Here is a 57,671-nt window from a genome sequence, read left to right on the forward strand (position 1 = left end):
CCCCGAGACGTTGCGGAGAAGATCTACGACATCATCCAGCGCTTCGGCGAATATGGATTCAATAAGTCCCATAGCACGGCCTACGGGTACATCGCCTACCAGACGGCGTACCTCAAGGCACATTACCCCATCCACTATTTCGCAGCCATGCTTACCACCGAGGTGGGCGATACCGACAAACTCGTCAAGTACATCGGGGAATGCCGGGAATCGGGCATAGAGATCCTGCCTCCCGATGTCAACGCGAGCGAGAGCGACTTCATCATCGTCGATTCAAAGATCCGCTACGGGCTTTCCGGCGTCAGAAACGTGGGCGAGGCGGCCATAGAGAGCATCATCCAGGCGCGCGAGGAAGCGGGAGGATTCAAATCCTTCGTGCACTTTTGCAGTGTCATCGATTCCCGCAAGGTCAATAAGAAGGTCATCGAAAGCCTCGCCACGGCAGGCTGCTTCGACAGCCTTGGATTGAAGAGATCGCAGGTCCTGCACCTCGCCCAGGAAATGCTCGACAAACTGACAAAGCGGGACACAAAGAACAATCTCAACCAGGGCAGTATATTCGGGGAGTCAGAGATCGCCGAGACGACAGTCTCTTTCGACGTCCCCATCATGGACGAACTTTCTCACGACGAGATCCTCCTTGGCGAGAAGGAGTCCCTCGGCTTCTATTTCAGCAAACATCCCCTGAAACCCTACGAGAGCCTCATAACCGAGCTTACCCCCTACGACAGCCAGAGCCTGAAGGAGACAGACACGTCTGAGGACGTCAGCATCGCGGGTATCGTGAGCACCTTGAAGGAGATAACGACCAAGCGGGGCGACAGGATGGCATACGTCACTCTCGAGGACACAAAGGGCATCGTGGAGGTCATCTGCTTCCCCGACCTCTATGGCAAGAACCACTTTGTCATCCAGAGCGGAAAGCCCCTCATGGTGACAGGGTCGCTCGAAAGGTCGGAGGACGGCGGCGCGAGGATAAAAGGGAAGTCCGTGACCCTCCTCGAGACATTAACGGGGGAACTCCTGAAGACCGTCAGGATTCGGATACATTGCGAGGTCATCAGGAAAGAAGACCTGAGGGTATTGAAAGATATCCTCTTCAGCGTCAGGGGCAGGTCGGCCGTGCTTCTCGAGTTTCAGCTCAACGGAGAAAGGCAGTCCCTCCCCCTCACAAGCATCAGGATCGATCCCAGGAGAAAAGACGTCATTCTTAAGCACTTCAAGAAAGGCATGGACGTAGAGGTTATTGATGAGATACTACCTTGATTTCGAAAAGAAACTTGAACCGCTGGAAAGAAGGATCTTTGAGATAGAGCGGTTCTACGATGAAAACGACCCGTACTACGCAAAAGAACTGGTCACTCTGCGCAAGAAGATCGCCAAGATCGAGAAGGACACGTACTCCGATCTATCGAACTGGCAGCGCTCCCAGCTTTCGCGTCACCTGAACCGCCCGCACACCCTCGATTACGTCCACGGTCTCTTCACCGACTTCGTGGAACTCCATGGCGACAGGAAATTCAAGGACGACCCTGCGCTCGTGGCCGGCTTTGCCCGCTTCGAAGGTGTGAATGTGGCCGTTGTGGGCCACCAGAAAGGCAAGGACGTCCGGGAAATGGCCCACAGAAATTTCGGCATGGCCCATCCAGACGGCTACAGGAAGGCGATGCGCGTCATGGACATGGCGGCGAGATGGGGCAAGCCCGTCATCACCTTCATCGATACACCGGGGGCATATCCTGGCGTGGGAGCGGAGGAGCGGGGGCAGGCGGAGGCGATAGCGTCGAGCATCTATTTCATGTTCTCCCTTGGCGTCCCCACCATCTCCATCGTCATCGGCGAAGGCGGCAGCGGCGGGGCGCTCGGCATCGGCGTGGGCAACAGGGTTCTCATGCTCGAGAACGCAACCTATTCCGTCATATCCCCCGAAGGCTGCGCGGCCATCCTCTGGAGGGACGGGACCAAGGGACCGCTGGCTGCGGACGCCCTGAAACCCACAGCCCGGGACCTTCTAAAGCTCAAGGTTGCCGACGAGATCATCGGTGAACCCTTCGGCGGCGCTCACAGGGACTGGCAGAAGACCTTCGACAACACACGCGGCGTGCTCGACAGGAATCTCAAGGAGCTCATGGAAGTTGATCCCGAAGCATTGAAACAGATGCGCTACGACAAGTTTCGCAACATGGGTGTATTCCAGGAGAAACGATGAAAACAATAACCATGGACATAACCAACGCGCTTTCTGAGGCGGTCGGTGCCAACGGCATCGATGCTGCGGAGTTCGCGAATACCCTCGCGAAGATAAGTGATTATTATGCAAAGCTTCTCGCGAACCCCTTCGCCTTCATGACACTGCCCTCGACACGGTTCCAGTTCGACGAGATGCAGGTGCTTGCAGACAAGGCCGCCGCAATGGACATCAAAAACCTCGTCCTCCTCGGGATAGGCGGTTCCTCATTGGGGACCCAGACAATATTCGACGCCCTCCTCCACCCTTTTCACAATCAGGAGGAGCGTTTCCGGGACGGAAGGCCGCGGTATTTCATCCTCGACAACATCGACCCCCACAAGATGGCCGCCATCATCGAGACCATCATCCCCGATATCGACCGTACCTTCCTCGTCGTCATCAGCAAATCCGGCGAAACCCCGGAGACGATCTCCCAGTTCATGCTCTTCAACGAACTGATGCGGAAATCGGCTGGTTACCAGCAGCGGATAGTCCTCATTACCGATAAGGAAAAGGGCCTTCTCAACAGGATAGCAGGCAAGGAAGGCTACGCCGTCCTCAACCTTCCCGAAGGCGTGGGCGGCAGGTTCTCCGTCCTTACCCCTGTCGGGCTCTTCCCTTCCGCGCTCATGGGCCTCGATATCAAGAAGCTGTCCGCCGGCGCCGCGGGCATGGCCGCCCACACGGTCCGGTACGACGGCGAAGAGAACATGGCCTTCGTCCTCGCCGCCATCCTCTATCTCATGGACAGGAACGCAAAGAAGATACACGTCATCATGCCCTACAGCGAAAGACTCGCCGGCTTCGCCGACTGGTTCCGGCAACTCGAAGGCGAAAGCCTCGGTAAAAAGGGGCTCGGGCCGACACCCACGAAATCGCTGGGCGTCACCGACCAGCATTCCCAGCTTCAGCTCTACGTGGACGGCCCCAGGGACAAGTGTATCATCCTCTTCTACAGCGCCACGCAGGAAGTCCCCATTCCCGCAAGCTTCGACTATTTGGAGGACGTGCAGTATCTGGCCAACAAGGATATGAAATCCCTCTTCCACGCCGAATTTCAGGGCACGCGCCTGTCCCTGACCGAGGCACAGACCCCGAACATCTCCCTCATCCTCGACGAGGTAAGCGACTACAACCTGGGCGCCCTCTTCTACCTCTTCGAGATGGTCACGGCCATCATGGGCCACCTACTCGGAGTTAACGCCTTCGACCAGCCCGGCGTCGAGCAGGGCAAGATATACACAAAGGCAATGATGGGCAAAAAGGGGCTCGAAAGGGAACGGGAACACACAGAGGCGCTCCTTCTGCGGCGAGCGAAAACGATAGTTTTTTAGGGCGCTTCTATCCTCGATTGTCATACCGGCGAAAGCCGGGATCCAGGAAAGTCCGAGGCGCCAGCGCCGGTCCCGCGGAAACACTCTTTTGGTCGACCTTTCAAGCCTGCCCCAACTTCAATTCAGCACCCGGGATAGAACGACGAGCAGGTGCACATATCCTCTTCATCTCCCGGGTCATTTTCCACGGCGGCTGTTTCCATCGGGCTCGTGCCACCCCGCACGATTGCATCGTTGTCCGCATCATTGCCACGCAAAAAACCGCTATCCAGCCCGCCCGTCTCCGTGCAGCTTTTCAGGGCATTCTCAACCGAAGAAAAGGGAGCCCCCCAAAACTTCATGATAAATTTGTCTATATCCATTTTGTCATTGAAATCGGGCATGAAACCCTTCATCGATTCGAACACTTCCTTCATTTTGATATAGCCAAACTGGGTATATGGTGTTTTGCACTCGACGAGGTCGGTCTGAACACCGGCGGAGCTGAGCAGATCGTTTACGAACATGGAGCATTGACGGTCGGTGCTGTCAGCGGAAGTGGCTGCAAGTATTTGATAGTTCGGTGGATCCTTGATGGCCTTGTCGATACCGGCAGCAATCTCATTATACTGCTCTCCGGTCACCTCAAAGGTCATCTTCGCCTGGTAGTCTTCCGCCTTCAACCGCCAGCTATCATTGACGACCCTTCCGGGTTGCGTCGTGGTTGGCCTTCCCACGGGCTCGAAGCCGTATACTTCAGTTGAACTGTCCCCAAGTTGAATAAAAGAATGATTGTACGTATGCGTCTTCAGGGATTCCGTCGTGGGAACCCTCACATATACTGTAACCTTTGGCATCATACACCTCCCCCGATTCAATTATCATCTTTTGTTCCCAGAGGTCCCTTTAAAACCATCCCAATCCCTTTAGCCGATACGATATAGGCGCGGTTCCTATCAAAAAGCCAAGCACCAGAGAGAACAAGAAAAGTACCGATATCACGGCCCCGGTTCGCTCGGACCGGAATACTTCCGATAGGACAAAGCGGTTCGTGAGATATGAGGCTGTCAGCGGCACCATTGTCAACAGATAAACGATAAGGAATTCCGTCATGTGGAACGCTATCAGGCAGCTCAGACTCGTCAGGGATGAAAGCAGTACGAATTGAAGAAATGTCGCTTTTCTGAAACACAGAAACGTGATCGCCAGTGTTGCAAAAAGCCCTGTCCAGGCACACCGGGGGTCGAGGGAGGTGACCCAGAATAACAGCATGAAAGACGAGACGATTACGGTAACAACAGCCCTCCCGTTATGAATGAGGCCCCTCATTCTCTCCGGGGCTTTTTGAACAGGCGTCAGGAGCCTGTAAAAGAAACTCGTGTTGTCATTTATACGAAACAACCCTATCACAACGAGCAGCAGCAGGGACAGGTCAAGCAGCAACAGGAAGTTCAGGTAACATTTAAACAGACTCATCGGGGACCCTCCGTCGTATCTCTTATCTCATGTATTCCTTCGCTCCCTTGTCCCGGCATACTGATAATCGCTCATGGCTAGAACCAATCCAACCCCCTTCAGACGCCGTGAAATGGGCCAGGTCACAACCCTCAATTCCCGAGCGCACGCAGTGCGTCCGAGGCAACCCCGCTGAATCAACTTTTTGCTTATTCTATTAGGGGGGGTAAAAGGAGAAGTAGAAAAAACTGCAGGTCTGCCATATTAAGGGACGGAACCCGTCTATTTCTGCCAATCGTTTTCTGGACAGTAGTCCGGGGAGCCGAGGATACCACAGCAAAGCCTTACAACAACACCAACCCTGATTTCCTGTCCCCTGACACCGCCTCTTTCACTTCACCCTTTCAAACTTGACCTTGACGATCCTCCGCCCGTCTATGTCGACGACAGTGAAACGATAGCGGGCGTAATAGATGGCCTCACCGCCCTTGGCGAGGCCCTGGAGCTGTGTGGTTATGAAGCCGCCTAAGGTTTCGTAATCGGGGGATTCAGGGAGGTCGAGGTCGAGGCGGTTGTTGAGGTCGCGGATGGAGTAGGATGCATCGATAAGGTAGGAGCCATCACGGTTGCGTTCGATCTTGTCCTCGACGTCCGTTTCGTCCATGATCTCACCGAATATCTCCTCCATGATGTCTTCGAGGGTGACGATGCCCACGGCGGTGCCATATTCGTCGATGACCACTGCCAGGTGGCGGCGCGTGCGCTGCATCTGCTTCAACAGGATACTTATCTCCATCGTGGCCGGGACAAAGAAGGGGCGCTTCATGAGTTTTTCAGGCTCGAAGGACTCCTTGGTCTTCCAGATGTGGCGTGAGACGTCCTTCTGATAGATGAAACCGATCACATTGTCGAGGGTCTCCCGGTACACAGGGTACCGGGAGAATTCGTTGCCGATTATGTAATCGAGCATTTTCTCCCTGTCGTCATCGGCATCCACGGCGTAGACATTGGGGCGGGGGACCATGACCTCCCGCACGGAGCGGTCGCTGAAATGGAAGACCCTGTTGATGAGTTCCTCTTCGGTCTTGTCGAAGACGCCCCTTCGCCTTCCCTCCTCGAGAAGGATCTTTATCTCCCCCTCGCCGACGTGTTCCTCTCCCTTGCTGATACCCAGGGTCTTGACGAAAAAGAGGGTCGTCACGGAAAGAAAGTTCACGAAGATGGAGAAGAGGCGCGATACGAGATTGAAGAAGGGCAGAACCGCGAGAGCGGCCTTCTCCCTGTAGTTGAGGCCGATGTATTTCGGGACAAGCTCCCCGAAGACAATGAAGAGATACGTGAGGATGACCACAACGACGGCAAGGGAGACGGACTCCGAGAAGGGCCTCAGGAACTCAACCCTCTCGATGAAGGGCATGAGGTATTTTGCCGCCATGATCCCGCCGATGGCCGAGGCGAGGGTGCCGAAAAGGGTGATGCCTATCTGTACCGTCGACAGGAAACGCTCCGGGTTCTCCTTCATCTGCAGGAGCATCTCCGTCCTGCGGTCTTTTCGTTTCTTTAAGAGCTCTTTTATCTTGCTCGTACGGGATGAAACGATTGCCGTCTCGGTGGCCGAAAAGAGACCATTGAGGATGAGCAGTACGACGATGATGACTATGTCAACAAGCGGATCGCCCATTAATCCCTGACGCGCTCCTTCACCTGGTGCATGAATGCCTCGAGCCTCGTCAGGATGTTCGTCGAACCCTGCCCATCGTAGGCGATATTGATGACCGGCAGGTCATGGTTCTTCTGGATGAGACGCATGATGGCGCTCGACACGGTGCCCGGCATGCATGTGAAGGGCATGGCGTTAATGATCCCGGCGACTCCCTTATGGGCGAAATCGACGCTCTTGCCGACGGTAAGGACGGCCTCGCCTTCAAAGCTGTCGTGGATATAGGGACTTGCCTTCTCAAGTATGTCCTTTATCTTTGGTTCAGGTCCGTACTTTATGAAGGGCACGAAGATATCCTCCATCAGGTGCTCATCCTTATTCTGGATATACTGGGTTATGATGAAACCGAGAACGCCGAGCAGGGTGTCCCGTTTTTTGCTCTTTCTCTTGCCCGTGTAGTTCACGTAGGAGATCCATTCCGAAACGGGCGCAAGCCATACCACCCCGCCGAGGTCCTCCACTGCCCTGATGAGCTGGGAGTTACTGAACTTGTTCGAACGTATATAGATCTCACCGACAAGCCCTATCGTCGGTCTCTTCTCCTGGCGGCGCTCTATGGCCCTGAACTTCCCAAGGACCTCCTTGAGCACCACGTCAATGTCCTGCCCACCCCTCTCTATGCACCGGGTGACCTGAGCCAGCGCGTCCGCATACGCCCGGTCCGTTTCTCCGGGGGTCTTCTCATAGGGGCGCGTCTCGTGAAGTATCTTGGTCAGAAGGTCTGCCGCGACGACCGCCCTCCAGCCAAGGCGGGTAAATTTTCCTCCCACGATGTCGAGTTCCTTGTAGAACCGGTGGTCCTGGTTGGGCGCATAAATGGGAACATTGGTAAAACCGGCCTCGTCGAGGATCATCCTGTGAAAACGGTTGTACTGGCCAAAGCGGCATGGGCCTTCACCGGAAGGCATGAAAAAGGCACTCTGCGCCCGGTCGAAACCTTCGCTGCGGGCCGTTCGCAACATATCGCCCGTCGTGAGTATGCAGGGATAGCATTCCTTCCCCGATGTGAATTTCCGGCCCACCAGCACCGTCTCTTCGGTGGATTCCTTCATGACCTCCGCGCTGACTCCGCAGGCCCTGAAGGCGGCCGCAAGGGTATGGGAGTGATCGGACATGTAGGGCACAAAGATCTTCCTGCGCCGTCCATCCATTTCAAAGGGTGTGACCTTGTGTTCCACGATCTCTTCATCGAACCTGGCATTATTGATGCTGTCGAGGAATGCCTCGAGTCGCGTGACTACCCCCGCGTCAGCGCTGTGCTCGTCAATCTCAAGGGAAAGATAGGGCTTGTTTCCCATTATCCTCTTGAAAAAGTGAGAAATGAATGAATCGGGGCCGCAACCGAAGCTCGTCACATATATGGCGTAAAGGTTCCTGTTGCCCTTGACGGCCCGCGCAGCCTTGAGTATTCTCTGTCCATAACCCCAGTACATGTGCTCCAGGTCGACGGGGTCCTCGATCATGTCGTTCACGGGGAGCATGTCCATCGGTATCGCGGGGACGCCGAGATTGAGCAATTTTTTGTGGATGTTGAGGTTGGCCCCCGGGTCGGCGCTGTTGTATGGCCGGCCGATAATGACCATGGCTTTCTCGTCCTCCCTCAACGAATAGAGGAAGGCGCCGCCCATCTCGGTCAGACGGCGATAGAAGGAATCCTGCACCAGAAGCGCCGTCTCGAAGGCCTTCTTCACGCTCCGTTTTGACTTCCCGAAGGGCTTGAAGTGCTCTGCAAGATCGGCGAGAACGACCTCGTTCCCTTCCCCGAAACGGATGAGGGGTGTGAGAACCCGGGCCCCTTTTCCCTCGAAATCGATGGATCCTTTGATAGTATAGGGCAGCGACTGCGCATAGGGACAGGCAAAGGAGTTCCTGGCGTGCTTCGAGGGTTTCTTGAGGCTGATGACGCTGGGTATGAAAATGTCCTTGATACCCTTCTGAAGCAGGTTCATCACGTGTCCGTGGGCGAGCTTTATGGGGAAACAGCTCTCCACGATGATGTTCTCCACACCGTCTCTTACGGTCTTCTTGTTCGTCATGTCGGAGACGACGACATCGAAGTCCAGTTCTGAGAGGAAGCTCTTCCAGAACGGCAGGAGTTCGTGCATATGGAGGACCTTCGGTATGCCCATCGTGTGCTTTCCGGCCTTCCTGTCGCAGATCTCGTTGAGTATCTCTTCCCGCATGGAAAAGAGATCGGCCATCTCCTTTCTTTCACCTTTGCGAACCACATCATACTTCTCACACCTGCTTCCATAATAGAGGGCGTTCTCGTTCTCAACAGTCACCTTGCGTATCTCGCAGAGGTTCTCACACCCCTTGCATTCGAAGGTGTCCACGGCATAAGACCTTTTGCTGAGGTCAAAGCCCTTGAACCCGCTTATTTCCCAGGTTTTTTCCTTCATCGCCAGGATGGCGACCCCGATGGCACCCGTTACATCATGATGGGGAGGCACCGTTATCGGCATGCCGAGAACCTTTTCAAAAGCGGCGACCACACCTTTATTGAAGGCCGTGCCGCCCTGGAAGAATATCCGCTTGCCCACTCTCCTGTCTACGACGACCTTGTTGAGGTAGTTCTGGACGATGGAATAGGCAAGCCCGCTGACGATGTCTTCCCTGTCAGCACCTCGCTGCTGCTGATGAATAACGTCGGATTCGATGAAAACGGTGCACCGTTCTCCCATCTTCACGGGTTTTTTCGACCTCAGGGCAAGGGAGCCGAACTCTTCCTTTATCGAAATATCGAGCCTCTCGGCCTGCTCTTCGAGAAAGGAACCCGTACCCGCCGCACAGGCCTTGTTCATCTCGAAATCGACAATCACGCCGTTGTCGATACTTATATACTTGGAGTCCTGTCCGCCTATCTCGAAGACGGTGTCCACGGCGGGGTCGATGTCGATGGCGGCCTGCGCCTGGGCGGTGATCTCGTTGCGGACGATGTCGGCACCCAGGAAGTCGGCGGTGAGGTAGCGGCCGGATCCGGTAGTGCCGGCACCCAGTATCTCCACCATGTCGCCGACCTCTTCCCCTATCTCGGCAAGACCGCGCTTGACGGCCTCGAGGGGCCTGCCCTCGGTCATGAGATATCTCTTGGCGAGAACACTGCGGTCCTCGTCGATGAGGACAAGATTGGTGCTGATGGACCCAACATCGACGCCAAGATACACCTTCGTCCTGCCCGTGACGGGCTTCATGTCGTAGGCCACGCTCATATTCGCGGCGGAAAGGGTAAGCGGCTCGTGGGTTGCCTCGCTCCTTTTTTCGCTCAGGTAGGCATTGAGCCTCTCAAGGCCGGCAAAAGGCACCTTGAGCGAAGGATCCTGAAGGACGGCGTAGACTGCCCCCACAGCCCCGAGGGATGTAAAGTTCTCGGGAACGAAAAACGTCTCCTCCGTTAATCCGAACACGTCTCTGAGGGCACCCCTCATGCCGGCATTGGCGGCCACACCACCGATGAACGCGACAGGCGTCCCCAGATCCTTGCCCTTTGCGATATTGCCCTTGAAATTGCGGGCGAGAGCATAGCACAATCCCGCAACGATCTCGTAATCCGGTGTGGCTATCTGCTGAAGATGGATCATGTCCGATTTTGCGAAGACGGTGCACCGCCCCGCTATCCGGGGAACGTTCTTTGCCTTGAGCGCCACCTCGCTGAATTCCTCTATGCTGAACCTCAACCGCGACGCCTGCTGGTCGAGAAAAGACCCCGTGCCGGCGGCACAGAGCGCGTTCATGGAAAAGTCCTTCACGCGCAGGGGACTGCTCTTTCTCCCGGAAGGCTCGAACACAATGAGTTTTGAATCCTCTCCTCCAATGTCGACAACGCTTCCCGTTGAAGGATAAAGGTGACCCATGGCCCGTGAAATTGCGATGATCTCATTAACAAAGGGAGCACCGATGAGAGAGGCGAAGACCTTCGCGCCCGAGCCCGTCGTGGCGATGAACTCCACCTCGCAGGCCCCCGCTATCTCCTCGATGGCCTCTTTCGCCGCTATGAATGATTTTCCCTTGTGGCGGATATACTGTGACTTGACGATCTTCCCGTTCTCATTGACGATTGCAACGTTCACGCTCACGGAACCTATATCGATACCAACTCTATACATATCGTCTTCCCCCAAATGGTCAACACGCTTTTGATTTTATGGGAATGTTGTGATAAGTATAATACAAAAACCCGGTACCAACAATAAAATGTGCTACCAGACGTGCGTTGGCGGGGTTTTGGCATACACGGGACCATTGTTTTGAAAACACGGGTACATATAATCGTCAGAGGCGTGGTGCAGGGTGTCTTCTTCCGTTACAGCACACAGCGTGAGGCGCAGGGTCTCGGTCTTACGGGATGGGTCAGGAATCTCCCTGACGGCGGTGTCGAGATCGTCTGCGAAGGCGAGGAAGAGGCCGTAGAGAAGCTGGTCCAATGGTCGCGGAAAGGCCCCGGGGGCGCTTTTGTAGAACATACCGACGTCTCCCGGGAAGATCATACCGGTGGGTTCCTTACCTTTGAAATCAGATACTGACCGACATCATTACTATCCCCTCTTTCTGGACGTGAAGGGAAAGGAATGCCTGATCGCAGGCGGCGGGAGTGTCGCCGAGCGAAAAGCGCTCATGCTCCTTAAGTTCAATGCTTCGGTAACCGTCGTCAGCCCCAGGGTCACGAAAAAACTGGCACATCTTGCCGATACGGGGGTAATACGGGTTCACACGCGCAAATACCGCCGGGGAGATCTCGACAAAGCGGCGGTCGTATTTGCCTGCACCAATGACAGGGAGACGAACGCAGCCGTGCGCGAGGATGCCGCGCTGAGGGGCGTCCTTGTCAATGTCGTTGATAAGCCCGAAGAATGCGATTTCATTGTTCCTTCCATCATCAGGAAGGGGGACGTCACCATAGCCATATCCACGTCGGGAGTCCTCCCCATGGCATCGAAAAAGATACGGCAGGCCATTGAAAAGACGGTGACCAAAGACTATGTTGCCTACACCCGTATCATCGGCGCCCTGAGACGGCACCTCATCGATACCATTCCCGACCCCCGCAGGCGCAGGGCCATTATGAAGGATATCGGCGCCATGGACATCAGGGACGTCGTCAAAAGGGGTCTCAAGGGTATGAAGAAGGTCCTCGGCGAAGGCATAGCATGAACATCCACCTCTATCACGTGGCCCTCGGTTTCTATCTTGCTTCGACCTTCGTCTATGCCGTGAGCCTCGCTTCGAACAAACCTCGCTTCGAGAAGCCGGGGTATTATCTTCTCGTCGTCGCTTTCGTGGTCCACTTCGCTTCTGCTGTGGCGCGTTATTTCGAGGCCGGCTACACCCCTATCACGAACGTCTACGAGTCCCTTTCCTTTCTGGCCCTGTGCGTCGCCGGTTTTTTCATCTATATCAGGAGGGTCTATCATGTCCACATGATAGGGAGCATCATCACCCCCCTCGTTTCCCTCATCGTTATCATGTCGCTGAACTTTCCCAGCGAGATACGGCCCCTCATTCCGGCTTTGCAGAGCGCATGGCTTCCCGTCCATACCGTTCTTTCCTTCCTGGGGAATGGCATCTTTGTCTTCGGCTTTTTCATCTCCCTTCTCTATCTCATCATCGAAAAGGAGATCAAGAAAAAGAGAGCCTTCCTCTTTTCGGAAAAATTCCCCTCCCTTGCTACCCTCGACCGCATCAACTACCGGTGCATGTCCCTCGGCTTCCCCTTTCTCACGGCGGGGATAATAACAGGTTCCATCTGGGCAGGTTTCGCATGGGGTTCTTACTGGAGGTGGGACCCGAAGGAAACATGGTCGCTCATCACATGGATCGTCTACGCGATCCTCTTTCATAACAGGCTCGCCCTTGGATGGCGGGGAAGGAAGACGGCTTATATGATGATACTCGGCGTCTTTCTCGTTCTTTTCACCTTCCTCGGGGTCAATTTCCTCCTCAAGGGCATGCATACGTATATGTGATCATGAAAAAACAGGCTATCGGCATACTCGGACTCAACCACAATACGGCCCCCCTGGAGATACGGGAAAGGCTCTACATCAAGGAAGAGTCGATACCCGACCTGTTGAAGAGGATCCGGGAAAAGGGCGTGGCGGAATCGGTCATCATTTCCACCTGCAACAGGACCGAGATCTACTTTTCCGGCGAGGATAAGGACCAGATGATGCACAAGGTCCGCCGTGTGCTTTCCGAGGTCTTCACCGCGCCCGATGAATGGTTCAACCGTTACATGTACAGCTTTTCCGACGAAGAGGCCTTCCGTCACCTCTTCCTCGTCGCCTCGGGCCTCGATTCCATGGTTATGGGCGAACCGGAGATACTCGGCCAGGTAAAGGACGCATACCGCCTTGCCGCTTCCGTAAAGTCGACGGGCTTCTTTCTCAACAAGACATTTCACAAGACCTTCAACGTCGCCAAACGGATAAGGACGGAAACACGGATAGGGTACAATCCCCTGTCCATAAGCTCCATGGCGGTGGAGCTTGCCAGGCACATATTCGGCAGCCTCGAGGAAAAGAAGATACTCGTCATCGGAGCGGGCGAGATGTGCGAGATAGCCCTGAAATATTTCCAGAAAGGAGGGCTTTCCGATATCCTCATTACCAACAGGACCTACCAGAAGGCCCGAAAGCTGGCCGACGAGATCATCGGCGAGGCACGACCCTTCGAGAAACTCTTTGACCTCCTTGCCGAGGTCGACATGGTCCTCGCCTCGACGGGGTCGGAAAAACCCCTCATCGACCCGGCCAGCGTGCAGGCGGTGATGAAGAAACGCAGGAACAGGCCCATATTCTTCATCGATATCGCCGTCCCCCGGGACATCGACCCCGCCGTGAACGACATGGACAACGTCTATCTCTACGACATAGACGACCTCAAGGAGCTTTCCCAGAAGCACCTTTCCAGCAGGGTCAAGGAGTCCGAAAAAGCACAGGTCATCATAGATGACGAGGCGGCGCGGTTCTCCAACTGGCTCAGGAAGGTCGACGTGAATCCCCTCATCGGTCACATAATGAACCGGGCCGAAGAGATCAGGATAAAGGAAATGAAAAGGACCCTTGGCAAGATGGGAGCGAGCGACGACGAGACGGTGAATAACATCGACGGCATGACGAGGGCGATCATGAACAAGCTCGTCCACCCCTACCTGGCGCTGCTCAAGGAGAACGGGGACCCCGCCGTTTTTGACACCCTGAAAAAGCTGTTTCAATTCGAGGAAAACGATGAAAATGACATGGACAGTGGGGACGAGGGGCTCTAAGCTGGCCCTCAGGCAGACACAGATGGTGATAGATGCCATGAGGGACGCGAACCCCGGCCATCAATTCGCGATAAGGACCATCAAAACAACGGGCGATACCGTATGGGACAAACCCCTTGCACAGATCGGGGGGAAAGGCCTCTTCGTCAAAGAGATCGAGGAAGAGCTTGTCTGCGGCGGCATCGACATCGCCGTCCACAGCATGAAAGACCTTCCCGCCGAGCTTGCCGAGGGCCTGGTCATCGGTGCCGTCATGGTCCGCGAGGATCCAAGGGACGCCTTTGTCTCGACACGGTATAAGAGCATAAGCGACCTTCAAAGCGGCTGCCGCGTGGGGACGGGAAGCCTCCGCAGAAGGGCCCAGCTTCAGAGATACCGTGGGGGGATAGACGTGATCCCCCTGAGGGGAAATGTGGACACCCGTATCAGGAAGATGGCCACAGAAAACCTCGACGGCATCATCCTGGCCGTTGCCGGCATGAGACGGCTGGGCCTTGAGACAGCGATCACCCAGATCATCCCGGCGGACATCATGGTCCCCACCGCGGGCCAGGGTGCGATAGGGATCGAGATCCGGGGAGGCGGCGAAGCGGCAGGACTCGTCAAGACGGTCAACCACGAAAGAACATCCCGGGAAGTTGCCATCGAAAGGGCCATCCAGGCGTCAGTGGAGGGGGGATGCAACGTTCCCCTTGGAATCCATGCGCGTATCGAAGAGGACCGCATCGACCTCTCCCTTTCACTGGGAAACGAAGGCGGCGCCATTCTCGTTCATCAAAAGCTCTCGGGGAAAGTCGGCTCGGAGGAGATGCTGGTAACCACCGCCTCAAGTATCCTGCTGAAACACATGGCCACAGGTTATGGATCATAGGCCACTGCTGTCCAAAATAATCCATTAGAAGAGGGGTCTGTCTGTCCGCTCCCGTATAGTTTATTTTCGACAGGTATGGGTGATGAACAAAATATAAATGCCTCCGACAGATGTGCGGAGGCATTTATAAAACATTAGCCGGGATCTGATTAGATTGCGTCCTTAAGAGCTTTTCCTGCTGTGAATTTCGGGACTTTCCGTGAAGGGATCTTGATCTCTTTGCCGGTTCTGGGGTTTCTTCCCTTGCGGGCCTTTCTCTTGGAAACGGAAAAAGTGCCAAAACCAACAAGCGTTACACGTTCATCTTTCTTCAGAGCTGCTTTCACTCCATCAAGAAAAGCTTCCAAGGCCTTGCCGGCAGCGGCTTTGGATATCTTTGACCCTGCTGCCATCTTAGTAATCAATTCTGCCTTTGTCATACATACCCCTCCTTTAGACTATTATTTGACGCTGGTTCCCGAAGCGACCACCGTATAGATAGTTTATACTCCTGTATCTACAAAATATGCAAGATTTTTTTTGGGGATTTGTGAAAAACCCTTCACATTCTGCTTTTCGGCGTAAGTCCCCTATTTACGCCCTTCCATAGTCATCTTCCATCCGTTCGATGTCGTCTTCTCCAAAATAGTCTCCGATCTGTACCTCGATGAAGACAAAATCCTCAAAGCCGATATTATTCACACGGTGCAGAAAAGTGCGGGGGATATCAACGGAACCCTTCCTGCCGAGGGGAATTTCCTTGCGGTCTACGGTCACAATGGCGCTCCCGGCGATGACGAACCAGTGTTCGTCCCTGTGCCTGTGCCTTTGCAGGCTCAGACGGCAACCCGGGTACACGACTATCCTCTTTGCCTTGCAATCAGGCAGATCGGCCAAGATCTCAAAATAGCCCCAGGGCCGGTCGTCTCTCTCAATTGTTCTCTCTGTCATATACCTGGAGTCCTCCATTCCACTCATCTGCCCGTCATTCCTGCTTTAGGCCGGGATCAGGAGACCCGACAGGATATCAAACCCTTGGCTTCATACAGCACGACGTATGCCAAACCAACCCCGGTTTCTTTCTCTCCCCAAGCTTTTCTGGATTCCGGCCTTCGCCGGAATGACGGATACCGGGACGGCAAGAGTCTTCCTATCGTATGGCTACAATATCACACATGAATTGCCGAGACAATGGTTAGGGAGATTTTTTTTGATCATCCGACAGGGATCTCAAGACAACGATCTCTATCCTGCGGTTTCGGGAACGGTTCTCGTCGGTGTCGTTGGGGGCGACGGGATGGTATTCGGCGTAGCCTACCGCCGATATCCTCGGCGGTGAGACATCATGTTTTTCAATGAGGTAGCGCACGACCTCCGTCGCGCGCCTTACCGAAAGCTCCCAGTTGGACTTGAACTCGGGGGTCGCGATGGGAATATCGTCGGTGTGGCCCTCGACGCGCAGGGGATTGTCTATTGACTTTATGACAGTCGCTATCGTGTCCAGCGTCCGTTTGGCACCCGGCTTGAGATCGGCCTTGCCGAGGTCGAAGAAAGCCTCGTCGAGGACCCTGATCACGATGCCCCGCTCGTCGGTGATAACAGATACCTTTTTCTCAAGGGAGTCCGTGCCTGCGAGTTTTTTTATCTCCTCTTCGAGCCTGGCTTTCACGTCCTCTGCGGAACCGGGGGTTTTCAGGGAGACATCGAAGGGAACGTTTCCCGCCGCGTTCCCCTCGGTTACAATACCCGACCCGCCGGTGAAGATCGTCTTCAGATGCCCTGTCACTTCCCTGTATTTCTGCGAATCATGCTTTGAGAACGTGTACATCATGATAAAGAAAGCAAGGAGCAGCGTGATGAGGTCGGCATACGTGATGAGCCAGCGTTCGAGATTCTCGGGCTCCTCCCGTTTCTTCCTCCGTCTCATCGCAACGCCTCCGTGCGCTTGTCGGGAAGCAGAAAGGAAACGAGCTTCATCCGAATCACCCGCGGGTTGTCACCCATGGCGAGCGATATGGCGCCCTCCGTTATGATCTCAAGATAGAGGGCCTCATCCTGGTGCTTGTGTTTGAGCTTGTCCGACAGAGGCAGGTAGATAAGGTTTGCCATGGCGACGCCCCAGAGGGTCGCGATGAATGCGCTTGCGATGGCCGAGGCCATATTCGAGCTGTTTTCCATATTCCCCAGCGCATGGATAAGCCCCAGCACCGTTCCCATAATGCCCAGCGTCGGGGAAAACCCCCCGAGCTTCAGGAAGAAATTCGCCCCCGCCTTGTGACGCTCCTCTATATAGGCCATCTCAATTTCCAGGATCTCCCGTATCTTGTTCGTCTCGAAACCGTCGATGGCCAACTGTATCGCCTTTCTCAGAAAGGGCTCCTCGATGGCGTCGAGGTCCTTCTCAAGACTCAACAGTCCGTTCTTCCGGGCCTTCTGGGAAAGGTCGAAGAGCAGCTCGATGAGCGCAGGGGAGTCCATCTTCTTTTCGAAGAAGGCCACCTTCATGAGGTTGGGGAGATTGGCGAGCTGTTTAACGGAGGTGGTTACCGTTGCCGCGCCGAAGGTGCCGAATATGACAAGTATCATGGCCGGGAGCTGGATCAGCGCGGAGAGATGTCCCCCCTCCATGATGAAGGCGATAAGAACGGAGCCGATTCCGACCACAAGGCCGAGTATGGTTGCAATATCCATAGCTCATTAACTCGCCGTTTCTTTTTTCTGACGCAGGCACTGGCGCTCTTTCAAGAAGACATAATTGATCAGGATGTCCTGATCCTTCTCGTTTATGACCATGAATTTCAGTGCGCATTTGCGCGGGCCTGCATCGTCGCGCTGTTCCACCCTCACCACCTGGCACAGACAGGTGATCTTGGGATAGGGAAAGATGGGGACAATGATCTTGAGTTCCACGAAATCCTCCTCCGTCAGGGACGACTCGCACATGAACCGTACGCCGGCGCCGCTTATGTCCACATCGGTGTTGATGGTGGTGTAATTCTCGCCCGTGGAGGACTTACCCAGGATCTCGATGATCATATCGAGCTTCTTGTTGATCATCTGCATATAGGCATGCATCTGATCGGTCTCATCCCCGGACTCGCAATGGCCTTCCAGAAAGTAAAGCTCATGCAGCTTGTCGATGACCTGTGTCGAGTTGTAGCGGATAGCGTCCTGGAGCCTTAAGAACTCATCACGACTGATGGGGCGGAACTCAAGGGGGATCCTGTCCTTGATCCTGAAGAACTCCCTTCTTTCATCGTCACCGTTCATACCCGTCCCGGACCAAATCGGCAAAGGCCTGCGCTATCGCAGGATCGAACTGGCTGCCGCTGCATCGCGTGATCTCCGAAACGATCTCCCCCATGTCCATCGCCTTGCGGTAGGGCCGGTCGGTGACCATGGCATCGTATGCATCGCAAACGGCGATTATGCGCGAGCAGACAGGGATGTCCTCGCCTGCCAGGCGATCGGGATATCCATTGCCGTCATAGCGCTCATGATGATGCCTGATGATCCTCGCCTCTTTCGCAAGGATCTCGAAGCGGCTCATGATCTCTTCCCCGTAAACAGAATGGCTCTGCATGATGACGTATTCCTCGTCGGAGAGCCGCCCCGGCTTGAGCAGTATGCTGTCGGGAATGCCTATCTTCCCGAGATCATGGACGGGGCAGACGACCCTGATGACATCCCTCTCGTATTCGGTGGCGCCGAGCCGCTCGCCAAGGGCAAGGCTCATGCCCGTGACCCTCTTGCAATGGCCTTCCGTGTAGAGGTCGCGCTTCGTGATGGCGATGATCAGGGATCTCAGGGTGTGGAGGATGTTCTCGAAGAGACTCTCGTAGAGCATCCTGTTCTCGATCTGCGTCGATGCCTTTTCGGCGATGAGGCGAAGAAAGAAGGCATCGCTCTCCAGGGACTTCGACCCCTTGCCGCCGTTGAGCTTCGCCTCCGTCATTATGAACCCGATGGGCTCCCCCTGGATGACGAGGGGAAGGTAGATCCGGTTGTCTTTGACGACGTGCCTGCGGGTGCTGCGCGCCTCCGCCTTGAAATCCTCGGGGATGCTGATGCGTTGCCAGTCCCAGCCGGGCCCCTCGCCGTCCTTCGTGTGCCCCGCATAGAGTATCAATTCATTCGCGTCACCGTCGGGAACGTAATACCCGCATGAGCGGACATCGAGGGTCTCACCCACGATCTGGATCATTTTCTCGTAAACATCCTCGAAGATATTGATGGAATTGAACTTGTTCGATATGTGGTACATGGTGGTCAGTTCTTTTATCTTCTTCTGCAGTTCCCGGTTCAGATGCTCGATCTTCCTCTTGTCACCCAGGTTCTGCATCATGCTCTCGTTCTCGATAAGGAGCCTTCTCTCCCTGAGGACCCTCATCATGACAAGCATGAGCTTGTCAAGTTCGAAAGGCTTGAGAAGAAAGTCCGAGGCGCCCTTCTTCATGGCATCGATGACAAAATTGGGATCATAGTAGCCTGTCGCCATTATGACGGCCGTGGTGGGCTTCGTGACCTTGATGGTATCTATGAGGGTTATGCCGTTGAGATCGGGAAGCTGGACATCGAGAATGACTATCTCGGGATCCTTCCGATCCAGCATCTCGAGGGCTTCCTTTCCGCAGGTCGCCTCGTATATCTCGCAACCGTTGAGACCCAGGAAATCTGCCAGGATATTGATGACCTCGGGGTTGTCATCGACGACGAGTATCCTGGTTCCTTCTAGCATCGCTCATCCCTGTGCCTTCTGGCTCGATTGGACATTCTGTCATTCAATCAGAAGCCTCCCCTTTCTCAGTTTTTCCATATCCCTGATCTCGGCAACGATCTGTTCTGTATCGCTTGCCTGTCTTCCGTTTACGGGTTCGTCCCTGCTCTCCGATTCTTCAGGCATCTTCCCGCGCCGATACCTTTCCATCTCATCGTAAAAGCTCTGAAGGGTTTGAACGAGCTTTGCATTGAGCTTTTTCAGCATCACCTTGTCACGGACGTTCTTGACCACCACCTGGAGTTCCTCCATCCTGAAGGGCTTGACGATATAATCGAATGCGCCGATCCGTACCGCTTCGACGGCGCTGTCCATGGAGGCGTAACCGGTGATGATAATGAACTCGGTTTCCTGGTTGTCTTTTCTGATGGTCTTTATCAGCTCCATGCCGGATATCTCCGGCATGTTGAGGTCTGTAACGATCAGGTCATAAGGATCCTTGAGGTGCCTTTCAAGGGCTTCCCTGCCGTTGGCTGCGCCTTCTGCATAATGGCCCTCTCCTCCCAGGTACTCCTCGAGGATCTCTCTGAGTTCCTTGTTATCGTCAACAACGAGAATGCGGAAGGATTCATCATTTTTCATTATGTCTTTTCAACTTTTCGGTCACTTGTTCGCCGATCCGGTCATAAAGCATTTTCTTCATTCCTTCCCGTGAGATATTCACTTCATCCTCGCGGTGCTCCATGTCCTGTTCCTTACCAGCCCTGTTCATCCGGACCTTCATGTTCTTCATGTAGGTCTTTATGACACTGCTTATCTGGTAATCCGAGATCGTCATCTGCTTCTCCCTGTAACCTTATCGGCCCAAAGAAAAGATGACTTAAGCTATTTTTTTATTTCTCCACAGAAAAAATGAAAGGGACCGGCGGCAGGGGAAATTTCGGGCTGTACGATCTCAGCGCCCGCCGGTTTTGCGAATACTGGCCGATCTCCATCAACAGCTTTAAGCGTTCCTCCTCAAGTCTCTCTACGACCCGCGTCTCGTTATTATAAAATCTCTCGGCAGCATCGGCGTCGAGTTCCTTCGATGACGCGGCAAGGCGTCCGCAAACCTTCTCCCGTTCCAGAAGGCACCTGATAAATGCGGCCCCGTCTTCCTGGCCGAGCGCCGCCAGGGTCATTCCTTCAAAATAGATGATGTCTCTCTCAATACCCGTCTTCATCCTGCCCGTCCTGTCCCGCAAACTCTCTTCGCATGAAGGAATCCTTCAATTCATAGGAGCTTTTCAAAAGCACCCGCAGCTCATTGAGCCTCTTCTCGAACTCGACCTTCCGGTCCGTGTCGTCACCGGATGTGCGTTCTTTGCCGGAAGGAGCGTCAAGGACCGCCTTGTCCGCCCCCGCGTACGCCCCCGCAAAGGCGTAGGCGTTATGGCTGACCCTGTCATGAAGGGAGGCGGCGAAATCGTGGACAAAGCGGACCGTCTCGCCTTTGCTCCCTGAGAGCGAATCGCGAAGCACCGCCGCATCCACCGCAAGAAGGCCCCTTTCGTCAAGGTCAATCCCCAGGGTCTTTGGCGTGTCAGGGCCGTTCATGCCGGCCGCATGCTTGACGGCGCCCGCAAGAGACGCCGCCAGAGCCTGTTTCATCGCCTCTTTCACGGCGACATTGGCGGCTGCGGCGGCCGAGGCCTCATCACCTGCGGCTTCCTCCATGCCGGAGACGGATCCGGCCACAAACTCATTGACAGCCTCGGAAAGAGCGGCCATCTTTCCGGCAGTATTTTCAGCTTCCTTCTGAGCACCCTCGATCCGGCCGGCTCCCGGAGACGTTCCAATGAAGGTAACAACAGGACCGAAAGGTTTGGCCGGCGGTGCGACAGGGCTCGCAGCGACTTGGACCTGCGGTGCGACAGGGCTCGCAGCGACTTGGACCGGCGCGGCATCAGGATCCTGCGCACCCTTGTCCTGCTGTTCATCTCCTGAGTCTTTGCCGCCTGAAATGAGCCGGGACACGATCTGCGCCATCTCCCTGCCCGACACAGATGGATCCACAGGAAGGGATGCCAGGAGAGCTGCAATTCTCGCAACCTCCACGGGGACCGTCGCATCACCGGCTTCCCCTGTGCCTTCACGAAAGATCGCTGCTTCCCCTGATCTGTCGTGGCGGATGATAGAGGGAACGGGAACATCATCGACGGTTTCCACGGAAATGATGAACTTCTCTCTCACCTGCCCCGAATCAAGGTCCATGGTTCCCACACTCAGACCGGCAGCAAAGAAAGACACCTTCCGTGCAACGTCGTTTGCGAGGGCGGTCAGGGCATCTTCCTGCGACACTCCTTCTCCATCGACCAGCGGGGGACCCGTCATATCCTTTACTACAAAGATCTCGCCCAACCCTTCTTCACCTTCTGGACCAGAGGCCGCAGGAGAAAAATAGACGAGAATGTCGTCCTTTGTTATGACAGGCTTGAATGGCGAACCGGCAGACACTTGCTCCGTGCACCCCTTGGCCTCGACACTGAGGCTATCGCCAGTCATGTTCATGATGTCCGAGGTCATCCGTTCGATCGTCTGGAGACACTTGAGAGTTGCCGCGGGGAGGCACACCGAGGGAGGACAGGCGTCTGCGGCGCGCAGAGGATCATCCATTCCACGGGCGGCCGATGGTTTCTGTGTCGCGGGCAGCCCCATAAAAGGATATGCCGTATAGCCTATCTTCATGACATGGTCCCTCTGTGTTCTCCCATGTTCCTTATCGGCTGCACCGGACATTTGCTTAACCCGGCCATCGGTTCTCCCGATCCGGAACGTCAATTATCTGACAACATACCCCAAATACGATGGGAACACCGGTTGGAAACGCACGATCATATCCGGCGCGGGCAGGCGTTTATCAATCACTGTTTACGGGCCTTTTGTGGGCATCCCGCGAGGTGGAGCGGACAAGGCACGGATATTGCAAAACATTCGCATGACCATGTACCGGGATGCAAAAATAGCGGATTCCACACGACCCGCCGTCTTCCTTGACCGCGACGGGATCATCAACATGAAGATGGCGGAGGGAGAATACGTGACACACTGGTCGGGGTTCACCTTCCTTCCCGGTGTCTTCGAAGCGATAAGGCTCTTCAATGCCAATGACCGCCTCGTCATCGTGGTCACCAATCAGCAGTGCATCGGCAAGGGGTTGGTCACAATGGAAGCTATAGAGACCATCCATACGAAAATGACAGGATCTCTCGAAGAGAACGGCTCCCATGTGGATGGCATCTACGTATGCCCCCACCTTGCGTCTGACGGATGTTCCTGCAGGAAACCGGGAACGGGCCTTTTCGAAATGGCCCTCAAGGACTTCCGGAAGCGCGGGATATCCATCGACATGTCAAACAGTTATATGATCGGCGACTCCGCAACCGATATCCTGGCCGGAGAAAGGGCGGGACTCAGGACGATATTGCTTGCCAGCGACTATCACCCTGCGGCCTGTCTCCACGGGGCGGGCCTCCTCGACGCGGCCCGAAGGATCGTCGGAGATACCAGAGCAAGAAGGATGGCGATGTGACAAAAAGAGCGCTTATTACGGGAGTAACGGGCATGGTGGGTTCCCATCTGTGCGATTTTCTCCTCGAACATACCGACTGGGACATCTACGGGATGTGCAGGTGGAGAAGCCCCCTCGACAACGTCGAACACCTTCTCGACAGGGCAAACAGGAACGACCGGGTATATTTCCTGAATGGCGATCTCAACGACTATGTCTCTCTGGCGGGCACCGTGGAGGAAAGCAGACCCGATTTTGTGTTTCACCTTGCCGCCCAGAGCTACCCGAAGACCAGCTTCTCCGCACCTTTCGATACCCTTGAGACGAACATACTGGGGACGGAGCGGCTTCTTGAGGCCATAAGGCGGACGGGCGGCATTGATCCCATCATTCATGTATGTTCCTCATCGGAGGTATTCGGCCGGGTTCCCAGGGAAAAGCTTCCCATAAACGAGGAATGCTCTTTTCACCCCGCCTCGCCCTACGCCATATCGAAGATCGGCACCGACATGGTGGGCCGCTTCCACGCGGAGGCTTACGCCCAGAAGGTCGTCGTCACGAGAATGTTCACTCACACCGGGCCGCGCAGGGGGGACGTCTTTGCCGAATCCACCTTCGCCAAGCAGATCGCCATGATAGAGCGGGGGTTGATCCCGCCCGTCGTGAAGACGGGCAACCTCAATTCGATGCGCACCTGGTCGGATGTGCGGGACGCGGTGCGCGCCTATTACATGCTGGTCACCGTCAACCCCATCCCGGGCCAGTATTACAACATCGGAGGGGCGTTCTCCTGCACGGTAGGTGAGATGCTGGACCATCTCATAGGGATCTCCGCCGCAAAGGACAGGATCCGCGTTGAGACGGAAGAAGGGAGACTAAGACCCCTCGACGCCGATCTCCAGGTGCCGGACATCTCCAAGTTTCACGGTCACACGGGATGGAAGCCGGAGATATCATTTGAAACAACAATGAAGGACCTTCTCGGCTACTGGCGGGAACGGGTCAAAGCAGGAAAGATGTTCTTGAATAGGTGATGATGGATACCTCGATCAATTTTCTCGAAAAGAAGGCCCGATGGGTAAGGAAGCAGATCGTTGAAATGATATTCAACGCAAAGAAGGGCCACATCGGAGGAGCGTTGTCCTGCACGGACATTTTGGTCAGTCTCTTTTACGGGGATATCCTCAGGTACGATGCAAGAGATCCCGGCTGGCCGGACCGCGACCGGTTCATTATGAGCAAGGGCCACTCGGGAGTAGCGCTTTACACGATACTGGCCGATCTGGGGTTCTTTCCATTATCCGAGCTTTCGACATTTTGCGGTAACGCAACCATGCTGGGCGGGCACCCCGACAGGAACATCCCCGGTGTTGAAACAGACAGCGGTTCTCTTGGGCAAGGGCTCGGTATCGGTGCGGGCCTGTCATTATGCGCAAAACTCGACCACAAAGACTATAAGACGGTTGTCCTCGTCGGTGACGGCGAGTGCTACGAGGGTTCCCTTTGGGAAGCGGCCATGTTCGCCGGCCACCACGAGCTCGGCAATCTTGCGGTGGTCATTGACCGCAACGGACAGTGCGTAACCGATTTCACGGAAGACTGCGTCAGGCTGGAGCCTTTTGCCGAGAAATGGGAAGCCTTCGGATGGGAGGTAAAGTCAATAGACGGTCACTCCCACAAGGAAATACTCGAGGTCCTGAAAACCATCAAGGCCCGCGACAACGGCAAACCTCTGGCTGTTATCGCCAGCACGATCAAGGGGCGCGGCGTATCCTTCATGGAAAGGCAGCTTCACTGGCACCATGGCGTACCGACGTCGGATGAACTGGAAACGGCAAGAAAAGAGCTGGACATCGACCTCTGCGCGACACCGGTGAAGGAAGTGACGTCGTGACAGAACCAGGGCTCGACATAAGAGATGCCTTCTTTGACAGGCTTTATGATATCGCTGCCGCCGACAACAACGTTCTGTTTCTCACGGCCGATATGGGGGCCTTAAGTCTCGAACGTTTCAAGAAAGATATCAACGGGCAATACATCAACATGGGTGTGGCGGAACAGAACATGATCAATATAGCCACCGGACTGGCCCTGGGCGGTAAAAAGGTATTCGTCTATGCCATTGCGCCTTTTGCCACCATGCGCTGTTTCGAGCAGATCAAGGTCAATATAAGCGGCATGGGCCTTCCCATAACCATCATCGGGGCGGGACCGGGGATCACGTACAACAGTGACGGCCCCACACATCACGCCGTTCAGGACGTAGCCATTATGCGTGCCCTTCCCGGCATGACCATCTTCAACCCCTCCGATCCCGTGATGGCATCCGGGATGGCCGCCATGTCATACGAAAGCGAGAAACCTGTTTATGTGCGAATCGACAAAGGAAGGCTGCCCCTTCTGTATTCCCCCGAGCAGGATCTTTCCGACGGTTTATCCCTGTTGAAGGACGGACAGGACCTCCTGATCGTGGCGACGGGCCTCATGGTCCATAAAGGCCTCCGGCTGGCGGAAGAGTTGGAAAAATACTCTATAAGGACCGGCGTTCTCGACCTGTACCGCATAAAGCCCGTCAATGTTTCCTTGCTCCTGCGGTACGCCCATCGATACTCCAGAATTGTCACTCTCGAAGAGCACTCGACCGTCGGTGGCATTGGAAGCACCGTACTGGAGGCACTTGCCGATCATGGAGCAGGGATACCGGTAAAACGGTTTGCCCTCTACGACCGATACTGCGAGCGCCACGGGGACAGGGAGTGGATGCACGTGCAGCACGGACTGGACGACAGCAGCATCTTGAACCATATTCGGACGTGGTCATGAAATACACGACACTGGGCACAGCAAGCGAAAGGGTTCCGGTCGTCGGGCTGGGTATGGGCAAAGGCATAGGCAGCCAGGCCAGGACCGCCGCATATGGCCGCGAAGACGAAAAATTGATACGCACCGGGGTTGACATGGGGATGACATTTATCGACACTGCCTGTGACTATGGTTCGGGGCGGGCCGAAGAGGCGCTTGGAAGAGCTGTTGCAGACATCAGGGACAGCGTTTTCATTGCCACCAAATTCCCACCCGAAAAGAGTTCATATGCGGATGTCATATCGTCCGCGGAAACAAGCCTCAAGAGACTGGGAACGGACAGGATCGACCTGCTCCAGACGCATTGGCCGAATCCGCGGGTCCCGCTGGAAGAAACCCTGCAGGCAATGGACAGGCTCATCAGCGACGGCAAGGTCCGGTATATCGGGATGAGCAACTGCACCATCGGAGAAGCAAGGAAGGCCCGGTCGTTCCTTCCTGACAGTCGTTTCGCATCCATCCAGCATGAATACAATCTTCTCGACCGCACGGCAGAATCCAGCTTTGTCCCGTTCTGCCGGGACAACGGGATGACCTTCATCGGATACAGCCCGCTTGCCCACAGGAGACCGGGAAATGATGGCCAACAACTGATCAGGCTCGAGGAGATGGCGAAAAGATATGCCATTTCTTCCACTCAGCTCGTTCTGGCCTGGTTGACCAGGCAGGAAGGAACCATGGTGGTAATGCGAACCTTCAATGAACACCACCTCTCGGAAAATGCACATACAGGCGACTTTGCGATCGCCCCTGAGGACATCGATCTCATATCCTCCATCTTCGCCGATGACATAGCGGGTGTCCCTGCCGCTCTCATACGGGTGAAGGGCGACAGTTCGCAGAAGGTGTACGTCACACTGGAAGAAGCCCGGGAAAACGCATACGGGCTGACTCCGAGTCCGGCCGATCTCGCGGCGCAGATCAAGGCCGGTGAGATCCTGAAACCTGTCAAGATATCCGTGGATCCCGGCGCCAGAGTGGGCCCGCGTTACGAGGTTGTTGAGGGCAAACTCAGATACTGGGCCTGGGTTATCGCCTGCGGAGAAGACGTTCTCATACCATCGATCATCAAAGGGGAACTCAATGAACACTGCTGATTTCTACAGGGGAAGGAAGGTCCTCGTCGCCGGAGGAACGGGCACGATCGGCATCCCCGTGGCTGCCCGATTGGTTGAGCACGGCGCCGACGTTCACATCGTATCGATGGATAGCGAGGACTACGCCCGGCGCGTGCTGCCTGAAGGGGCATCCTTCGAACGTCTTGATCTGACGCAACTGGATAACTGCCTCGCAGCGACCCGGGGCTATGACTGCGTCTTCAACATGGTGGGCATCAAAGGATCCGTGGGCATAGGGCAGAAAAAGGTCGCCAGCTACCTCGTCCCGATGCTCTGGTTCCAGACAAATCTCATGGAGGCGTCCTTCCGCAACCAGGTGAAGCGCTTCCTCTACGTGGGAAGCATCTGTGAATATCCTCGCGCAGAAGTGCCGAAACGGGAGGATACTGTATGGGACGGCATGCCGCTGCAAAACGACCGCATTCCCGGACTGGCAAAAAGGATCGGCGAAGTGCAGGCAGAGGCGTACATGCTCGAACACGGCTGGGACGCCGTTCGTATAGTAAGACCTTCAAACGTGTACGGGCCGTACGACGATTTCAATCCTTCTACGGCCCAGGTCATTCCGGCAATAATCCGAAGGGTCATCGACGGGGAGAACCCGTTGAGGGTCTGGGGCGACGGCACCGTCCGGCGCGACTTCATCTACTCGGAAGACCTTGCGGATTGGCTGCTTGTTGCGCTCGACAAAGCCCCGCCCTGTGTCCCGCTGAACCTTGGTTGCGGCAGAGGGATATCGATCAGGGAGGTTGCGGAAACCGTATGCGCCTGCGCGAACTCGTCTGGGTCCATCGAGTGGCGCCCCGAGGGTCCGACCGGGGACCAGGTTCGCATACTCTCAATCGAGAAGGCACGGGACGCCATCGGTTTCCAGCCGCAGGTATCCCTTGAAGAGGGGATCAAGAAGACAATTTCGTGGTTCATGGAGCACAGGGATCTGGCAGATCTCAAGGGGAGATAGAACATGAGTGAAGGGAATCGCCTATTCTTACCGCCTTTAGCCGAGCTGATAGACAGATTGACCGTGGATCAGATCAAGGAAACCACCTTCCCGGAAAAAGAGGCGATCAGGGAAGAAATGAAACGGATCGAGCATGACCTCAATATGATCATCGAGGAAAAGAACATCAAGCTCGACGCTGCGTTGATCCGCGTCATCATCGCGTTGGCCCAGCTCAACCTGCACATCTGGAACAACAAGGACACCATGGAGATTTACCACGCCAGCGAACCGGACCGCTATATGGAATTGTTGAAGCTGTCACATCAACTCAACGGTATCCGGAACCGCTTGAAGAACCATTTGCTGGTACTGAGCGGTGATAAGGATGGGGCCTCGCTCCGCTCCAATTTCAACACCGATGGATTGGATGGATGGGACATGAGCATATGAAAGACCCTTTACACGCGAACATCCTTATAATCGTCCCCCGCTACGGGCAGTATGCCGAGACGGGCTATTATGAATTTCCCCTGGGGCTGGCCTATGTGTCGGCAGCCTTGAAAAAGGACGGTTACGCGGTGGACGTGATCAACCTGAACCATCACGGCGGTCCTGTCAGTGAAGTGCTGACTCAATCGCTGAAAGACCGGTCTCACGGGTATTTCCTCACAGGAGGCCTGTCCGCACACTATCGATCAATTAAGGAGATCATCGATTCGGTAAGGGATATCGACCCGGCAGGTAAAGTGATTGTCGGCGGAGGGGTAGTAACGGCATCTCCACACATAATGTACGATTACCTGAAACCCGATTACATGGTACTGGGGGAGGGAGAGATCACCATTGTGGAGCTGATCCGCACCCTCGACAACGGCTGCTATGACTGCAGAGGCGTCAACGGCGTCGGCTATCGTATCAACGGCGGCCCCCTGGTGCTGACCGAACCCCGGGGGCCCATCCTGGATCTCGAACAGTGTGCATGGCCGGATGTGGAGGGATTCGACATCCAGACATACCTGTCGCGCCAGGGCCCCAACGACAGCCTGTATCTGTATGTAAACGACGAGCCTCGATTCTATCCCATAATTTCAAGCAGGGGCTGTCCCTTTTCGTGTACCTTCTGTTATCATCCGCTGGGTCAGCGTTACCGCAGCCGGCCGGTGGACGATTTTATCGCCGAGGTGCGGTATGTCGTCGATAAATATGATGTCCACAACCTGGCTATCTTCGACGAGCTTCTGTCGCTCAAGAGAGGCCGTCTTTTCGAGATATGCGACCGGCTGAAGCAACTGCCGCGTCCGGTTAAATGGATGTGCCAGCTGCGGGTTGACACCATTGATGAAGAACTGCTGGCACGTCTCAAGGATGCCGGATGTTTTCTTGTCAGTTACGGCTTCGAGAGCATGAACGACGAAGTGCTCCGAAGCATGAACAAGCATATTAACGCCGCACAGATCGAACGGGCGATGACCCTGACACGCAAAGCCGGCATCGGTATACAGGGCTATTTCATCTTCGGCGACCCTGCCGAGACGTTGAAGAGCGGGCTCGAAACGCTTTCCTTCTGGAGAGATCACCCGGATTATCACCTCACCATGGGGTATGTTCGCCCCTACCCCGGGTCTGTTCTGTGGGAGCAGCAGGTTGCCAAGGGAGATCCTTCGCCTACCCGGCAGCTGGAGCTTCTCGATGCCTGCATCAATAGGCCGCCCAATATCAGCTCCATGAACCATATGGACTGGTTTCAGCTAAAAAAAGAGGTCACCAGGGCAACAATTCTGAACGATCATTTCGGCAGGTGCCTGGATAGCTGCCGTGAAACCGACGACACCTACAGGCTCTCGATCGAATGCCCGCATTGCGGGAGAGTGAGCCCTTACAGACGGTTTAAACAACGTATCCTGGGTATATTCAAGGTGTCCTGCCGTCACTGCAACCAGACGATGAACATCTCCCCCATGGTGTTCGAGCATGTAAAAAACGATTATGACCGCAACAGAAAGGTATTTGAGCACATCAAGCTCGGGACGTGCCCGGTTATTGTGACGCCATGCATGGACGATGCGGAATTCCAGGCCATGGCGGAGATCTTTCTTGCTGGTGTTAACATTGCGGGAGTCATGGATATCGATGAATCCAGGATTGGATTGTCTTACCTCGATTTCAGAATAAGAAGGCGTTCCAAAGAGAACGTCGAAGCTGTGCCTGAAGCCTGCTTTCTCATCCCGTTAACCAGGTACGCAAACAAGATCTATTCTCATCTGCAGTCGCTGGGTGTCTCAGGGGACAGAATATGCAGACTCGATGAGATCATGCCATCCGAAGTCTCCGAGGTGGAAAACACGATTCGTGGGGCCCGTGGGAAGGAAATCCTCTCCGAACTCCGAAGGAGTGAAGGTTTACTGTGATGCTATACAAGACTCTTGGCTCCACAAACTTGAAAGTATCCGCAATCGGACAGGGGGCAACGCACGTCGGCTCCTACGCATGGTACGACAACGACAAGGCCACGGAGAGAATCAAGGGATGGCGGATAGGGATAGAGTCGGGGATGAACCTGATCGATACAGCCGATCTGTACGGCGGGGGGTTATCGGAAGAGCTGGTCGGCAAGGCCATCAAGGGCATGAGGGACACGGTTGTCCTGGCCACCAAATTCAACCTCCGGGGCGGCGATACCCGTTCGGCGGTCCTGGCTGCGGCAGAACACAGCCTGCGCAGGCTGAATACCGACCGTATCGACCTGTATCAGATCCATTTCCCCAATCCCTGGACACCGATGGAGCCGGTGGCGGACGCCCTCACCCGCCTGGTCGCTGACGGTAAGGTACGCTGCGTGGGCGTAAGCAACTTCACCACGGGAGACATACAGGGGCTGAAGGACCTCCTCTCCCCGGGAATTGTTTCAAACCAGGTGGAGTACAGCCTTGACGATCGCTCAGCGGAAACTGAAATGCTGCCATACTGCCGGCAGAACTCCATCACAATGATCGCCTACAGCCCCCTGGGGCAAGGTAACCTGTCTCTGGTTGCGGATTCTCTGCGGCCCCTGACAACTATGGCGGAGAAGTATCAAAAGAGCATCTTTCAGCTGGTGCTGAGATGGATGGTATCCAAATCACATGTCATAGCCCTGACCAAGGCAGCCGATACAGGACACATACGGGAGAATGCGGCGGCGGCCGATTTCGATATCCATCCCGATGACCTTGCCGTCATTGACGGTCTTGCAACGCCCGAAGTCGTCCATGTCCCCATTGACATGATCTCCCTTGAGAGCCCCGACGGAAGGCCGACCTACACTTCACTCGAAGAGGCATTGGAGAATACCGCTGATCTTGTTCCCAGCCCGGAGTTGATGGCTCAGGACATAGTCAGGCGCAGGTCCACCAAACCCATTCAATTGACAGGATGCAGGGACCCGCAGGGAAGATGCCTCTATAAACTCGACCCTTACGATTTTCTGGGACAGCTCAGGAAGTACTGGGCCTGGGTTATCGCCTATCAAAGAACGAAGCCGATTCCCGCATTGGTAATCAGGCAAGACACCGGGAGTGTATAAATGGGAAAATCCAAGTTTGGTAACGTTGTGTATGAAAGCCAGAACGAGCAGACGGCAAGGAATCAGCTATTGAGTCTATTCAGGCAATGTCCTGTCCCGGACGACGAGATCATGTCCAATCTCGGTTTATTCCTGAATTCAAAGCTCCTGTCCCGCATCCTCTTTCTGCATCATATCTATACACAGATTGTCGATATACCGGGGGTAATCATAGAGTTCGGGACCCGCTGGGGTCAGAACGCGTCCCTGTTTGCCGCCATGCGCGGCATGTACGATACGTTCAACCGTCATAGAAAGATCGTCGTATTCGATACCTTCGAAGGTTTCCCCGTTGTCCACCCAAAGGATGGCAAATCGGGCCTCATGAAAAAGGGGAACCTGGCTGTAACGAAGAATTACAAGGATTATCTGGACAGCATCCTGGAATTTCAGGAAAAAGACAACCCTCTTGCCCACATAAGAAGGTTCGAAACCATCGCGGGAAATGCAACGCTGAAGTTCAAAAAGTATCTCAAGGACTTTCCGGAAACGATCGTTGCCCTGGCGTACTTTGATTTCGATCTTTATGAGCCCACAAAGAAGTGCCTGGAGTTGATAAAACCGCATCTGATAAAGGGGAGTGTCCTGGGTTTTGACGAACTGAACGACCATGATTCGCCCGGGGAGACCGTCGCACTGAATGAGGTCTTCGGGTTGAACAACGTCAAGCTGAAACGCTTTCGACCTGCTTCCCGTGTATCCTACTTTACGGTCGAATAGACATCAGGAGGTATTAATTTGATCAGGGATGAGATACTGAAACGCTTTTCAGGGAAGAACGCAGTCGTCACCGGAGGCACGGGCCTGATCGGGAGAGAGATCGTGGACCTCCTGTGCACTGCCGGCGCCCACGTGAGGATCGTTTCCCTGGACCGTCTGCGTGTCGATGACAGGGCAAACCACGTATACGGAGATCTTACGGATTTTGCCTTCTGCAAAGACATAACAAAGGACATGGACTTTGTCTTCCATGTGGCGGGCATCAAGGGCTCCATCGAGGTCACGGTCAAGAAGCCTGCCAGCTTCTTCGTCCCCCTGCTGATGTTCAACACCAATGTCCTTGAGGCCTGCAGGCTGAACAAAGTCCAGAAAGTCGTCTATACCAGTTCCATAGGCGCCTATGGAAGCGCCGATGTTTTCAAGGAATCAGCCACACTGGAAACGGAGCCGCCGATGGATATGTTCCCCGGATGGGCAAAACGGATGGCGGAGATGCAGATCCAGGCCTACCGGACCCAGTACGGCCTTGAAAACTTCGCCGTCGTCAGGCCCTGCAACGTCTATGGACCGGGTGACAATTTCGATCCCAAAAGCGCCATGGTCATCCCAACCCTGATGTACCGCATCCATAATGGCGAAAACCCTCTCGTGGTTTGGGGGGACGGGTCGGCGATACGGGACTTTGCGTACAGCAGGGACGTCGCGGAGGGAATTATCCTTGCGCTGCATCACGGCACGCAGGGGCGCTATGTCAACCTGGGAAGCGGCAACGGGTACACGATACGTGAACTCATTGAAACATTAAACGCCTTCATCCCCTTCACGTATCGCTTTGACGATACCAAATCCTCAGGCTTTCCCAAGCGGGTAATGGACATCAGCCTTGCCAGACAAATACTTGACTATGACCCTACAACGTCACTCCTTGAAGGGCTTAAAAGGACGTGGGAGTGGTACACCGCCAATGCGGATGAGTTCCTGGCACGCAAAAACTACTTTGAGGAATGAGGATATGCAGATCATCGATGATAAAGGACGGGAAAGAGACTTTTTTTTCGAAGTATCGAAGTATGCTGGATTCCTGTACCGGTCACACCTGGAACGACACCTTGCAATATTTGAGCTTTACAAAAAGACATTGGAGCTGCCCGGATCGGTGGCGGAGTTTGGTGTCTACAACGGCTCGACCTTCTATTTTCTCTCGCGCCTTATCGAGATATTTAACCGCCCCTGTTTTGAGAGGGACGGAGCCTCTTCCAACCACCTCTATGGATTCGACATTTTCACGGGGATAACGGAACTGGCCTCGGAAGACGAGAGCCTCATCGCGACCGGACAGAGAAAGATAGGCGGGTTCCGGCAAGACCCGGAGGTATTCTTCGAAGACCTGGACTGGTACAAGAGGACCAACACCACCATCGGCGGGCGCATGCACATCATTCAAGGCGACGCCGCGGAAACCTTCCCCCGCTTCGTGAAGGAGAATCCCGGTGTCCGTTTTCGATTTGTGTTGATGCATATGGACCTTTACAAACCGACTTCAGTCGTTTTGGAGTCGATCATGGATTATATGGTCCCAGGCGGTATCATTGCCTTTGATGAGTATGCGATCCAGGAGTGGCCCGGCGAGACCCTGGCGGTTGATCAGTTTATCAGGAAACACCGCCTGAAGCTGCAGTCCATCCCCTGGGCGGTCGCACCTGCCGCGTACTGCGTGATCGAATGAGCTTGCCGCCTATGAATGATGGAGAACGAAAGCTATGGAAGTGAGGAAAACAGATCTCGACGGCGTGCTGCTGATAGAGCCGCCCACCATCTTTGAGGACTTTCGGGGCACCTATGTCGAGCTTTATAACGAAGAGCTCTACAGAAGATCAGGGATAGGCGTCGATTTCATTCAGGACGACATATCCGTCTCCTCCCGGCATGTCCTTCGCGGCATACACGGCGACGGCGAAACGTGGAAACTGGTGTCCTGTCTGCAGGGAAGGTTCTATCTTGTCGTGGTGAACTGGGACGAAACCTCGGCACAGTTCGGCACGTGGACGTCATTTACATTGTCCGAAAACAACAGGCAGCAGGTGCTGATCCCTCCCAAATTCGGAAATGGCCACGTGGTGCTTTCCGAACAGGCCATATTCCATTACAAGCAGAACACCTACTACAACCGCGTCGGCCAGTTCACTCTTTTGTGGAACGATCCAAAGCTGAACATATGGTGGCCCGTTAAAGACCCCATAGTATCAAGGAGGGATGAGGGGAAATGAACATGTTTGAAAACAAAAGGATACTCATAGCAGGAGGCACGGGATTCGTAGGAGTGAACCTCATAAACAGGTTCCTCTCCCTGGGGGCCCGCGTGAGGGCCACACTGCACCGGAAACCTCCCGTCATCAGGGACGAGAGGATAGAATACCTTCAGTGTGATCTGCTCGACGCAAATGACTGCGGCAAGGCCGCAGAAGGTATGGACTATGTGGTCATGTGCGCTGCAAACACATCCGGGGCGGCGGTAATTGCGTCAACACCCCTCGTTCACGTAACCCCCAATATCATAATGAATGCCCGCATACTCGAAGCGTCTTATGCGGCGGGAGTTCACAAGTTCGTCTTCCTGAGCAGCAATGCGGCATATCCCCCGTCGGGAGACCGGTATGTGAAGGAAGAAGAGATGTTCGACGGTGATCCTTATGAGACCTACTTCGGCGTGGGGTGGATGAAGAGATACACGGAGATACTCTGTCGGCTGTATGCTGAAAAACTGAAAAAACCCATGAAAACCATCGTGATCAGGCCCTCCAATATCTACGGGCCTTATGACGATTTCGATCCTGCGACATCCCATGTCATGGCCGCCACCCTGCGCAAGGTCGTGGAAAGGCACGACCCGATACAGGTATGGGGATCCGGAGAGGATGTACGGGACCTCATTTACATCGACGATTTCGTGGATGCCGTGGTGTCCGCCATGGAGAAGGTCGAAACCTTCGCCCCCGTTAATATCGGTCTCGGAAAGGGATACACCGTGAAGGAAATACTCGGCATTGCCCTGGAAGTGGATAACTATTCCAACGCAAAGATCGAGTACGACGCCACCGGGCCCTCCATGATACCTATCAGGCTGATCGATGTTTCCATGGCGGACAAATTGCTGGGATTCAAGGCAAAGACCGGTGTGAAGGACGGGATCGCAAAGACCATCGACTGGTACAGGAAGACGGTGAACCTTTGACGGTAACGGGAAATGGAAAGAATACGACGGGCAGGCCTGCAAACATATCGTTGCTGGAGGAAAAGGCACGGTGGGTCTGGCGGGAGACCTTGAAGATCCACAAAACCGCGCAGGGGACAAGGCTCGCGTCATCGCTCTCATGCATCGAGATCTTCGTCGCCCTCTATTACGGCGGAATCATCGCCTACGACGAAAAGGATATCCACTGGAACCACAGGGACAGGCTCATTGTGAGCAAATCCCACGGGGCTGTATCCCTTTATCCTATCCTTGCCGACCTGGGGTATTTTCCGATGGAAGAGCTCGATAGGGTCTGCAAACAGGGCGGGCTTCTCAATGATATACCCGACAGCACAATCCCCGGTTTCGAAACGGTAAATGGCTCGCTTGGACACGGTCTTGGAGTAGCCTGCGGCATCTCCACCGCATTGAAAATGAGAAATCAGGCGGAAAAGGTTTTTGTCCTGTCCGGTGACGGAGAGCTGTACGAAGGCTCCGTCTGGGAGGCTGTCATGTTCGCCGCGCACAACGGTTTGGGCAATCTCGTGCTCATCATCGACAACAACAAGATGTCCATGCTCGGTTACTGCAAGGACATACTGGACCTGGAGCCCCTTGACGGGAAGCTCAGGGCCTTCGGATGGAAGACAAAGGTCGTGGACGGCCACGACATGGGCCAGTTGCACAGGGCACTGCGGACCTTCAAGAAGGATGGAGCGGACCGTCCGAAGGCGCTGATCGCCAACACGGTGAAGGGCAGAGGGATCGCAAGGCTCGAAGCTGATCCCCTCTGTCATATAAAGGCGGTCAAAGGGGACGAGATCGACACATTGCTCGGGGAGATAAGATGACACGGCCCGAACCGATGGTCATGCGGGATTTTTTGATCGAGGAACTCTACAAACGGATGTTCGATAACAAGGACATTCTCTTCCTGTCCGCCGATTTTGGTTCCCCCGTCCTTGACAAGTTGAGGAGTACCTTCAGAGACAGGTTCATTAACGTGGGTATCGCGGAACAGAACCTCGTCAATATCTCGACGGGGTTGGCGCTGGAGGGGTTTGTCGTTTATGCTTACGGGATCGCCCCATTCATCTCCATGAGAGCCTATGAGCAGATACGGATCAACCTTAGCCTGCTGTCCCACACCCGGGATGTCAATGTCAATCTCATAGGTGTCGGTGCAGGCCTGAGCTATGATTTCACCGGCCCAACCCATCATTGTCTCGAAGACCTGTCCATCATGCGGACACTGCCCAATCTCGTGCTCTTTTCCCCCGCCGATACGGTCACTATCGGAAAGTTCGTGGATCACTCGATCACCGTGAAAAAACCCAAATACATCAGGCTCGACGGAAAGCTCCTGCCGGATATTTATTCGAACAGTGATGATGTTGCCATGGATAAAGGTTTTCACGAGGTCTTAAGGGGATCCGGGGCATGCTTCGTTTCCACGGGTTATATGACCCACAAATCGTTGAGAATAGCAGAAAAACTGAAAAGCATGGGCATAGAGGCCGGCGTTGTCGATGTGTTTCTCCTGAAACCCTTCGACGAGCACCTCCTGTGCGAGACCTTGAAAAGATATGCAGCCATCTTCACCATGGAGGAGGCCTTCGCAACGGGGGGTGGATTGGGAAGTCTGGTGCTGGATGTGATCGCCAGGAACGGACTTTCCATGTCTGTGCATAAACTCGGGCTTGAAGATAAGTACAGTTTCGAGATCGGAGACCGCGAATTCCTTCACAGCGAGCATGGGTTGAACGATGGGAGGATTATTAGCCTCATAAGGAACGACGCACTTCACAGAGGGGTTTTACGCATATGATAATCACCAGAACACCTTTTCGTATCTCGTTTTTTGGCGGAGGCACCGACTTCCCCGCCTGGTATGAAAACAATGGCGGAGGCGCCGTCTTATCGACAACTATCAATAAATACTGCTACATTAGTTGCCGATGCTTGCCTCCCTTCTTCGACTACAAATACAGACTCAACTACTCCAAGCAGGAGCAGGCGCGCGGCGTCAATGACATAATCCATCCTTCGATCCGGGAGACCTTGAGATTCATGGACGTGAACTTCGGTCTTTCCATCAGTCATGACGGCGACCTACCGGCAATGTCGGGGCTCGCCTCCAGTTCGGCTTTCACGGTTGGCCTTCTACACGCCCTCTATGCTCTGAAGGGAAAGATTGTATCGAAGAAACGGCTCGCCCTAGAAGCGATCCACATTGAGCAGGACATGATCAAAGAAAAGGTGGGCTCGCAGGACCAGGTAGCCGCGTCATTCGGAGGCTTGAACAAGATCGAGTTCAGGAGCCAGCACAATATTGAAGTCGTGCCTGTTACCATTTCCCGAGATGCATTTCAACACCTGCAGGACCATTTTCTCCTCTTCTTTACGGGCGTCACGCGCTCCGCTTCCAATATAGAGGAGGAGAAAATGGATCGCCTTGAAGACAAGAGGACCGACTACAAGACGCTCATGAGCATGGTCAACGACGCCTTCGAGGTCTTGAGTGGCGAGAAGGATATGGTGGAATTCGGCAAACTCCTTCATGAAACCTGGAAACTCAAGAAGAGCCTTTCGCCCAAGGTGTCGAATCCCTACATCGACACCATATACGATACGGCGAAGAAGAATGGAGCTGTAGGCGGCAAGATTCTCGGCGCCGGCGGCGGCGGATTCATGCTCTTCTTCGTAAAACCAGAAAAAAGAAAAAAGGTAAAGGAGGCGCTTCATTTTCTCCTCCACGTGCCATTTCGTTTCGATACACTGGGCAGCCAGATAGTCTATTACGCGGAAGAAGGACTCTGAAACGTATGAAAACCATTATACTCGCGGGCGGGATGGGAACCAGGCTGAAAAACGTCTTGAACAACGTTCCCAAACCGATGGCACCTGTGCGCGGAAAACCATTTCTGGAATATGTGATACTCGCGTTGGCCGCGCAAGGGTTCAGGGAGATCATGCTCTCCATCGGTTACCGGAAGGATGTCATTCGATCTCACTTTGGCAACGGTTCGAAATGGGGTGTGGGAATTGTCTATTCCGAGGAAGATACCCCTCTCGGCACCGGAGGGTCCGTTCGCGAGGCACTCAGGACAGCCGATGAACCCCACAGCCTGATTCTGAACGGCGATACCTTTAATCAGGTGGATTTTAGAGAAATGGAAAAGCATCATCTATCACATAAGCGCCTGGCAACGATTGGCCTGATAGCCTCGGATGATACAGACCGTTACGGTTTCGTGAAGATAAATGCGGCCTCTGATATCCTGGAGTTCTGTGAGAAAAGCGACCGTCATTCCGGTTATATCAACAGGGGGGCCTACATCATGGACAGAACCGTTCTCGATCACATGCCGGCCTCCGGTAGTTTTTCCCTTGAAAATGACCTCTTTCCCGAACTGGTCCCTCATGGCATGAGCGGTTTCATTTCCCGGGGCTTCTTCGTGGATATCGGGATACCGTCGACATACCGTCATATTAATGACCACCATTATCTGCTCGAGGCAGACAAACCGGACAGTCACAATCGATGCCGGGAAAACGAGCAGCGCAATAAGGGGCAAAAATGGATAAAGTGACAATCAACCTTGTGTATGCTCACCTACGGCCCGACTTCATCTCGTCAGTAAGTCGGGGCAATGTCTGCGTGATCAACACAAGAAAACCCGTCATCGGCTGCGCAGTATATGTCTACATGGATGCTTTCAGTTTCTATGGCCGACAACCAGGACTGAATGTCCTTTTCATCACCGAACCCACCATCGTCCTCCCCGGACAATACAATGATGTCATCTGGAAACAGTTTGATCGCGTTGTCACCCTGTGCGATGAGTTAGTGGAGAAATACGGTTTCACAAAAGGCTACTCTCCCCACCAGGGCTTTCACCCGTGGTTCGGAGACAGCAAAGACTTCATCATAACCGAAGATCTGGATGAGCGCGTCAGGAAATACCCCCTGCACGAACGCAAACCGGGAATATGTATGGTCAGCGGTAACAAACATTCATTGGTTCCTGGCGAACTATACTCGAAGAGATTGGAGGCGGCTGTCTGGTTCCACTTCAACTCCGATACTCCATTCGATGTGTACGGCATGGTCCCCTTCTTTCTTCCGAATTATAAGGGAGCGATTGAAAACAACCGAAAACTGGACCTCCTTTCGAGCTACAAGTACTCTCTCTCCTTCGAGAATACGGCTGATCCCGTATTTGCCCGCGGCTGGGTTGACAAGCTCATTGATTCTCTGGAAGCGCGGACACTGCCGATCTACCTGGGCTGCCCCAATATCGATGAGTATATTCCAAGGACATGCTTTATTGATTTCCGTGACTTCAAGGACTACGAGGAACTCAGCAAGTATCTTCGTACCATGCCCGAAAGCGAGTATATCAGGTACATTGACAGTATCGACACCTGGATACATTCCGGAGGTCTTCGGCCATACTCGTGGTATCCCCTCTATGATAATCTCGTAAAGTACTATTGCGAACAGACCGGGGTCGATAGCGCCTCCCTGTTCGGTAACGACACTGAGTGGCAGGCCGCATCCATGACACGGGCGGTTGATTTTGTGGATTCACCCTCATTGTGGACGTATGAGGAATTGGCAACCACTCCTTCGCCCCTGTTAAATTACCAGGACAACAGTGCAGACAAAGGATCCGCAAACGACAAGGAGTCCATCAGGCAGGCCATAACTCTGGTAAGGGAAGGAGCGTATGACAGGGCGGCAAAGGCAATGGCATGGCTGCATTTCTATCCCAACGCCGATCTGCTGTGCTTCTATGCCCAGGTACTGCACATGCTCGGATATTATGATACGGAAAAAGTGTACCTCACGCTTGCGCTACAGTTGGATCCTCATCATATTCCTGCGCGCAGGCAGCTGCTTTCAGCCTCCTTCGGAAAAGAGGACCTGGACAAGGCGGTACTGCGCTTCGAATCCATGATGGCTAGAGAAATAAGCGGAGCCAAAACGATCCCCGGTCTGACGTCAGTGATCATCCCCGTATCCGTCTCCAGCCTGGATGGTGCGAGGCGATGCCTGGAGTCGATCCGTGCGCAGGTCAAGGAACCGCATGAAGTGATCATCGTCAAGCCTGGCGCACTGAAAACACCTCCCTGGCTGCACCGGCATGTCTCCGACGATCCGCAGTGCAGGACCATAGATGTCGGGGAGAGTGCCAATTATGCCGTTGCCTGCAATGACGCGATACAGGAATCTACAGGTCAATACGTGCTGGTCCTTGACGCGAACACCCTCATGCTCAAAGGGACGCTCACGAGGATGCTGGACTGCCTGAACAGGTCTCCCGACCACGGAATGATCGTCCCCGTTTCCAATCGCGCCGTCGGCATACAACAGCTGTCTGCACCCGACAACCTGTCATTAAAAGATTTCGAAGAATATGCGGCAAATTATTCGGAACGGAACGCCAACCACTGCGTGACAACATTCGACGCGGACTACGCATGTATACTCACAAAAAGATCCTCATTTGATGAGATCGGGTACTTCAACGAGGATATGGAAACCCCCTATTCCGTTATCAATGATCTCCGCATGAGGATACTCGTCGAGGGACAGCGGTGCGTGATCGCAGCCGACAGCTGCATCTATGTCAATCAGCACGGTCCGCGGGAGAAGCGCGTTGACCGGGCATTCCGTGCGCTGTGGGGTAGATTGGATCCGAACTCCGAAAAGGCAAGAAAGCTTTCGCCCTTCATCGCGATGAGAAATGCCCGTGATCGCTACAGCAAGGGACTCCTCAACGAGGCTGTACAGGCCATAATGAACGGCATCAGACGAACGCCCGACAATGGAAACCTCTATTACTGCCTTGCAGAGATCCTGCTGGACGCCAAATCATACCAGGAGGCGGCGGCGGCAATGGATTCATTGCCCGAGAACGAAAAAGACTCTCCACGGGCCCTCGAGATCCTTGCGCGCTGCGATTATCACCTGGACCACATTGAAGACGCCCGGGATCATGCCGACCGCGCCCTTTCCCTGTGCGGTGATTCAGCAAAGGCCTTCAATCTCAAAGGGTTGCTGGCAATGCGGTCAGGCGACCAGAAAGAAAGCAAGTTGTTCTTCAAAAAAGCAATAGCCGCCGATCCCTCTTTCGCGGATCCATACATGAATCTGGGAGTGATGAAATGGCACGACGGCAGGGCGGAAGAAGGCTTCGAGCTTATCGAGAAGGCCTTTGTCCTGGAACCGGAACGAAGCGATTTTGCCGCAACCTACGATTCCGCCGTGGGTTCCCTTGACAGACTGCAACGGGCGGAGCAGGCGGTCCGTGAAGCCCACAGCTTCTTTCCTCACAATAAACAGCTTGCATTCCTCCTTGTGGCTATCCTCCTGAAACAGAAAAAGGACAAGGATGCCATGGAGGAAATTGAAAAGGCGCTTACCACCTTCGGCATCGATGACGGTATCCTCAACGCTGCCCTGGACGTGAGAAAGAAGGTGGGGCCTTTGCGCATAGCCGGAGACGAGCAGAAGAACACGCTTTCGGTCTGCATGATCACAAAGAACGAAGAGAAGTATATCGCCCGCTGCCTCGCCAGCCTCACACCCGTTGCCGATGAGATAATCGTCGTCGACACAGGCTCCACGGACAGGACAAAACAGATTGCCCAGGTATTCGGGGCACAGGTCTACGACCATCCATGGAACGACGATTTTGCCGAGGCCAGAAATGCCTCGCTGGAACGGGCGACAGGCCGATGGGTCCTTGTTCATGACGGCGATGAAGTCATTTCCCCGCGAGACCATCAGAGACTGAGACACACCATCTCCCGGAAGGTCAGGAAACGAGTCGCCTATACCATGGCAACGCGCAATTACACGAATAACGCCAATCTGGAAGGTTGGATAGAGAACATCGGGGAATACCCTGACGAGGAAGAGGGCACAGGCTGGGTGTCTACCGGAAAGGTAAGACTCTTCACCAACCACAAGAGCATTCGTTTCCAGAACAGTGTCCACGAGCTTCTCGAATTCTCGCTCGCGAGGCTGAACGTACACCCCGAGCATTACGAGGTTCCCGTCCACCATTACGGCAAGCTCGACGCGGAACGCCTGTCCATGCGGGCAGAAATGTATTACCATATGGGCAAAAAGAAACTTGAAACAATGCAGGATTCGCGGGCCCTCAGGGAATTGGCCGTGCAGGCCGCGGAACTCAGGAAATATGAAGAAGCGATCGGCCTCTGGCAACTGTACATTAAGTTCAAACCCGATGAATGCTCCATCTATGTCAACCTGGCCACCTGTTATCTCGAACTCGGCATGTTTGACAAGGCGTTGGAAATGGCAAAACGGTCCATGGATCTGGACCCGGCTTCAAAGGATGCCATGCTGGGATATGGAGCCGCTTCTTTGTGCAACGGCAATGTGACGGAGGCCGTATCGGTCCTCGAGAGGCTTCGTGATGCCCAACCGGGATACTACCCTGCCATAGGGGTCCTAGCGGCGGCGTATTGCGTGGGAAATGACCCCCTAAAGGGTGAGACACTCCTCAAGGACATGTGGTCGAAACGTGTCCACTATGGAAAGGCCCTTCATTCCCTGGCGCAGAAACTCATATCAGCCGGGGGAATACTCTATGCGCAAAGGCTCCTGACGCGTATGGTAGCCACCGGGCATACGGAACCGGATTCCCGACAGCTCCTCGACGAACTGACGGATACGAGAAAGTTCGGAAAAGCCTCACCATGACAGAAAGAGACCGTCTCTCTCAGGGTACAGCGGACCATTACATGATCCTGGCTCAGCTCGGCAGGACCGCCGAGACAGCGGGTGATTATAAGAAAGCCGAGGAATACTATAAGAAGACTCTCGGCATCAACCACGGCGCCTTCGAGACCGCCATCGACCTGGGTAATCTTTACACCCGCCAGGGAAGATGCAAAGAGGCCATCATCGTCTACCGGTATATCCTGTCCGCGGGCATGGAACGGCCCGATCTCCTGAACAACCTTGCGTGTGCCTTGAAAGAAGAAGGTCTGCCGGGAGAAGCGGAAGCACATTTCCGTAGGGCCATCCTCCTGCAACCGCAGTTTGTGGAGGCCATGAACAATCTTGGCGTCCTGTTGAGGGAGCAGGGCAGGCTTGATGAGGCCCTGTCAGTCTACGAAAAGGCTCTGGCTCTTCGACCTGATGCCCCTGTAATCGTTGACAACCTCGGCAGCGTTTGCATGGAAAGGGGCGAGTACGGCAAGGCGGAGGCGCATTTCCGTCGGGCCCTTTCACTGGACCCGTCCTTTCACCAGGCCGGCTTTGACCTCGCCTATGTTCTCCTTCTCAAGGGCAATTACAGGGATGGCTTCGAAAAGTATGAGCTGCGCCTCGAAAGAGAAGGTGCGGCCTATCTGAGGCCGCGTGCGGCACCTCGTCTGGCCCCCGCGAGAAAGGGGGCAACGGTCCTCATCCGGGCCGAGCAGGGGCTTGGGGATACGGTACATTTTGCGCGCCTTCTGGCGCCCTTGAAGGAAGAAACCGCGGGAAGAGTGATCCTGGAATGTCAACCTCAACTCCTCGATCTTTTGCGTACCATTGACGGAGCCGATGAGGTTGTCCCGCAGAGAACTGATCACGCCCCCGCGAATGTTGAACACGACGCCGAGATCCCTCTCCTGTCGCTCCCCTACTTTTTGGGACTCAGCGCCCATACGATACCCGCGCCGGTTCCGTACATACATATCGATGAAGGTCCCGCGGCAAGATGGAGGGAACGACTCCTCGCAGAGGGAAAACCTGAATCCTTGAAGATAGGCATCGCCTGGGCTGGAAACGCGAAGAATACCGGGGACAGGAGCAGGTCGATCGGGTTTCAGCAGTTCCTGCCGCTGTTGGGGGCCGCCTTCTGCGATTTCTACAGTCTCCAGTACGGAAGAGACGCCCTGGCAGAGGTTGGGAACACGTCGGGCACAGTCCGGCTTCACATCATGACCAAAGACATCAAGGCCTTTACGGAGACAGCGGCGCTCATCAAAAACCTCGACCTCGTCATTACCGTGGATAGTGTCATAGGACACTTGGCCGGAGCACTGGGCGCGCCCGTCTGGAATCTCCTTCCATACGTTCCTGATTGGCGTTGGGGCCTCGAAGGAGAAAGAACTCCCTGGTATCCCACGATGCGTCTTTTCAGGCAGAGATATCCCGGTGATTGGCGCGAAACGATCAACAGGGTTTTTCGTGAACTGGCTGCCCTTTCGGCTGAAAAAGCCGAAATTATCCGCTGACTGAACCCTTTTCGACGGTGGTATCTGTCTTGCCTTGTTTCGGGACATCTGAGAAAGTGGGAAGGGTCATTTCGAACTATCGTCCGCTGGTATGCCGCGAAGTCCTGCCGCGAGATTGAGATTGATGTCGATGATCGCGTTGAGCTTCTCTGGAGCGGGGTCTCCCAGGATCTCAACGATCCGCTTGTCAATGAACAGGCTGAGTCTGAGGATATCACCGCGCACTGGGCCTGGAAGCGGATTGTCTTCTTTCACCAATTCATCCTGGAAGATGGTCCATATTCTCTGGTTGAACCGGAGCGCTCCATCGAGCCTCTCGAAATGACCATCATCGTTCCAGTGTTCCCGACATTCTTTCAACAAGAGAGCCCCCTTGGTAAGAACGGCCGCTTCGAGCTCCCTGCCGGAACTGGTGGTCTTCTGAATTTTCTGATACGCCTTAATACCCCCCGCTGACATGCCGCGTCGCCTCCTCCTCGTATTCTATCAACTTCCTGGCCAATTTGAGCGCCAGGTAGTACTTGCCAGTCAGTACGTGTTCGCTGATATTCGCGATCAGCTCTGCCGTGCTGGGGGCCGCCTCCACAAGATCTTTTACCAGCGACCAGTAAATGTTATGCTTCTCGGCTACGTCCTTATCATCCACGTACAGGAGCTGGATCATGAAATAGATGCGCCTGCAGGGAGTCACGGCATCCTTCTCTCGAAGGATGTCCTTTTCGCGCAACAAAGGCACATTGTTTTCAACGATCAATGAACATTTGGAATTACCGTTCGCGACAACTGCTCCGTCGATAATCAGACGTTCGTGTGGTTTCAGGGTTATCTTGAGCGCCATGGTCCTCTTGCCATCACTTTTTATATATGCTCTGGGTATCACCAAGGGGGAAGAAAGGGGGATAGCTCACCTTCGTGAGATCTTTCGCGCCCTCATTCATGCCGAGCGACACGGTATCAGCATCCGCCTTTGCCGGCTGTTGATGGCTCCTCGTCGCCTCATGATTACCCTGCGTATGTGTCATGGTGTCCGCTGGTCCTATCTTCTCTACTGACATCCTTCACCTCCTGAGAGGCGGTTGAAAGGAGGAGGGTTTCCCCTCCCCCTTGATTGCATTAGCCACTGTTACTGGAACAACTGGAGCACGGACTGCGCTGATTGTGCCGACATGGACAGTGCCGAAGTACTCAGAGACTGCCTTGTCTGGAGCATGAGCATGTTGGCGCCTTCCTCATTGGTATCGGCGTTGACCAGATTGTCCGCGCCGGTCTGGAGGATGTTGGAAACGCTTGAGATCCAGTCGCTTCGCATCTGAATGATGCTCAGGTTACTGGACAGCGCGGAAGATTTGACCTTCAGCGTATCGAGAGCCGTGTTGAGCTTCTCGATATCGATCTGGATATTGGCCTCGCTGTTCCAGCCACTTTCTGCCGTCGAGTTGAGGCTCAGGCCGGACGCGGTCCCGTCGAAGGCATTGACCACCAGGGTGTGGCTGTTGCCGAAACGCACCGTCATATTGTCCGACGCAGTCAGGAGGTTTTTGCCTTTGTAGAAGGCGTCGCTCCTGAGGTCGTTCATCTGGTTCATCGTCGTTGCATACTGCGCGACCTTGTCCGCCAGCTCCGTGCCGCTTCCTATGGAAGATTCGGTAAAAACTGAAGACAGTGCCCCACCGATTTCAATATCGGTACCTCCCAGGGTCGCACCGGCCGCCGAGGTGATCGTGATGATGTTGCCGGAAACTGCAGCATCCATGTCGTTCGATTCGGTATAGGCGTTGACAACCGTTGCCAGGTTTGCCGACGTTTCAGCAGCGCTGGCCCCAATGTAGAAGGCCGTACCGCCGAGCGTCTGTGAAGCAGCCGTGGTCACAGCCGTAAACTCCTGGCCGCCAATCGATATTGTATTGCCATTGGCAAGACTGGTGATGCTTTCGATCGTCAGGGTCTGGCTGTATGCTGACTCACCGAGAACACCCTTCGCGTCTTCCGCGAGTGCCTTCGCGGACTCGATCAGCGTCTTGATACCGTTAATGGCCGCATCCGCAGCCTTGACGGTCTGAATCGCCTCTGAAATGGCATCCTTGAAGCTCAGAAGGTCATTGGCACGTGAAGTATGTGACTGCGCGGTGAAGAAGTTCGTAGGATTATCGAGAGCGGAGTTGACCTTCTTGCCCGTAGACAGCCTTTCCTGTGTCCTGTCGAGCAACTTGACCGTAGACTGGAGGGACAGAAGGTTCGCCCTCATGCCTGATGTTAAAGATATGTCTGACATAATGTTTCTCCTTTTCTAGGATTTTTTCTCCCGGCGGTCTCGCCGGGCCCTTTCTTGCTTCGTGCCCATTCCCTGATCATTTTCACCTCCCCGGTGAGCACAATGTGTCTTCATGAAATAGTTATCGAAAGGCGAGAAGAAAACTTAAGGGGATGTTATACGGTAGAAAACAGTTTCAGGGCTTTGGGCCAATCTCATCCACGCGGTCTGCCCGGTGGGGTACAAGTTCGAAAGGGAGTAAGGAAAAAGCGAGAGACCTATCTCAGATGATGCGGTCGGGGTGGGTGAAGATATTTCCTTTTGGGTTTCTCAGGGAGCCTATGAGGGTGACTCCGAGGGTTTCGGCCACCTGTATACCCAACGAGGTTACGGTAGATACGCCGGTGAGGATTTCCGCCCCGAGCCTGGCCGTCTTCATTACCATTTCATAGCTGAGACGGGAGCTTAAGTGAACGATGGCTGCCTCATCGATCTTCCCCTCAAGCAGTATCTTCCCGATGGCCTTATCGAGGGCATTGTGCCTTCCCACGTCTTCGGCGAAGGATAAAAAATTGCCCTTCGCGTCAAATATCGAGGCCGCATGGGTCCCTCCTGTCGCGTGATGGACGCCCTGCTTTTCAACCATTGTCCGCTGCATCGGAAAAAGTTTTGGAAATTCTATCGTCATCTTCTTCTCGATCTTCGGTATGGAGTTGGCCAGGTCTTCGATCATCTCCGACCCGCACACCCCGCAGCTTGAATATGCGATGGACTGTTTGTGCCTGCGTGCAGGGGGCCCCTTCTTTTTCTTTGCATCACTCAAATAGATGCTGATCTTGTTGGCGGACAGATCGCTGCAATAGTCAGCACCCGTGATGTCATCCATGGACTCGATGACCCCGTCGGTAAAGCAAAGACCCAGAGCCAGCGGTATCTCCTCGCCGGGCAGGCGCATCGTCGTGTAAAAAAGCTCATTATCGATATATATCTCCAGAGGCTCCTCTATGGCGACCCGTTCGGCCTTGCGAACAAAACCGTCGCCCGAATACCTAACCACTGAAACCTCGCGCACATCCACCACCGCAAACCTCCACAAGAAGGATACAGAAGAAAGGTCGAGGTTTCAAGTTTCAAGTCTAACATCGCGGAAGATGCGGGTCAGGAAACAGGGGTGCGTTTCTGTATACCGGAACGTGAAACCTGAAACAGCTCTTAGTTCAGATAGTTCAGGATACTTATGGACTGCATCTTGGAGAAGGCCGCCAGGAGGGTTTGGTAGGTGTTGAGAAGCACGGTGAATTCCGTACCGAGCTGTGCGGTGTCGGCTGCCACGAGATTGGACTGCTCTTCCTCGATCCGAGCTTTTTTGCCTGCGTTGTTATCGATGAGCATCTGTGCCTGGGTACCCTCAAAAGCCACTACGGCATTGTTCTTTACCGTCGAGGAGCGGGCCAGGTCTATTTTGTCCAGGTTTTTGGAAACCCATGTCGTGTTTCCTGCTTCAAAGGCATCCTTGAAATTCTTCACCAGTTCAAAGATGCTCAGATCCTTGACCTGGAAGGTGTCATCCGCACTGACGGTATCAGTCGTGGCACTGAAGGCAAACTTAATGCGGTTGTTCGTGGCGTTGGCCACGCCCGACCCGTCTATGAACATGCCCGCGTCATAATCGCCTGCGTCAATCCCGCCGTGGCTCACCACGGAGTCCACATTGTCAAAACCCAGAACGCCGGCGGCGGTAGAACCCGCGTTCGACCAGTTGAAGGTCGCTACGCTGCCCGAGTTGTTGGTTATGGCAAACTTCCTTGTCGAGGTGTCATAAGCGACGGAATAGCCCGCCCCGAGCTGGGTCTGGACCTGCGTCGCAAGCTCGTCCCCGGTGTAGGTCCCGTTCGCGAGCGTCACCGCCGTACCGTTGCGGTAGAAGGTGTTGTTCGTCGCGTCTATGACGATGTCTCCCGCAGTGGTGTCGGCGCCGCCGGTGCTGACGGACATCGCCGCGGACCACGTGGCGCCTCCGTCTGTCGAATAGGAATACGTTGCCCTTGAGACCAGCGCACCCGTTGTCGCCCCGCCCGCAACGACCTTCAGGAGAAAGGCCTTCCTGCCGGTGTCGAGGTCGCTCATCTCCGTATCACCGCTGGCGATCACAGAATCGACGGCGTCAAAACCGAGGACACCGGCCGCCGTGGCGCCTGCGTTCGACCAGTTGAAGGTGGTCGAACCTGTCGTGTTGTTTGTGATCACGAACTTGCGGGTCGTCGAATCGAAGGCAACCGAATAGTTTGCGCCAAGCTGCGTCTGGATCTCCCGCGCAAGGGTATTGCCGGTGTAGGTGCCCGCGGTAAGGTTGACTGCCGCGCCATTCACATACATTGTACTGTTCCCGGCATTGATCACGCAGGCGAAGCTTTCCGTGTTGGAATAGATGTCGCCCTGATATGCGTTGCTGACATTGCCGAAGGCAATCTTGGAAGTGCTGTAGAACGCCTCCCTGCCGGACACACCGAATTGTCCCAGCTGGGACCTGTCGACGTAGATGCTCGTTGCATCCTCGCCCTGCACGGAGACGTTGTATGTCACCGAGTAGTCGTTGTTCAACCGAAAGGTGGCGCTGTTCGCCTGCTGGCCCCCAAAGATGTATGTGTTGCCAATCTTGGTATTGCCCACGGTAACAAGATGTTCAATGATACCCTTGAGCCCTGCAACATAGGACTGGCGAAGGTCTGTATCCGCCTCGTCATACCCGGCGGCCATTTGCCCCAGTGTCTCGAGTTGGTCTTCAATGCTCGTAAGGGATGTATCGTACATGCCGACAAGGGTCTTCAGGCGCTGCAGATTGTCGCTGAACTGGGTTCCCATGCTCAGTTCCGAATCATACTCGACAGACCGTGCGAAGATGATGGGATTATCCGACGGGACATTGATGTTCTTTTGCGTGGATATCTTCTTCTCAATATCCGTAACCTGCTGACTTACCTTGTTGATACAGGATTGGAACAGCCTGTATCTCATGGATTCCGATATTCTCATCTTCCGATCTCCATAAGGGCGGTCATCAACGTATCGGCCGTGTTGATGAGGCGCGCCGCGGCCTGATAGGCATACTGGAACTTGATAAGATTGGACATCTCCTCGTCTATGGAGACGCCGGATATCCCTTCTCTCTGGTTGGACACCATCTCCATAAGGTTCTGATGATATTCGGAAAGGTTCTGTGCGTTCTGCGAAAGATTTCCGACGGTGCTTGCGATGGAGGCCGTGTACGAGACATAGGTTGTGGTCTGACCTCCGATCGTGACATCGGCGCTCCCCAGGTCGGCGAGGGCCAGGGCTATGTCATTATTGGACATGTTGGACGCCGACGATGTGACGGCGATATAATTCACATCCGCCTTGATCTCATCGCTGAGGTCCAGATTGGCCGCGTAATCCTGGGTCATGTTCTCGAAGAAATTGACCCCCGTCGTTCCGCCGGGATTGTAACCGGCGACGTGGACGGTGTTCACTTCCGTCATGATTGACTGCGCAAGGTCGTTGATGTCGTCGATGAAACTGGTGAGCTGTGTGTCCCTCAAGTCCGCCAGGCTCTTGAGTGTTCCCCCTCTTATGGTATCTGTGATGTCGATGGAGTAAACCGAGTTCCCCTTCCAGTATACGTGGTAGAAATTATCCGCCCCGGTCTTCTCCGCGGAGAGTTCATAGGAGATGCCTTTCTCCACGAGAAGCTTCCCGTCCCCTGTCATTACCGTCAGGCCGCCATTCTCATCCTGAAAATACTGGAGATCCAGTTTGCCTGAAAGCTCCTGCAGCATTACGAGCCTCTGGCTGTCAAAGCTCGCGTTCTCGCTGCCGCTCGAAGAAGACTCGTACGTCTTCTGGTTCAGCGCGGCGATGGAGGCAAGAAGGCTGTTTATCCTGGTGACCTCGTTTGCCACGTTATTGTCGGTTTCGATCTGCAGGGTCTTCAGTTCACTGTACGTACTCCGGATGCTCTGGGAGAGATTGCTCGCCTTCATCGCCACATCCGCCCGCGCGACCGTGCTCAAGGGGTCGGCGGACAGGCTCTGCCATGAATTGAAAAAGGCGGTGATATTCGATGTAAGCTGGGTATTGTTCTCATCGAGAACGCTTTCGATGCGGGTAAAGAATTTTTCGTAGGTCTTCTGCTCCTCCATGGCGTTGTATTGTCTCGCAACGGAGAATTCCAGAAATCTGTCATAATAGCTCGTAATCTTTTCGATCCTTACCCCGCCGCCCATGAGAAGCCCGGACTCGGTCATCACGGCATCGGCTTCCGTAAGGACCGCCTCCTGCCGCGCATAGCCTTTCGTGTTCACATTGGCGATATTGTTCGACAGGACCTGCAGCGAGGTTTGCTGTGCAAAGAGGGCGCTTCTAGCGATATTGAGGATAGAGGTGATACCCATTTGCTACCTTTCTCCAGACGTTAAATAACCTTCGAGAGGAGTACGGACGAGAGGTCCTCTCTCTTTTTCCCGTAACCCACATTGCTGATGTGGCCGATAATGTTCTCTATCGACGACCTTACATGATCGATGGAGAAGGAGAGAAGCTTCATGTTCTTGTCCATGGCGGTCTTTACCTCTTTCATCACCACGGCCAGCTGCCCGTTCAGGGACCGCATGGTCTCGTCGGCGACGATGGCCTCCCTGTCCTCGGCATTCTCCATCAGCTTTTCCTTTTCTGCCTTGAGATACTCGAGTTTTCTCAGGATCTCTTCCTTCTTGTTATTTCCCGCGATTATACCATCAAGTGAAAAGGATATGATGGCGTCACGTTCCATCTGAAGCGCCGAGAGAAACTCGGTCAGGGTCTTTTCCTCTCTTTTCGTCATCTCGATGACAGCTCGGATGACCATTACAGCAACTCGTCCAGGATATTGTTCTTCAGTATGCTGCCGGCGACTATCTTGCCCCTCGCGTTGTACGTCCCGTCCTCGATCGATGTCCTGAGCTCTTCGACCCGCTCTTCCCGCACCACAGACTGGGTCTTGGCCTTCTCGGCAAGGCGGTTTATCTCCTGATTCCTGGATGAGATCTCCACCTTGTCGTAGCTGTCGCCCTGGTCCTTCCTCTGATTTACAGAAACATCTTTCTGCTGCGGCTTTACCTGGGCGGTCTTTACGAGACTGTCAAGCAGGTCGGGTTTATTGCCATTTTGGATCTTCATGGTCCACCTCCTCTATCGCTTACCGGTATTATCGCCGCTTCCAGGAATTACTTTAGTATTTTCCCTGTCCGAATATTTCATAAGCATCTCCTTGATCCCGACGCCTTTTTCCGCAAGAAAATCGGCGACTTTCTCATACACGATGGCCATGTATGTTTCCTCTGCATAGCCCTTCTTAGACATTTTCGTCGTTTTCTCCAAATGCTTTATCATGCTGTAGAGCATAAAGGATTCAAAGTTCTGACAGACCTTTTCCCTGTCCGCCTCCGAAGAACCTGACAAATTGCGTTCCATCGTGCCGCCTCCCATCGAGATAGCAGGTTGTAGACCCATCATTGCCGATTTAACACTATCAGACATGTAGAGCTTCCTCCTAAATGACCTCAAGGTCCGCGTGAAGAGCCCCGGAAGCCTTGATGGTCTGCAGTATCGTTATAACGTCGCGCGTCGATATCCCCGTGGCGTTGAGCGCATTGACAAGTTCCCGTATGGAAATGCCCGCTTCCAGGAGATAGAACTTCCCGCGATCTTCCCTCACATTTATCTGCGTGTCCGGCGTCACCACCGTGCGGCCCTGGCCAAAAGGCATGGGCTGGCTCACGCGGGCGTCCTCCTTGACCTGGACGCTTATGTTGCCGTGGGAGATGACGACCGTCGAAACCCGAACGTTCTCGCCGATGACGACCGTGCCCGTCTTTTCGTCGACAACTATCTTTGCCTGCATATCCGTCTTTATGTCGAGATTTTCCACAATGGAGAGGAATTTAACGGGATTGCCTCTCATCTCCCCCGGTATCGTCACATTTACGGTCCCGGCGTCCCTGGCATGGGCAATACCGCTAAAGGTCTCGTTGATACGGTCGGCTATCCTTCGGGCGTTGGTAAAGTCGGGCATCTTGAGGGCGATCATTATCTCCTCGCCCTTGTATTCCTCGGAGATGACCTCGCGCTCTATGGTGGCGCCATTCACGATCCTTCCCACCGTCGGATGGTTCTTCTGCACAGAAGCGCCCTGCCCCGATGCAAGGAAGCCGCCGACAACCATCGGGCCTTGCGCGAAGGCATATACCTGCCCGTCGGCTCCCTTGAGGGGAGTCGCCACGAGGACGCCGCCTTCGATGCTCTTGGCGTCGCCGATGGAGGACACGGTCACGTCGATCTTGCTCCCTATCCGGGCAAATGGAGGCAGATTGCAGGTGACCATCACTGCGGCAACGTTATTGACCTTCGTCGTCTTCGGGTCAACTCTGATCCCCATTGTTTCCAGCATGTTGGCCAGGGACTGGTTCGTGAAGATGGTGTTGGATTTGTCCCCCGTGCCGGAAAGACCGGTGACAAGCCCGTAGCCGATGAGCTGGTTGCTCCTCGCTCCGTTGATGTAGCCCATCTCCTTGATGCGGGCCGCATCCGCCATCCCCGCCATGAAGAGAAAGAAGGCAAGGATGAAGAAGGCCATGCAGACCATTATCGTGCTGCGATGTACTCGTTCCCGGTAGGTCATGCCTTTCTCCGTCAGAATGGCCATACGGTATCCACGATGCGCGCCAGCCAGCCGGGTCTCTGCTTTTCTCCCACAACTCCCACGCCGGTGTAGATGATCTTGGCGTCGGCGACCTGGTAGGAATACACGGAATTATCGTAATCGAGGTCCCTGGGTCTCACGATGCCCTGAACGAGGATCTCTTTCTTTTCATTGTTGATGATTATCTCCCTCTTCCCTTCTATGGCAAGGTTGCCGTTGCCAAGCACCTCGACAACGCGCGCCGTGATGGTGGCGGTGAGCGAACCGGTTCGGCTCGTCTCGCCGGAACCCTCAAAATCATTCTTGGTGCTCGCGCTTATCATCTTGTCGGGGTTTATGCTCGAGGGATACATGTTTGATTCGAGTCCGAAGAAATTGGGGATCCCTGCCGTGGTGCCGGAGGTCCTTTTCGTTGAGGTGCCCGCCTTCTCCGATGCGTTGGTCACTTCCGAGATCTTGACTGTGATGATGTCACCCACACCCCGTGCCCTGTGGTCTCCAAGAAAATTGCTGTTGCTGTTGACACCGCGGAATATGGTTCCCGCGGGGGGCTGCGGCGCGGGCTTCATGCTCTTGTACGTGTTATCTATGACAAAGGGCTCGTCCTTTATCACCGATTGGCTGGTGCTCTGGCAGCCCGCGAAGAAAACTGCCGCCAGGATAACCATAAATAACAGACCCGTTGCCTTCATGTCCTCACGCTCCTAGAACTCGACTTTTACCGAACTGCTGTTCACGACCTTTGCCGTCACCTCTTTCCCGGAGGCGATGTTCTTTACCCGTATCGTGTCGCCGGTACGGCCCTTGTCGACGGTCCTGCCCTTCGCCCGCACGATGAGCTTATTGCTCTCGGCAATTATGGTGACCATGTCGCCCCGTTTGACAACAACACGGTCTTCGAGGATCTGGTCGGTGACAAGCGTACTGGCCGGCACGTCCCGTTTAAGCACCTTGCCGACGACGTCCTCCATTGACGCGGGGTAGCCGAGGCCTTTCCCATTCATGTACGTCTCGCGGACAAGGACGTCCTGCATTCCTATGGTGTCCCCTTTTTGACCCGCCCGTTTCAGCACATAGAGTTCGCGCTTCGTAAAAACCCTGAAGGGCACCTGCACTGTCCGCCTTTTGCCGGGGGACGTCTCTATCTCAACGGCGCATACACCATCGCCGCCGACATCCGGTATCCGCACAAAGCTCAGGTTCACGATCTTCACCTTTTGCCTGAACTGCGCCGGGACCGTGGTGAGCCTCACCCGAACCGCATCGCCGCCGGGATAGATCTCTTTGACGAACTTGATTACCCTCGCCTCTGCCGCAGATTCTCCCGCTGCATGCACCGTCTTGAGCATCCCGCCCGCGGCCACGAGAAAAAGGATGAGCAACGAAAGGACCAGGCACAGGCCCACGAAGAGCGCTTCAGGCCTGCAGGCGATCTTTACCTTGCCAGATGTGTTCGTAGGGATTTCCACCTTATCTCCTCAGATTGTTCGTCATCTGAAGCATCTCGTCCGCCGCCTGGATGGCCTTGGAATTTACCTCGTAAGCGCGCTGGCCGATGATCATATTTATCATTTCCTGCATAACGTTGACGTTGGACATCTCAAGGAAACCCTGGAGGACCGTGCCCATCCCGTTCTCTCCCGGCCTGCCCGTCGTTGGTGAACCGCTTGCGTCGCTTTCCATGAAGAGGTTCTTCCCGACAGCCCTGAGCCCCGTGGGGTTGATGAAGTTGGCAAGCTCGAGGCGGCCCAACTGCTGCGGAGAGCTCTGGCCCTGGATCTGGACCGTCACCGTACCGTCGCTTTCGATGGATATGTTGGTGGTTTTGGCCGGTATTGTGAGGTTTGGTTCGATGGTGTAGCCGTCGGCCGTCACTATCTTGCCGTCGGCATCGGTCTTCAGCGCACCCGCCCTCGTATATGCCTTATCTCCCGAAGGCAGGTTGACCTGTACGAAACCGTTGCCTTCTATGGCAATGTCCAGTTCGTTGTCCGTCCTCTGATAATCGCCCTGCTGGAAGACCTTCTGCACCGATGAGAGCATGGCCCCGAGACCTATCTGGATGCCCGTGGGGACCATGCCGCCCCCCTCGGTCCTTGCACCCTGAAGTCTCAGGGTCTGGTACATGAGGTCCTGAAAGTCAGCGCGGCTCTTTTTGAAGCCGTTGGTATTGACGTTGGCGATGTTGTTGGCGATGACGTCGAGATTTGTCTGCTGCACGTTCATGCCGGTTCCCGCTGTCCATAACGCCCTTATCATGATGTTCCTCCTAAAATTTCGCCAGCTCTGTCAGCTTGCTGTTGGCATCCGAAAACATCTGGTCGATCTTGGTGTAGCACTCGTATGCCCTCATGGTGTGGATAAGCTCCACCATTTCCCGGACAACGTTGACATTCGACGTCTCGAAAGATCCCTGCCTTATGGTGTACAGTTTCGGTGCCTCCCCGGCTTCTGTGCCGGAGTAGGAAAAATTGCTCTTGCCCACGGGTTTGAGACCCTTTAGATCCTTGAACTCGACGACCTTTATGGTATCCACAAGGTCCTTTCCCAGGTATATGGAGCCATCGGTCTCAATGAGGATCTCTTTGCCGTCGGTCACATTGATGGTGATGTCTCCGCCCTTTCCCATGACGGGGTCCCCGCTCATGGTCACGAGGCGGCCCGACTTGTCGAGCATGAACTGTCCGTTGCGGGTGTACTGGACGCCCTCCGGCGTAGACACGGAGAAAAACCCGGGACCCAGTATGGCCATATCGAGCTTGGCGCCGCTTTCAACGATGGAAGCGTCAGAAAAATCTATATAGGTGTCGGAAAGGTTGACATAGGCATTCTTCAAAAGGCCCTGTTGGCCGTTCTCATCCTGTGTTGTTGATATCATCGCGAAAATGGGACGCGAGGCCTTGAAACCCGCCGTCTGAGCGTTGGCCAGATTGTTGGCGATAATGTCCAGCCTCTTCTCATTTACAAACTTACCGGCGACTGTCACGAAAAAGCTCATGCCGGGAATAGTGCAATACATATGCCAGACAAACCGTTTGAGCCGTTGGAACCGGAAAGACGGCTTGGAGAGAAAAGATGGCTTGAATGGCTAGAGTGGCTTGAAGCGCTTGAGTGCCGAAAGACATTCTTTTGGCGTCATTCCGGCGAAGGCCGGAATCAGCGATTTTCGGTTTTGCTGGGAAAAAATTTCCGCTGGGGAAAATTTTTCAGGCAAGATTCGGTCTTCTGCGTGTGATGGTCAGATAACGGCTTTCTCGTTCATGAAGCGGGACAGCTTTTTCACGCCTTCCTTAAATGGCCTGGTGTGGAAGCCGCTTATCCATTTACCATTATTAAACACGTCGGAGACGACGAGGAAAGCGACAGCCTTCAGGCCCTTTGCCCTGGCGACCGCATAAAAGGATGCCGTTTCCATCTCCACCGCTGATATGCCGCGCTCGACGCAGGCGTGGATCTTGTTCTGCGTTTCCCGGTAGATGGCATCCGTCGTCCATACATCGGCAACACGAAAACCCGCCTCGACAGCGGGAGCAGTCCAATCATCCACCCAGTGTGACGAGACCATATCGTCCTCGTCTTCAAGATAGTGGTAGGAAATGCCCTCTTCGCGCAGCGCTCTCCTGGCGATATAGACATCCCCTGCCGCGCTGTCCGGGGCCATGCCTCCGCAGTAGCCCCACAGAACGAACTCCCTCACGCCGAATGCGGAGAGTTCCTCCACCAATGCGGCAATATTGGGACCGCCGAAGGAAGACCTGATAGACGCCGTCGAGGTTCCGGAAAGGTGATAGATCATCCTGAAAGGCGCCCACGCTTCCACGACGGATGCCCCCCTGTTTCCCGTCAATCGCCTCAGATCCGCA

General features: G+C 54.6%; 58 protein-coding genes (1 of these 58 cut by a window edge). 28 read left to right on the plus strand and 30 right to left on the minus strand.

Going from position 1 to position 57,671, the window contains the following annotated elements:
- The 3 genes from PHC90_05100 to PHC90_05110 form a co-directional block, all read left to right on the plus strand.
- Window positions 1-1,266, plus strand: a 1,266-nt coding sequence (locus PHC90_05100) for an OB-fold nucleic acid binding domain-containing protein (GenBank protein ID MDD3845721.1), incomplete at its 5' end; no start/stop codon positions are given.
- Window positions 1,250-2,209 carry an acetyl-CoA carboxylase carboxyltransferase subunit alpha gene (locus PHC90_05105; GenBank protein ID MDD3845722.1) on the plus strand — a complete coding sequence of 320 codons (960 nt, stop codon included), beginning with the start codon at window positions 1,250-1,252 and terminating at the stop codon, window positions 2,207-2,209. The genes PHC90_05100 and PHC90_05105, both read left to right, overlap by 17 nt.
- Complete coding sequence (locus tag PHC90_05110; protein MDD3845723.1) at window positions 2,206-3,564, plus strand: hypothetical protein; 1,359 nt, start codon at window positions 2,206-2,208, stop codon at window positions 3,562-3,564. The genes PHC90_05105 and PHC90_05110 overlap by 4 nt, the downstream gene beginning before the upstream one ends.
- Before the next feature lie 122 nt (window positions 3,565-3,686).
- Here the strand turns inward: PHC90_05110 and PHC90_05115 are convergent, their stop codons facing one another.
- The 4 genes from PHC90_05115 to PHC90_05130 form a co-directional block, all read right to left on the minus strand.
- The gene (locus PHC90_05115) at window positions 3,687-4,403 is read right to left on the minus strand and encodes a hypothetical protein (protein MDD3845724.1); all 717 of its coding nucleotides are present in this window, start codon (window positions 4,401-4,403) and stop codon (window positions 3,687-3,689) included.
- A gap of 46 nt (window positions 4,404-4,449) precedes the next feature.
- Window positions 4,450-5,019 carry a hypothetical protein gene (locus PHC90_05120; GenBank protein ID MDD3845725.1) on the minus strand — a complete coding sequence of 190 codons (570 nt, stop codon included), beginning with the start codon at window positions 5,017-5,019 and terminating at the stop codon, window positions 4,450-4,452.
- Window positions 5,020-5,389: 370 nt separating this feature from the next.
- Window positions 5,390-6,679, minus strand: a complete 1,290-nt coding sequence (locus PHC90_05125; GenBank protein MDD3845726.1) for a hemolysin family protein — start codon at window positions 6,677-6,679, stop codon at window positions 5,390-5,392.
- A complete protein-coding gene (locus tag PHC90_05130) occupies window positions 6,679-10,824 on the minus strand; it encodes an acyl-CoA dehydratase activase (GenBank protein MDD3845727.1) in 4,146 nt (1,381 codons plus the stop codon). Before PHC90_05130 ends, PHC90_05125 begins: the two co-directional genes overlap by 1 nt.
- A gap of 141 nt (window positions 10,825-10,965) precedes the next feature.
- On the opposite strand from PHC90_05130, the gene PHC90_05135 reads away from it, so the two are divergent.
- The 5 genes from PHC90_05135 to hemC are packed head-to-tail and all read left to right on the plus strand — an operon-like array spanning window position 10,966 to window position 14,853.
- Window positions 10,966-11,241, plus strand: coding sequence for an acylphosphatase (locus PHC90_05135; GenBank protein MDD3845728.1), 276 nt, complete (start codon window positions 10,966-10,968; stop codon window positions 11,239-11,241).
- The gene (locus tag PHC90_05140) at window positions 11,225-11,869 is read left to right on the plus strand and encodes a bifunctional precorrin-2 dehydrogenase/sirohydrochlorin ferrochelatase (protein ID MDD3845729.1); all 645 of its coding nucleotides are present in this window, start codon (window positions 11,225-11,227) and stop codon (window positions 11,867-11,869) included. Before PHC90_05135 ends, PHC90_05140 begins: the two co-directional genes overlap by 17 nt.
- Window positions 11,866-12,681, plus strand: a complete 816-nt coding sequence (gene ccsB / locus PHC90_05145) for a c-type cytochrome biogenesis protein CcsB (protein MDD3845730.1) — start codon at window positions 11,866-11,868, stop codon at window positions 12,679-12,681. Before PHC90_05140 ends, ccsB begins: the two co-directional genes overlap by 4 nt.
- Window positions 12,682-12,683: 2 nt before the next feature.
- Entirely contained in the window at window positions 12,684-13,982 is a 1,299-nt protein-coding gene (hemA, locus tag PHC90_05150) for a glutamyl-tRNA reductase (GenBank protein ID MDD3845731.1), read from the plus strand.
- Window positions 13,945-14,853, plus strand: a complete 909-nt coding sequence (gene hemC / locus PHC90_05155) for a hydroxymethylbilane synthase (protein ID MDD3845732.1) — start codon at window positions 13,945-13,947, stop codon at window positions 14,851-14,853. The genes hemA and hemC overlap by 38 nt, the downstream gene beginning before the upstream one ends.
- Before the next feature lie 149 nt (window positions 14,854-15,002).
- On the opposite strand, the gene PHC90_05160 is transcribed toward hemC, so the two are convergent.
- The 10 genes from PHC90_05160 to PHC90_05205 form a co-directional block, all read right to left on the minus strand.
- Window positions 15,003-15,272: an HU family DNA-binding protein gene (locus PHC90_05160; protein MDD3845733.1), complete on the minus strand. Its 270-nt coding sequence runs from the start codon at window positions 15,270-15,272 to the stop codon at window positions 15,003-15,005.
- A 154-nt stretch (window positions 15,273-15,426) separates the two neighbouring features.
- Window positions 15,427-15,783, minus strand: a complete 357-nt coding sequence (locus PHC90_05165) for a phosphomannose isomerase type II C-terminal cupin domain (protein ID MDD3845734.1) — start codon at window positions 15,781-15,783, stop codon at window positions 15,427-15,429.
- A 244-nt stretch (window positions 15,784-16,027) separates the two neighbouring features.
- Window positions 16,028-16,759: an OmpA family protein gene (locus tag PHC90_05170; GenBank protein ID MDD3845735.1), complete on the minus strand. Its 732-nt coding sequence runs from the start codon at window positions 16,757-16,759 to the stop codon at window positions 16,028-16,030.
- On the minus strand, window positions 16,756-17,523 hold the full coding sequence (locus PHC90_05175; protein MDD3845736.1) for a flagellar motor protein: 768 nt from the start codon (window positions 17,521-17,523) through the stop codon (window positions 16,756-16,758). Before PHC90_05175 ends, PHC90_05170 begins: the two co-directional genes overlap by 4 nt.
- A 6-nt stretch (window positions 17,524-17,529) precedes the next feature.
- A complete protein-coding gene (locus tag PHC90_05180) occupies window positions 17,530-18,102 on the minus strand; it encodes a PilZ domain-containing protein (protein MDD3845737.1) in 573 nt (190 codons plus the stop codon).
- Window positions 18,092-19,570, minus strand: coding sequence for a response regulator (locus PHC90_05185; protein MDD3845738.1), 1,479 nt, complete (start codon window positions 19,568-19,570; stop codon window positions 18,092-18,094). Before PHC90_05185 ends, PHC90_05180 begins: the two co-directional genes overlap by 11 nt.
- Before the next feature lie 39 nt (window positions 19,571-19,609).
- Window positions 19,610-20,191: a response regulator gene (locus PHC90_05190; protein MDD3845739.1), complete on the minus strand. Its 582-nt coding sequence runs from the start codon at window positions 20,189-20,191 to the stop codon at window positions 19,610-19,612.
- On the minus strand, window positions 20,181-20,387 hold the full coding sequence (locus tag PHC90_05195; protein ID MDD3845740.1) for a hypothetical protein: 207 nt from the start codon (window positions 20,385-20,387) through the stop codon (window positions 20,181-20,183). Before PHC90_05195 ends, PHC90_05190 begins: the two co-directional genes overlap by 11 nt.
- Window positions 20,388-20,442: 55 nt before the next feature.
- Window positions 20,443-20,772 carry a hypothetical protein gene (locus PHC90_05200; GenBank protein ID MDD3845741.1) on the minus strand — a complete coding sequence of 110 codons (330 nt, stop codon included), beginning with the start codon at window positions 20,770-20,772 and terminating at the stop codon, window positions 20,443-20,445.
- Complete coding sequence (locus PHC90_05205; GenBank protein MDD3845742.1) at window positions 20,756-22,276, minus strand: hypothetical protein; 1,521 nt, start codon at window positions 22,274-22,276, stop codon at window positions 20,756-20,758. The genes PHC90_05200 and PHC90_05205 overlap by 17 nt, the downstream gene beginning before the upstream one ends.
- A gap of 235 nt (window positions 22,277-22,511) precedes the next feature.
- On the opposite strand from PHC90_05205, the gene PHC90_05210 reads away from it, so the two are divergent.
- From PHC90_05210 to PHC90_05305, 20 genes are read left to right on the plus strand one after another with little or no spacing between them, the layout of a single operon-like run.
- Entirely contained in the window at window positions 22,512-23,120 is a 609-nt protein-coding gene (locus PHC90_05210) for an HAD family hydrolase (protein MDD3845743.1), read from the plus strand.
- The gene (locus PHC90_05215) at window positions 23,117-24,133 is read left to right on the plus strand and encodes a GDP-mannose 4,6-dehydratase (GenBank protein MDD3845744.1); all 1,017 of its coding nucleotides are present in this window, start codon (window positions 23,117-23,119) and stop codon (window positions 24,131-24,133) included. Before PHC90_05210 ends, PHC90_05215 begins: the two co-directional genes overlap by 4 nt.
- Entirely contained in the window at window positions 24,133-24,993 is an 861-nt protein-coding gene (locus tag PHC90_05220) for a transketolase (GenBank protein MDD3845745.1), read from the plus strand. Before PHC90_05215 ends, PHC90_05220 begins: the two co-directional genes overlap by 1 nt.
- The gene (locus PHC90_05225; protein MDD3845746.1) at window positions 24,990-25,922 is read left to right on the plus strand and encodes a transketolase C-terminal domain-containing protein; all 933 of its coding nucleotides are present in this window, start codon (window positions 24,990-24,992) and stop codon (window positions 25,920-25,922) included. The genes PHC90_05220 and PHC90_05225 overlap by 4 nt, the downstream gene beginning before the upstream one ends.
- Entirely contained in the window at window positions 25,919-27,058 is a 1,140-nt protein-coding gene (locus PHC90_05230) for an aldo/keto reductase (protein MDD3845747.1), read from the plus strand. The genes PHC90_05225 and PHC90_05230 overlap by 4 nt, the downstream gene beginning before the upstream one ends.
- The gene (locus PHC90_05235) at window positions 27,045-28,040 is read left to right on the plus strand and encodes an NAD-dependent epimerase/dehydratase family protein (protein ID MDD3845748.1); all 996 of its coding nucleotides are present in this window, start codon (window positions 27,045-27,047) and stop codon (window positions 28,038-28,040) included. The genes PHC90_05230 and PHC90_05235 overlap by 14 nt, the downstream gene beginning before the upstream one ends.
- 3 nt (window positions 28,041-28,043) lie before the next feature.
- The gene (locus PHC90_05240) at window positions 28,044-28,472 is read left to right on the plus strand and encodes a hypothetical protein (GenBank protein MDD3845749.1); all 429 of its coding nucleotides are present in this window, start codon (window positions 28,044-28,046) and stop codon (window positions 28,470-28,472) included.
- Window positions 28,469-30,430: a radical SAM protein gene (locus PHC90_05245; protein MDD3845750.1), complete on the plus strand. Its 1,962-nt coding sequence runs from the start codon at window positions 28,469-28,471 to the stop codon at window positions 30,428-30,430. Before PHC90_05240 ends, PHC90_05245 begins: the two co-directional genes overlap by 4 nt.
- A complete protein-coding gene (locus PHC90_05250; protein ID MDD3845751.1) occupies window positions 30,430-31,584 on the plus strand; it encodes an aldo/keto reductase in 1,155 nt (384 codons plus the stop codon). The genes PHC90_05245 and PHC90_05250 overlap by 1 nt, the downstream gene beginning before the upstream one ends.
- Window positions 31,585-32,343 carry a macrocin O-methyltransferase gene (locus PHC90_05255; protein MDD3845752.1) on the plus strand — a complete coding sequence of 253 codons (759 nt, stop codon included), beginning with the start codon at window positions 31,585-31,587 and terminating at the stop codon, window positions 32,341-32,343. It begins immediately after the preceding gene.
- 18 nt (window positions 32,344-32,361) lie between these two features.
- Window positions 32,362-33,351, plus strand: coding sequence for an NAD(P)-dependent oxidoreductase (locus PHC90_05260; protein MDD3845753.1), 990 nt, complete (start codon window positions 32,362-32,364; stop codon window positions 33,349-33,351).
- A 4-nt stretch (window positions 33,352-33,355) separates the two neighbouring features.
- Window positions 33,356-34,069 carry a macrocin O-methyltransferase gene (locus PHC90_05265; protein MDD3845754.1) on the plus strand — a complete coding sequence of 238 codons (714 nt, stop codon included), beginning with the start codon at window positions 33,356-33,358 and terminating at the stop codon, window positions 34,067-34,069.
- Window positions 34,070-34,103: 34 nt separating this feature from the next.
- Window positions 34,104-34,610, plus strand: coding sequence for a dTDP-4-dehydrorhamnose 3,5-epimerase family protein (locus PHC90_05270; GenBank protein MDD3845755.1), 507 nt, complete (start codon window positions 34,104-34,106; stop codon window positions 34,608-34,610).
- Window positions 34,611-34,612: 2 nt separating this feature from the next.
- Window positions 34,613-35,575: an NAD-dependent epimerase/dehydratase family protein gene (locus tag PHC90_05275; GenBank protein ID MDD3845756.1), complete on the plus strand. Its 963-nt coding sequence runs from the start codon at window positions 34,613-34,615 to the stop codon at window positions 35,573-35,575.
- The gene (locus PHC90_05280) at window positions 35,572-36,426 is read left to right on the plus strand and encodes a transketolase (protein MDD3845757.1); all 855 of its coding nucleotides are present in this window, start codon (window positions 35,572-35,574) and stop codon (window positions 36,424-36,426) included. The genes PHC90_05275 and PHC90_05280 overlap by 4 nt, the downstream gene beginning before the upstream one ends.
- A complete protein-coding gene (locus PHC90_05285; GenBank protein ID MDD3845758.1) occupies window positions 36,423-37,403 on the plus strand; it encodes a transketolase C-terminal domain-containing protein in 981 nt (326 codons plus the stop codon). Before PHC90_05280 ends, PHC90_05285 begins: the two co-directional genes overlap by 4 nt.
- Window positions 37,400-38,395, plus strand: a complete 996-nt coding sequence (locus PHC90_05290; protein ID MDD3845759.1) for a hypothetical protein — start codon at window positions 37,400-37,402, stop codon at window positions 38,393-38,395. The genes PHC90_05285 and PHC90_05290 overlap by 4 nt, the downstream gene beginning before the upstream one ends.
- Window positions 38,396-38,400: 5 nt before the next feature.
- A complete protein-coding gene (locus PHC90_05295; protein ID MDD3845760.1) occupies window positions 38,401-39,168 on the plus strand; it encodes a nucleotidyltransferase family protein in 768 nt (255 codons plus the stop codon).
- On the plus strand, window positions 39,156-43,316 hold the full coding sequence (locus PHC90_05300) for a glycosyltransferase (protein MDD3845761.1): 4,161 nt from the start codon (window positions 39,156-39,158) through the stop codon (window positions 43,314-43,316). The genes PHC90_05295 and PHC90_05300 overlap by 13 nt, the downstream gene beginning before the upstream one ends.
- Window positions 43,313-44,842 carry a tetratricopeptide repeat protein gene (locus tag PHC90_05305; protein ID MDD3845762.1) on the plus strand — a complete coding sequence of 510 codons (1,530 nt, stop codon included), beginning with the start codon at window positions 43,313-43,315 and terminating at the stop codon, window positions 44,840-44,842. The genes PHC90_05300 and PHC90_05305 overlap by 4 nt, the downstream gene beginning before the upstream one ends.
- A gap of 66 nt (window positions 44,843-44,908) precedes the next feature.
- On the opposite strand, the gene flaF is transcribed toward PHC90_05305, so the two are convergent.
- The 16 genes from flaF to PHC90_05385 all read right to left on the minus strand — a co-directional run.
- The gene (gene flaF / locus PHC90_05310; GenBank protein MDD3845763.1) at window positions 44,909-45,301 is read right to left on the minus strand and encodes a flagellar biosynthesis regulator FlaF; all 393 of its coding nucleotides are present in this window, start codon (window positions 45,299-45,301) and stop codon (window positions 44,909-44,911) included.
- Window positions 45,282-45,680, minus strand: a complete 399-nt coding sequence (locus PHC90_05315) for a flagellar biosynthesis repressor FlbT (GenBank protein MDD3845764.1) — start codon at window positions 45,678-45,680, stop codon at window positions 45,282-45,284. Before PHC90_05315 ends, flaF begins: the two co-directional genes overlap by 20 nt.
- A gap of 13 nt (window positions 45,681-45,693) precedes the next feature.
- A complete protein-coding gene (locus tag PHC90_05320) occupies window positions 45,694-45,897 on the minus strand; it encodes a hypothetical protein (protein MDD3845765.1) in 204 nt (67 codons plus the stop codon).
- Between the two features lie 68 nt (window positions 45,898-45,965).
- Window positions 45,966-47,114 (minus strand): flagellin, encoded by a 1,149-nt coding sequence (locus PHC90_05325; protein ID MDD3845766.1) that lies wholly within the window; start codon window positions 47,112-47,114, stop codon window positions 45,966-45,968.
- 262 nt (window positions 47,115-47,376) lie between these two features.
- Window positions 47,377-48,150 carry a formate dehydrogenase accessory sulfurtransferase FdhD gene (gene fdhD, locus PHC90_05330; GenBank protein ID MDD3845767.1) on the minus strand — a complete coding sequence of 258 codons (774 nt, stop codon included), beginning with the start codon at window positions 48,148-48,150 and terminating at the stop codon, window positions 47,377-47,379.
- A gap of 155 nt (window positions 48,151-48,305) precedes the next feature.
- On the minus strand, window positions 48,306-50,126 hold the full coding sequence (locus tag PHC90_05335) for a hypothetical protein (GenBank protein MDD3845768.1): 1,821 nt from the start codon (window positions 50,124-50,126) through the stop codon (window positions 48,306-48,308).
- Entirely contained in the window at window positions 50,123-51,523 is a 1,401-nt protein-coding gene (gene flgK, locus PHC90_05340) for a flagellar hook-associated protein FlgK (GenBank protein ID MDD3845769.1), read from the minus strand. Before flgK ends, PHC90_05335 begins: the two co-directional genes overlap by 4 nt.
- Before the next feature lie 20 nt (window positions 51,524-51,543).
- Window positions 51,544-51,975: a flagellar export chaperone FlgN gene (flgN, locus tag PHC90_05345; protein MDD3845770.1), complete on the minus strand. Its 432-nt coding sequence runs from the start codon at window positions 51,973-51,975 to the stop codon at window positions 51,544-51,546.
- Complete coding sequence (flgM, locus tag PHC90_05350; GenBank protein MDD3845771.1) at window positions 51,975-52,286, minus strand: flagellar biosynthesis anti-sigma factor FlgM; 312 nt, start codon at window positions 52,284-52,286, stop codon at window positions 51,975-51,977. Before flgM ends, flgN begins: the two co-directional genes overlap by 1 nt.
- A 12-nt stretch (window positions 52,287-52,298) precedes the next feature.
- The gene (locus PHC90_05355; protein MDD3845772.1) at window positions 52,299-52,580 is read right to left on the minus strand and encodes a hypothetical protein; all 282 of its coding nucleotides are present in this window, start codon (window positions 52,578-52,580) and stop codon (window positions 52,299-52,301) included.
- A gap of 79 nt (window positions 52,581-52,659) precedes the next feature.
- Complete coding sequence (locus PHC90_05360; GenBank protein ID MDD3845773.1) at window positions 52,660-53,811, minus strand: flagellar basal body P-ring protein FlgI; 1,152 nt, start codon at window positions 53,809-53,811, stop codon at window positions 52,660-52,662.
- Entirely contained in the window at window positions 53,799-54,500 is a 702-nt protein-coding gene (locus tag PHC90_05365; GenBank protein ID MDD3845774.1) for a flagellar basal body L-ring protein FlgH, read from the minus strand. The genes PHC90_05360 and PHC90_05365 overlap by 13 nt, the downstream gene beginning before the upstream one ends.
- Window positions 54,501-54,512: 12 nt before the next feature.
- Window positions 54,513-55,277 (minus strand): flagellar basal body P-ring formation chaperone FlgA, encoded by a 765-nt coding sequence (gene flgA / locus PHC90_05370; protein ID MDD3845775.1) that lies wholly within the window; start codon window positions 55,275-55,277, stop codon window positions 54,513-54,515.
- Between the two features lies 1 nt (window position 55,278).
- Window positions 55,279-56,067, minus strand: a complete 789-nt coding sequence (gene flgG, locus PHC90_05375; protein ID MDD3845776.1) for a flagellar basal-body rod protein FlgG — start codon at window positions 56,065-56,067, stop codon at window positions 55,279-55,281.
- A gap of 10 nt (window positions 56,068-56,077) precedes the next feature.
- Window positions 56,078-56,794 (minus strand): flagellar hook basal-body protein, encoded by a 717-nt coding sequence (locus PHC90_05380; protein ID MDD3845777.1) that lies wholly within the window; start codon window positions 56,792-56,794, stop codon window positions 56,078-56,080.
- 252 nt (window positions 56,795-57,046) lie between these two features.
- A protein-coding gene (locus PHC90_05385) for a hypothetical protein (GenBank protein ID MDD3845778.1) crosses the window boundary here: on the minus strand, window positions 57,047-57,671 show its 3' portion. The gene runs 122 nt beyond the window's last position; only the last 625 of its 747 coding nucleotides appear in the window; its start codon lies beyond the right edge, outside the window; the stop codon is at window positions 57,047-57,049.

The organism is Syntrophorhabdaceae bacterium (assembly GCA_028698615.1).
GTDB lineage: Bacteria > Desulfobacterota > Syntrophorhabdia > Syntrophorhabdales > Syntrophorhabdaceae > Delta-02.

Coding starts and splice junctions, on each gene's coding strand:
- PHC90_05105 (MDD3845722.1), top strand. CDS start 1,250: ATGAGATACTACCTTGATTTCGAAAAGAAACTTGAACCGCTGGAAAGA.
- PHC90_05110 (MDD3845723.1), top strand. CDS start 2,206: ATGAAAACAATAACCATGGACATAACCAACGCGCTTTCTGAGGCGGTC.
- PHC90_05115 (MDD3845724.1), bottom strand. CDS start 4,403: ATGATGCCAAAGGTTACAGTATATGTGAGGGTTCCCACGACGGAATCC.
- PHC90_05120 (MDD3845725.1), bottom strand. CDS start 5,019: ATGAGTCTGTTTAAATGTTACCTGAACTTCCTGTTGCTGCTTGACCTG.
- PHC90_05125 (MDD3845726.1), bottom strand. CDS start 6,679: ATGGGCGATCCGCTTGTTGACATAGTCATCATCGTCGTACTGCTCATC.
- PHC90_05130 (MDD3845727.1), bottom strand. CDS start 10,824: ATGTATAGAGTTGGTATCGATATAGGTTCCGTGAGCGTGAACGTTGCA.
- ccsB (MDD3845730.1), top strand. CDS start 11,866: ATGAACATCCACCTCTATCACGTGGCCCTCGGTTTCTATCTTGCTTCG.
- hemA (MDD3845731.1), top strand. CDS start 12,684: ATGAAAAAACAGGCTATCGGCATACTCGGACTCAACCACAATACGGCC.
- hemC (MDD3845732.1), top strand. CDS start 13,945: ATGAAAATGACATGGACAGTGGGGACGAGGGGCTCTAAGCTGGCCCTC.
- PHC90_05160 (MDD3845733.1), bottom strand. CDS start 15,272: ATGACAAAGGCAGAATTGATTACTAAGATGGCAGCAGGGTCAAAGATA.
- PHC90_05165 (MDD3845734.1), bottom strand. CDS start 15,783: ATGACAGAGAGAACAATTGAGAGAGACGACCGGCCCTGGGGCTATTTT.
- PHC90_05170 (MDD3845735.1), bottom strand. CDS start 16,759: ATGAGACGGAGGAAGAAACGGGAGGAGCCCGAGAATCTCGAACGCTGG.
- PHC90_05175 (MDD3845736.1), bottom strand. CDS start 17,523: ATGGATATTGCAACCATACTCGGCCTTGTGGTCGGAATCGGCTCCGTT.
- PHC90_05180 (MDD3845737.1), bottom strand. CDS start 18,102: ATGAACGGTGACGATGAAAGAAGGGAGTTCTTCAGGATCAAGGACAGG.
- PHC90_05185 (MDD3845738.1), bottom strand. CDS start 19,570: ATGCTAGAAGGAACCAGGATACTCGTCGTCGATGACAACCCCGAGGTC.
- PHC90_05190 (MDD3845739.1), bottom strand. CDS start 20,191: ATGAAAAATGATGAATCCTTCCGCATTCTCGTTGTTGACGATAACAAG.
- PHC90_05195 (MDD3845740.1), bottom strand. CDS start 20,387: ATGACGATCTCGGATTACCAGATAAGCAGTGTCATAAAGACCTACATG.
- PHC90_05200 (MDD3845741.1), bottom strand. CDS start 20,772: ATGAAGACGGGTATTGAGAGAGACATCATCTATTTTGAAGGAATGACC.
- PHC90_05205 (MDD3845742.1), bottom strand. CDS start 22,276: ATGAAGATAGGCTATACGGCATATCCTTTTATGGGGCTGCCCGCGACA.
- PHC90_05220 (MDD3845745.1), top strand. CDS start 24,133: ATGATGGATACCTCGATCAATTTTCTCGAAAAGAAGGCCCGATGGGTA.
- PHC90_05230 (MDD3845747.1), top strand. CDS start 25,919: ATGAAATACACGACACTGGGCACAGCAAGCGAAAGGGTTCCGGTCGTC.
- PHC90_05235 (MDD3845748.1), top strand. CDS start 27,045: ATGAACACTGCTGATTTCTACAGGGGAAGGAAGGTCCTCGTCGCCGGA.
- PHC90_05240 (MDD3845749.1), top strand. CDS start 28,044: ATGAGTGAAGGGAATCGCCTATTCTTACCGCCTTTAGCCGAGCTGATA.
- PHC90_05245 (MDD3845750.1), top strand. CDS start 28,469: ATGAAAGACCCTTTACACGCGAACATCCTTATAATCGTCCCCCGCTAC.
- PHC90_05250 (MDD3845751.1), top strand. CDS start 30,430: ATGCTATACAAGACTCTTGGCTCCACAAACTTGAAAGTATCCGCAATC.
- PHC90_05255 (MDD3845752.1), top strand. CDS start 31,585: ATGGGAAAATCCAAGTTTGGTAACGTTGTGTATGAAAGCCAGAACGAG.
- PHC90_05265 (MDD3845754.1), top strand. CDS start 33,356: ATGCAGATCATCGATGATAAAGGACGGGAAAGAGACTTTTTTTTCGAA.
- PHC90_05270 (MDD3845755.1), top strand. CDS start 34,104: ATGGAAGTGAGGAAAACAGATCTCGACGGCGTGCTGCTGATAGAGCCG.
- PHC90_05275 (MDD3845756.1), top strand. CDS start 34,613: ATGTTTGAAAACAAAAGGATACTCATAGCAGGAGGCACGGGATTCGTA.
- PHC90_05285 (MDD3845758.1), top strand. CDS start 36,423: ATGACACGGCCCGAACCGATGGTCATGCGGGATTTTTTGATCGAGGAA.
- PHC90_05290 (MDD3845759.1), top strand. CDS start 37,400: ATGATAATCACCAGAACACCTTTTCGTATCTCGTTTTTTGGCGGAGGC.
- PHC90_05295 (MDD3845760.1), top strand. CDS start 38,401: ATGAAAACCATTATACTCGCGGGCGGGATGGGAACCAGGCTGAAAAAC.
- PHC90_05300 (MDD3845761.1), top strand. CDS start 39,156: ATGGATAAAGTGACAATCAACCTTGTGTATGCTCACCTACGGCCCGAC.
- PHC90_05305 (MDD3845762.1), top strand. CDS start 43,313: ATGACAGAAAGAGACCGTCTCTCTCAGGGTACAGCGGACCATTACATG.
- flaF (MDD3845763.1), bottom strand. CDS start 45,301: ATGTCAGCGGGGGGTATTAAGGCGTATCAGAAAATTCAGAAGACCACC.
- PHC90_05315 (MDD3845764.1), bottom strand. CDS start 45,680: ATGGCGCTCAAGATAACCCTGAAACCACACGAACGTCTGATTATCGAC.
- PHC90_05320 (MDD3845765.1), bottom strand. CDS start 45,897: ATGTCAGTAGAGAAGATAGGACCAGCGGACACCATGACACATACGCAG.
- PHC90_05325 (MDD3845766.1), bottom strand. CDS start 47,114: ATGTCAGACATATCTTTAACATCAGGCATGAGGGCGAACCTTCTGTCC.
- PHC90_05335 (MDD3845768.1), bottom strand. CDS start 50,126: ATGAGAATATCGGAATCCATGAGATACAGGCTGTTCCAATCCTGTATC.
- flgK (MDD3845769.1), bottom strand. CDS start 51,523: ATGGGTATCACCTCTATCCTCAATATCGCTAGAAGCGCCCTCTTTGCA.
- flgN (MDD3845770.1), bottom strand. CDS start 51,975: ATGGTCATCCGAGCTGTCATCGAGATGACGAAAAGAGAGGAAAAGACC.
- flgM (MDD3845771.1), bottom strand. CDS start 52,286: ATGAAGATCCAAAATGGCAATAAACCCGACCTGCTTGACAGTCTCGTA.
- PHC90_05355 (MDD3845772.1), bottom strand. CDS start 52,580: ATGGAACGCAATTTGTCAGGTTCTTCGGAGGCGGACAGGGAAAAGGTC.
- PHC90_05360 (MDD3845773.1), bottom strand. CDS start 53,811: ATGGCCATTCTGACGGAGAAAGGCATGACCTACCGGGAACGAGTACAT.
- PHC90_05365 (MDD3845774.1), bottom strand. CDS start 54,500: ATGAAGGCAACGGGTCTGTTATTTATGGTTATCCTGGCGGCAGTTTTC.
- flgG (MDD3845776.1), bottom strand. CDS start 56,067: ATGATAAGGGCGTTATGGACAGCGGGAACCGGCATGAACGTGCAGCAG.